General features: G+C 61.0%; 57 protein-coding genes (2 of these 57 running past the window's edge). 18 read left to right on the top strand and 39 right to left on the bottom strand.

Going from position 1 to position 56,585, the window contains the following annotated elements; all coding sequences use genetic code 11:
• The 7 genes from BMZ35_RS08260 to BMZ35_RS08290 all read left to right on the top strand — a co-directional run.
• Window positions 1-236, top strand: the end of a protein-coding gene (locus tag BMZ35_RS08260; RefSeq protein ID WP_093092878.1) for a TAXI family TRAP transporter solute-binding subunit. The gene continues 1,036 nt to the left of window position 1, outside the view; only the last 236 of its 1,272 coding nucleotides appear in the window; its start codon lies beyond the left edge, outside the window; its stop codon occupies window positions 234-236.
• 172 nt (window positions 237-408) lie between these two features.
• The gene (gene purF, locus BMZ35_RS08265) at window positions 409-1,890 is read left to right on the top strand and encodes an amidophosphoribosyltransferase (RefSeq protein WP_093092880.1); all 1,482 of its coding nucleotides are present in this window, start codon (window positions 409-411) and stop codon (window positions 1,888-1,890) included.
• A gap of 175 nt (window positions 1,891-2,065) precedes the next feature.
• Window positions 2,066-2,323, top strand: a complete 258-nt coding sequence (locus BMZ35_RS08270; protein WP_093092882.1) for a hypothetical protein — start codon at window positions 2,066-2,068, stop codon at window positions 2,321-2,323.
• Between the two features lie 128 nt (window positions 2,324-2,451).
• Window positions 2,452-3,111: an SDR family NAD(P)-dependent oxidoreductase gene (locus BMZ35_RS08275; RefSeq protein WP_093093320.1), complete on the top strand. Its 660-nt coding sequence runs from the start codon at window positions 2,452-2,454 to the stop codon at window positions 3,109-3,111.
• A 96-nt stretch (window positions 3,112-3,207) separates the two neighbouring features.
• On the top strand, window positions 3,208-3,990 hold the full coding sequence (gene surE / locus BMZ35_RS08280; protein ID WP_093092884.1) for a 5'/3'-nucleotidase SurE: 783 nt from the start codon (window positions 3,208-3,210) through the stop codon (window positions 3,988-3,990).
• Complete coding sequence (locus tag BMZ35_RS08285) at window positions 3,987-4,643, top strand: protein-L-isoaspartate(D-aspartate) O-methyltransferase (protein WP_093092886.1); 657 nt, start codon at window positions 3,987-3,989, stop codon at window positions 4,641-4,643. The genes surE and BMZ35_RS08285 overlap by 4 nt, the downstream gene beginning before the upstream one ends.
• A gap of 119 nt (window positions 4,644-4,762) precedes the next feature.
• Complete coding sequence (locus tag BMZ35_RS08290) at window positions 4,763-5,989, top strand: LysM peptidoglycan-binding domain-containing M23 family metallopeptidase (protein ID WP_093092888.1); 1,227 nt, start codon at window positions 4,763-4,765, stop codon at window positions 5,987-5,989.
• 87 nt (window positions 5,990-6,076) lie between these two features.
• Here BMZ35_RS08290 and BMZ35_RS08295 read toward each other — a convergent pair whose 3' ends face one another.
• From BMZ35_RS08295 to BMZ35_RS08310, 4 genes are all read right to left on the bottom strand, one after another.
• Window positions 6,077-6,916 (bottom strand): ATP-binding protein, encoded by an 840-nt coding sequence (locus BMZ35_RS08295; protein ID WP_093092890.1) that lies wholly within the window; start codon window positions 6,914-6,916, stop codon window positions 6,077-6,079.
• Window positions 6,917-7,039: 123 nt separating this feature from the next.
• Complete coding sequence (gene tatC / locus BMZ35_RS08300; protein ID WP_093092892.1) at window positions 7,040-7,933, bottom strand: twin-arginine translocase subunit TatC; 894 nt, start codon at window positions 7,931-7,933, stop codon at window positions 7,040-7,042.
• Complete coding sequence (gene tatB / locus BMZ35_RS08305) at window positions 7,930-8,433, bottom strand: Sec-independent protein translocase protein TatB (RefSeq protein ID WP_093092894.1); 504 nt, start codon at window positions 8,431-8,433, stop codon at window positions 7,930-7,932. Before tatB ends, tatC begins: the two co-directional genes overlap by 4 nt.
• 18 nt (window positions 8,434-8,451) lie before the next feature.
• Complete coding sequence (locus BMZ35_RS08310) at window positions 8,452-8,667, bottom strand: twin-arginine translocase TatA/TatE family subunit (RefSeq protein ID WP_093092896.1); 216 nt, start codon at window positions 8,665-8,667, stop codon at window positions 8,452-8,454.
• A gap of 192 nt (window positions 8,668-8,859) precedes the next feature.
• Here BMZ35_RS08310 and BMZ35_RS08315 point away from each other — a divergent pair, with 192 nt between their 5' ends.
• Together BMZ35_RS08315 and BMZ35_RS08320 are read left to right on the top strand one after the other, a co-directional pair.
• Window positions 8,860-9,522, top strand: a complete 663-nt coding sequence (locus BMZ35_RS08315; RefSeq protein ID WP_093092898.1) for a helix-turn-helix transcriptional regulator — start codon at window positions 8,860-8,862, stop codon at window positions 9,520-9,522.
• Window positions 9,523-9,587: 65 nt separating this feature from the next.
• Window positions 9,588-10,133, top strand: a complete 546-nt coding sequence (locus tag BMZ35_RS08320) for an NADase-type glycan-binding domain-containing protein (RefSeq protein WP_093092900.1) — start codon at window positions 9,588-9,590, stop codon at window positions 10,131-10,133.
• Between the two features lie 9 nt (window positions 10,134-10,142).
• On the opposite strand, the gene BMZ35_RS08325 is transcribed toward BMZ35_RS08320, so the two are convergent.
• The 3 genes from BMZ35_RS08325 to BMZ35_RS08335 form a co-directional block, all read right to left on the bottom strand.
• Window positions 10,143-11,243: an ABC transporter ATP-binding protein gene (locus BMZ35_RS08325; RefSeq protein WP_242654740.1), complete on the bottom strand. Its 1,101-nt coding sequence runs from the start codon at window positions 11,241-11,243 to the stop codon at window positions 10,143-10,145.
• A 99-nt stretch (window positions 11,244-11,342) separates the two neighbouring features.
• The gene (locus BMZ35_RS08330; RefSeq protein ID WP_093093324.1) at window positions 11,343-12,473 is read right to left on the bottom strand and encodes a hypothetical protein; all 1,131 of its coding nucleotides are present in this window, start codon (window positions 12,471-12,473) and stop codon (window positions 11,343-11,345) included.
• Between the two features lie 4 nt (window positions 12,474-12,477).
• Window positions 12,478-13,257: an SDR family oxidoreductase gene (locus BMZ35_RS08335; protein ID WP_093092902.1), complete on the bottom strand. Its 780-nt coding sequence runs from the start codon at window positions 13,255-13,257 to the stop codon at window positions 12,478-12,480.
• A gap of 141 nt (window positions 13,258-13,398) precedes the next feature.
• Between BMZ35_RS08335 and BMZ35_RS08340 the strand changes: the two genes are divergently transcribed.
• The 5 genes from BMZ35_RS08340 (at window position 13,399) to BMZ35_RS08360 (ending at window position 19,413) form a co-directional block, all read left to right on the top strand.
• A complete protein-coding gene (locus tag BMZ35_RS08340) occupies window positions 13,399-14,409 on the top strand; it encodes a Hint domain-containing protein (RefSeq protein ID WP_242654741.1) in 1,011 nt (336 codons plus the stop codon).
• A 52-nt stretch (window positions 14,410-14,461) separates the two neighbouring features.
• Entirely contained in the window at window positions 14,462-16,069 is a 1,608-nt protein-coding gene (locus BMZ35_RS08345) for a peptide chain release factor 3 (protein WP_093092904.1), read from the top strand.
• Window positions 16,070-16,116: 47 nt separating this feature from the next.
• Window positions 16,117-16,872, top strand: coding sequence for a hypothetical protein (locus BMZ35_RS08350; RefSeq protein ID WP_093092906.1), 756 nt, complete (start codon window positions 16,117-16,119; stop codon window positions 16,870-16,872).
• Entirely contained in the window at window positions 16,869-17,828 is a 960-nt protein-coding gene (locus BMZ35_RS08355) for a glycosyltransferase family 2 protein (protein WP_093092908.1), read from the top strand. The genes BMZ35_RS08350 and BMZ35_RS08355 overlap by 4 nt, the downstream gene beginning before the upstream one ends.
• Window positions 17,829-18,003: 175 nt before the next feature.
• Window positions 18,004-19,413 (top strand): DEAD/DEAH box helicase, encoded by a 1,410-nt coding sequence (locus BMZ35_RS08360; RefSeq protein ID WP_093092910.1) that lies wholly within the window; start codon window positions 18,004-18,006, stop codon window positions 19,411-19,413.
• Between the two features lie 37 nt (window positions 19,414-19,450).
• Here the strand turns inward: BMZ35_RS08360 and BMZ35_RS08365 are convergent, their stop codons facing one another.
• The 30 genes from BMZ35_RS08365 to BMZ35_RS08510 all read right to left on the bottom strand — a co-directional run bounded on the left by BMZ35_RS08365 (window position 19,451) and on the right by BMZ35_RS08510 (window position 48,682).
• Window positions 19,451-20,320 (bottom strand): HalD/BesD family halogenase, encoded by an 870-nt coding sequence (locus BMZ35_RS08365; protein WP_242654742.1) that lies wholly within the window; start codon window positions 20,318-20,320, stop codon window positions 19,451-19,453.
• A gap of 63 nt (window positions 20,321-20,383) precedes the next feature.
• Window positions 20,384-22,051 carry a ribonuclease J gene (locus tag BMZ35_RS08370; RefSeq protein WP_093092914.1) on the bottom strand — a complete coding sequence of 556 codons (1,668 nt, stop codon included), beginning with the start codon at window positions 22,049-22,051 and terminating at the stop codon, window positions 20,384-20,386.
• Window positions 22,048-22,824 (bottom strand): type III pantothenate kinase, encoded by a 777-nt coding sequence (locus BMZ35_RS08375; RefSeq protein ID WP_093092916.1) that lies wholly within the window; start codon window positions 22,822-22,824, stop codon window positions 22,048-22,050. The genes BMZ35_RS08370 and BMZ35_RS08375 overlap by 4 nt, the downstream gene beginning before the upstream one ends.
• A gap of 20 nt (window positions 22,825-22,844) precedes the next feature.
• Window positions 22,845-23,603 (bottom strand): biotin--[acetyl-CoA-carboxylase] ligase, encoded by a 759-nt coding sequence (locus tag BMZ35_RS08380; protein ID WP_093092918.1) that lies wholly within the window; start codon window positions 23,601-23,603, stop codon window positions 22,845-22,847.
• Between the two features lie 100 nt (window positions 23,604-23,703).
• A complete protein-coding gene (gene nuoN / locus BMZ35_RS08385) occupies window positions 23,704-25,143 on the bottom strand; it encodes an NADH-quinone oxidoreductase subunit NuoN (protein WP_093092920.1) in 1,440 nt (479 codons plus the stop codon).
• Between the two features lie 14 nt (window positions 25,144-25,157).
• Window positions 25,158-26,702 carry an NADH-quinone oxidoreductase subunit M gene (locus BMZ35_RS08390; protein WP_093092922.1) on the bottom strand — a complete coding sequence of 515 codons (1,545 nt, stop codon included), beginning with the start codon at window positions 26,700-26,702 and terminating at the stop codon, window positions 25,158-25,160.
• Complete coding sequence (gene nuoL, locus BMZ35_RS08395; protein WP_093092924.1) at window positions 26,702-28,843, bottom strand: NADH-quinone oxidoreductase subunit L; 2,142 nt, start codon at window positions 28,841-28,843, stop codon at window positions 26,702-26,704. The genes BMZ35_RS08390 and nuoL overlap by 1 nt, the downstream gene beginning before the upstream one ends.
• A gap of 6 nt (window positions 28,844-28,849) precedes the next feature.
• Entirely contained in the window at window positions 28,850-29,155 is a 306-nt protein-coding gene (nuoK, locus tag BMZ35_RS08400; RefSeq protein WP_093092926.1) for an NADH-quinone oxidoreductase subunit NuoK, read from the bottom strand.
• A 125-nt stretch (window positions 29,156-29,280) separates the two neighbouring features.
• Complete coding sequence (locus BMZ35_RS08405; RefSeq protein ID WP_093092928.1) at window positions 29,281-29,889, bottom strand: NADH-quinone oxidoreductase subunit J; 609 nt, start codon at window positions 29,887-29,889, stop codon at window positions 29,281-29,283.
• The gene (locus BMZ35_RS08410) at window positions 29,886-30,293 is read right to left on the bottom strand and encodes a carboxymuconolactone decarboxylase family protein (protein WP_093092930.1); all 408 of its coding nucleotides are present in this window, start codon (window positions 30,291-30,293) and stop codon (window positions 29,886-29,888) included. Before BMZ35_RS08410 ends, BMZ35_RS08405 begins: the two co-directional genes overlap by 4 nt.
• A complete protein-coding gene (gene nuoI, locus BMZ35_RS08415; RefSeq protein ID WP_093092932.1) occupies window positions 30,290-30,784 on the bottom strand; it encodes an NADH-quinone oxidoreductase subunit NuoI in 495 nt (164 codons plus the stop codon). The genes BMZ35_RS08410 and nuoI overlap by 4 nt, the downstream gene beginning before the upstream one ends.
• 1 nt (window position 30,785) lies before the next feature.
• Complete coding sequence (gene nuoH, locus BMZ35_RS08420) at window positions 30,786-31,826, bottom strand: NADH-quinone oxidoreductase subunit NuoH (protein WP_093092934.1); 1,041 nt, start codon at window positions 31,824-31,826, stop codon at window positions 30,786-30,788.
• A gap of 6 nt (window positions 31,827-31,832) precedes the next feature.
• Window positions 31,833-32,249: a hypothetical protein gene (locus tag BMZ35_RS08425; protein WP_093092936.1), complete on the bottom strand. Its 417-nt coding sequence runs from the start codon at window positions 32,247-32,249 to the stop codon at window positions 31,833-31,835.
• An 8-nt stretch (window positions 32,250-32,257) separates the two neighbouring features.
• Window positions 32,258-34,270 carry an NADH-quinone oxidoreductase subunit NuoG gene (nuoG, locus tag BMZ35_RS08430; RefSeq protein ID WP_093092938.1) on the bottom strand — a complete coding sequence of 671 codons (2,013 nt, stop codon included), beginning with the start codon at window positions 34,268-34,270 and terminating at the stop codon, window positions 32,258-32,260.
• A 3-nt stretch (window positions 34,271-34,273) separates the two neighbouring features.
• Window positions 34,274-34,684, bottom strand: coding sequence for a DUF5333 domain-containing protein (locus BMZ35_RS08435; RefSeq protein ID WP_093092940.1), 411 nt, complete (start codon window positions 34,682-34,684; stop codon window positions 34,274-34,276).
• A 103-nt stretch (window positions 34,685-34,787) separates the two neighbouring features.
• The gene (locus BMZ35_RS08440; RefSeq protein ID WP_093092942.1) at window positions 34,788-35,153 is read right to left on the bottom strand and encodes a hypothetical protein; all 366 of its coding nucleotides are present in this window, start codon (window positions 35,151-35,153) and stop codon (window positions 34,788-34,790) included.
• A 4-nt stretch (window positions 35,154-35,157) separates the two neighbouring features.
• A complete protein-coding gene (gene nuoF, locus BMZ35_RS08445) occupies window positions 35,158-36,453 on the bottom strand; it encodes an NADH-quinone oxidoreductase subunit NuoF (RefSeq protein ID WP_093092944.1) in 1,296 nt (431 codons plus the stop codon).
• Between the two features lie 4 nt (window positions 36,454-36,457).
• Window positions 36,458-36,685, bottom strand: a complete 228-nt coding sequence (locus BMZ35_RS08450) for a DUF5337 domain-containing protein (protein ID WP_093092946.1) — start codon at window positions 36,683-36,685, stop codon at window positions 36,458-36,460.
• 3 nt (window positions 36,686-36,688) lie between these two features.
• Window positions 36,689-37,951, bottom strand: a complete 1,263-nt coding sequence (locus tag BMZ35_RS08455; protein ID WP_093092948.1) for an NADH-quinone oxidoreductase subunit E — start codon at window positions 37,949-37,951, stop codon at window positions 36,689-36,691.
• Window positions 37,951-39,174, bottom strand: coding sequence for an NADH-quinone oxidoreductase subunit D (locus BMZ35_RS08460; protein WP_093093327.1), 1,224 nt, complete (start codon window positions 39,172-39,174; stop codon window positions 37,951-37,953). Before BMZ35_RS08460 ends, BMZ35_RS08455 begins: the two co-directional genes overlap by 1 nt.
• Window positions 39,174-39,779: an NADH-quinone oxidoreductase subunit C gene (locus tag BMZ35_RS08465; protein WP_093092950.1), complete on the bottom strand. Its 606-nt coding sequence runs from the start codon at window positions 39,777-39,779 to the stop codon at window positions 39,174-39,176. The genes BMZ35_RS08460 and BMZ35_RS08465 overlap by 1 nt, the downstream gene beginning before the upstream one ends.
• Window positions 39,776-40,309, bottom strand: a complete 534-nt coding sequence (locus BMZ35_RS08470; RefSeq protein ID WP_278247135.1) for a NuoB/complex I 20 kDa subunit family protein — start codon at window positions 40,307-40,309, stop codon at window positions 39,776-39,778. Before BMZ35_RS08470 ends, BMZ35_RS08465 begins: the two co-directional genes overlap by 4 nt.
• On the bottom strand, window positions 40,300-40,665 hold the full coding sequence (locus tag BMZ35_RS08475) for an NADH-quinone oxidoreductase subunit A (RefSeq protein WP_093092952.1): 366 nt from the start codon (window positions 40,663-40,665) through the stop codon (window positions 40,300-40,302). Before BMZ35_RS08475 ends, BMZ35_RS08470 begins: the two co-directional genes overlap by 10 nt.
• Before the next feature lie 363 nt (window positions 40,666-41,028).
• On the bottom strand, window positions 41,029-41,808 hold the full coding sequence (locus BMZ35_RS08480; RefSeq protein ID WP_093092954.1) for a crotonase/enoyl-CoA hydratase family protein: 780 nt from the start codon (window positions 41,806-41,808) through the stop codon (window positions 41,029-41,031).
• Window positions 41,809-41,837: 29 nt separating this feature from the next.
• A complete protein-coding gene (locus BMZ35_RS08485) occupies window positions 41,838-42,692 on the bottom strand; it encodes a hydroxymethylglutaryl-CoA lyase (RefSeq protein WP_093092956.1) in 855 nt (284 codons plus the stop codon).
• A complete protein-coding gene (locus tag BMZ35_RS08490; protein WP_093092958.1) occupies window positions 42,685-43,344 on the bottom strand; it encodes a glutathione S-transferase family protein in 660 nt (219 codons plus the stop codon). The genes BMZ35_RS08485 and BMZ35_RS08490 overlap by 8 nt, the downstream gene beginning before the upstream one ends.
• A complete protein-coding gene (locus BMZ35_RS08495) occupies window positions 43,341-45,299 on the bottom strand; it encodes an acetyl/propionyl/methylcrotonyl-CoA carboxylase subunit alpha (RefSeq protein WP_093092960.1) in 1,959 nt (652 codons plus the stop codon). Before BMZ35_RS08495 ends, BMZ35_RS08490 begins: the two co-directional genes overlap by 4 nt.
• 102 nt (window positions 45,300-45,401) lie before the next feature.
• Window positions 45,402-47,009 (bottom strand): carboxyl transferase domain-containing protein, encoded by a 1,608-nt coding sequence (locus tag BMZ35_RS08500; RefSeq protein WP_207502934.1) that lies wholly within the window; start codon window positions 47,007-47,009, stop codon window positions 45,402-45,404.
• A 15-nt stretch (window positions 47,010-47,024) separates the two neighbouring features.
• Window positions 47,025-47,522 carry a lysozyme inhibitor LprI family protein gene (locus tag BMZ35_RS08505; RefSeq protein WP_093092962.1) on the bottom strand — a complete coding sequence of 166 codons (498 nt, stop codon included), beginning with the start codon at window positions 47,520-47,522 and terminating at the stop codon, window positions 47,025-47,027.
• Window positions 47,519-48,682 carry an isovaleryl-CoA dehydrogenase gene (locus BMZ35_RS08510; RefSeq protein ID WP_093092964.1) on the bottom strand — a complete coding sequence of 388 codons (1,164 nt, stop codon included), beginning with the start codon at window positions 48,680-48,682 and terminating at the stop codon, window positions 47,519-47,521. Before BMZ35_RS08510 ends, BMZ35_RS08505 begins: the two co-directional genes overlap by 4 nt.
• Before the next feature lie 103 nt (window positions 48,683-48,785).
• Here BMZ35_RS08510 and BMZ35_RS08515 point away from each other — a divergent pair, with 103 nt between their 5' ends.
• Window positions 48,786-50,087 carry an APC family permease gene (locus tag BMZ35_RS08515; RefSeq protein WP_093092966.1) on the top strand — a complete coding sequence of 434 codons (1,302 nt, stop codon included), beginning with the start codon at window positions 48,786-48,788 and terminating at the stop codon, window positions 50,085-50,087.
• Window positions 50,088-50,151: 64 nt separating this feature from the next.
• On the opposite strand, the gene BMZ35_RS08520 is transcribed toward BMZ35_RS08515, so the two are convergent.
• Window positions 50,152-51,360, bottom strand: a complete 1,209-nt coding sequence (locus tag BMZ35_RS08520; protein WP_093093333.1) for a DegT/DnrJ/EryC1/StrS family aminotransferase — start codon at window positions 51,358-51,360, stop codon at window positions 50,152-50,154.
• 161 nt (window positions 51,361-51,521) lie between these two features.
• Between BMZ35_RS08520 and BMZ35_RS08525 the strand changes: the two genes are divergently transcribed.
• Entirely contained in the window at window positions 51,522-52,829 is a 1,308-nt protein-coding gene (locus tag BMZ35_RS08525) for an MmgE/PrpD family protein (protein ID WP_093092968.1), read from the top strand.
• Here the strand turns inward: BMZ35_RS08525 and BMZ35_RS08530 are convergent.
• Window positions 52,802-53,473, bottom strand: coding sequence for an HAD-IA family hydrolase (locus BMZ35_RS08530; RefSeq protein WP_093092969.1), 672 nt, complete (start codon window positions 53,471-53,473; stop codon window positions 52,802-52,804). The two genes, BMZ35_RS08525 and BMZ35_RS08530, sit on opposite strands and share 28 nt — an antisense overlap.
• A 142-nt stretch (window positions 53,474-53,615) precedes the next feature.
• Between BMZ35_RS08530 and glmU the strand changes: the two genes are divergently transcribed.
• Window positions 53,616-54,968 (top strand): bifunctional UDP-N-acetylglucosamine diphosphorylase/glucosamine-1-phosphate N-acetyltransferase GlmU, encoded by a 1,353-nt coding sequence (glmU, locus tag BMZ35_RS08535; RefSeq protein WP_093092971.1) that lies wholly within the window; start codon window positions 53,616-53,618, stop codon window positions 54,966-54,968.
• A gap of 1 nt (window position 54,969) precedes the next feature.
• Window positions 54,970-56,585, top strand: partial view of a glutamine--fructose-6-phosphate transaminase (isomerizing) gene (gene glmS / locus BMZ35_RS08540; RefSeq protein ID WP_093092972.1) — the 5' portion only. It continues 208 nt past the right edge of the window; 1,616 of the gene's 1,824 nt are visible here — the first part of the coding sequence; its start codon is at window positions 54,970-54,972; the stop codon falls past the right edge of the window.

Below are 56,585 nucleotides of genomic sequence, written 5' to 3' on the forward strand. Positions count from 1 at the left end.
GGCGGGTCTGGCAGCACTATCCGAATATCCGCCAGATCGAAGATGAACTCACCCTGAAACAGGACGCCGACACACTGCAGACCATGGATCAGCAGCTCGAGGCCATGGACAGCCGGATCGCCAGCCTGCGCCTCCCCGCCGCCTATCGCCCCGCCGCCTATCACGCCCGGATGCATATCGACCTCGTGCGCAAACGCATCGAGGACAAATACGCCCGCGAGCATACCGAAACGTAATCCTGCCGCGACCACCCCGCCCCTTGATGCATCGTGCCCCGCCCCCTATCTGCGGCACACACGCGCGGGGCCAAGACTTTTGTGATCCTTTCGTGACATACTGCCCCCGACCCCTTAAGAGGGGCGCAAGCCTGCCCAATCGGATTCGGAGCCACTCGCCTTGTCCAAGCATATGCCGCCCGCCCACCCCTTCGACTTTGACGCCATGCGCCCGTTCGCGGACGACGACAAACTGAAAGAGGAGTGCGGTGTCTTCGGCGTCATCGGCCTCGCCGACGCGGCCAATTTCGTGGCCCTCGGCCTGCACGCGCTGCAACACCGCGGACAAGAAGCAGGCGGTATCGTCTGCCATCACCCGGAACACGGCTTCAACAGCGCCCGCCGCTTCGGCTACGTCCGCGACAACTTCACCAAGGCCAGCCTGATGGAAACCCTGCCCGGTCCGCTTGCGATCGGGCATGTGCGCTATTCCACCGCCGGCTCCAAGGGCGCGGCCATCCGCGACGTCCAGCCCTTCTTTGGCGAGTTTTCCATGGGCGGCGCAGCCATCGCCCATAACGGCAACATCACCAATGCCAACGCCCTGCGCAAAGAGCTGATCGAACGCGGCTCCATCTTCCAGAGCAGCTCGGACAGTGAATGCATCATCCACCTGATGGCCCGCTCACTTCAGCGCAACATCCCCGAACGCATGCAAGACGCCCTGCGCCGGGTCGAAGGCGCCTTCTCGGTCGTGGCCATGACCCGCACCAAACTGATCGGTGTGCGCGACCCGCATGGCGTGCGTCCCCTGGTGCTCGGGCGCCTTGGCGATGGTTGGGTCCTCAGCTCGGAAACCTGCGGCCTCGACATCATCGGCGCCGAATACATCCGTGAAATCGAACCCGGTGAAATGGTGGTCATTACAGAGGAAGACGGAGTCGAAAGCTCGTTCCCCTTCCGCCCTCAACCCAGCAAGTTCTGCATCTTCGAACACGTCTATTTCTCGCGCCCCGATTCGATCATCGGCGGCCGCTCGGTCTATGAAACCCGCCGCCAGATCGGCGTGGAACTGGCTCGCGAAAACCCGGTCGAGGCCGATCTCGTCTGCGCCGTTCCCGACAGCGGCACCCCCGCCGCCATCGGCTTTAGCCAGGAAAGCGGCATTCCCTTTGCCATGGGCATCATCCGCAACCAGTACATGGGGCGCACCTTCATCGAACCCACCGAGCAGATCCGGAACATGGGTGTGCGGCTTAAACTGAATGTTAACCGCGCCCTGATAAAAGGGAAGCGCGTGATCCTGGTGGATGATTCGGTTGTCCGCGGCACCACCAGCCGCAAGATCAAGGAAATGATCCTCGATGCCGGCGCGAAAGAGGTGCATTTCCGCATCGCCTCGCCGCCGACAGCCTGGCCTTGCTTCTACGGCGTCGACACGCCGCAACGCGAGAAGCTGCTCGCGGCCACAATGTCTGAGGATGAAATGGCAGAACACCTCGCGGTGGACAGCTTGAAATTCATCTCGCTCGACGGGCTTTATCGCGCCGTGGGCGAGGCGACAGGCCGCTCCAAGGACTGCCCGCAATATTGCGACGCCTGTTTCTCGGGCGAATACCCGGTCACGCCCTCCGACATGCTCGAAAAGGGTTTCGAAATGAAGGCGGCGGAATAGCCGCCGACTCCACGCGCCCACGCCTGGACAGCCCGCACTCCCCCGTGATCGGCAAGGCAATGCTGCAATGCGGCAAAAACCTGCCGAGCAGTACCTGAGGGCTCTTTTCTTCCTTCCTGCCCGCTGATACCTGCCGTCCTCGTGCCCTTAAAAGGGCAAGGAACACAGGTATCCCATGACCACCAAGACTCCCGACGCCGTGGCCGCGACGGCCACCACCCCGGGCGTGCTCAAGAACCGCACGCGCCTAACGTTGATTGGCCTGATGGGCACTACCGAGAACCCCTCGGCGCTCCTGCTCACCCCGTCCGGGCGCACGCTCAAGGTCGGCCTCGGAGACCGGACACCGGGCGGCAAGGTGGTCGGGATCGACAATACCAGCATCGTCCTGCAATCCGGGTCGCGCGAAACCCGCCTGACCATGCCAAACTGACCCTTCACTTTCTTTTTCCCCAAATACCCCGGGGTGAAGCTTGAAAATCCTGCAGGATTTTCAAGCTGAGGGGCTGGCCCCTCACCCTCCCTCTTGACCTCCTGCGCCCAAGGGCGCACATGAAGCGCATGACTGACAGCACTTCTTCCGAGAAAATCGCGCTGGTGACTGGCGCATCGCGCGGCCTTGGCGCCGCCATTGCCGAAGCCCTGGCGCCAAACTTCCATGTCGTCGCCGTGGCCCGTACCACCGGCGGGCTCGAAGAACTGGATGACCGCATCCAGGCCAAGGGTGGCAAGGCAACGCTGGCGCCGATGGACATCACCAATGTTGACGCCATGGCTCAGCTCTGCCGCTCGATCCACGACCGCTGGGGCAAGATCGACCTCTGGGTGCACACCGCCATCCACGGTGCCCCGCTCACCCCGGCAGGACATATCGACCCCAAGGACTGGGACAAGTCGGTCAAGATCAATCTCGACGCCACCGGTCGGCTGATCCCCTTCCTGACGCCTTTGCTGGGCCAAGACGGCCATGCCGTATTCTTCGACGATCCACATGGCGGCGAGAAGTTCTTCGGCAGCTACGGCGCAACCAAGACCGGCCAGATTGCCCTCGCCAAAAGCTGGCAGGTGGAAAACACGAATATCGGCCCAAAGGTCTCGATCCTGTCGCCCAACCCCATGCCCACAGGTCTGCGCGCGCGCTTCCACCCCGGTGAAGACCGCGCGCCCCTTGCCCATCCGCGCGACGAAGCAGCCCGGCTTCTGACAGAACTGGGTCTCTGACGCCCCTTCCCGGCGCGAACACGGGGTCGCGATACTTGCCCCCCGCCCATGGCTCCACTAGACAGGAGCCAAGAGGCGGTTAGGGGCAGGCCAAACATGCGTATTCTCATCACCAATGACGACGGCATCAACGCGCCCGGACTGGCCGTGCTGTACAAGATCGCCGCCGAGGTGGCAGGCAAGGATGGCGAAGTCTGGACCGTCGCACCGGCGTTCGAACAATCCGGCGTGGCCCACTGCATCAGCTACACCCACCCCACGATGATCGCCAAGATGGGTGACCGCAGCTTTGCCGCCGAAGGAAGCCCCGCAGACTGCGTGCTTGCGGGCGTACATGACGTGATGAAGGGCCGCCGCCCCGACCTGATCCTCTCCGGCGTGAACCGGGGCAACAACTCCGCCGAGAACGCGCTCTATTCGGGCACGCTCGGCGGCGCCATGGAAGGCGCGTTGCAGGGCATTCCCTCCATGGCCCTGTCGCAATATCTTGGCCCCGCCAACTACACCGCAGAAGACCCGTTCGACGCCGCCGGACAATTCGGGGCCGACGTGGTGCGCAAGGTATTGGCCGCAACACCGGACAACCCATCGGCCTACCATCTGTTCTACAACATCAATTTCCCGCCGGTCATGGCCGACGACGTCAAGGGCGTGCGGGTCACGACCCAGGGCATGCGCCAGGGCACCAATTTCTCGGTCGAACCGCACGCTTCGCCTTCGGGGCGGCGTTTCCTGTGGGCCAAGGGCGGCAACCAGCAGATCCAGACCGAAGCAGGCAGCGACGCTGCCGCCAATCTTGACGGATACATTTCCGTCACGCCCATGCGCGCTGACCTGACCGCGCATGATGCGCTTGCGGCGCTGAAGGGGATCGAATGAGCCTCGAAGACGACGCCACCGCCGAACGCAAGATGCAGTTCCTCTTTGCGCTGCGCTCAAAGGGGGTCATGGATCAGGCGGTCCTGACGGCCATGGAACGCATTGACCGGGGCCGCTTCGTGCGCGGCCTCTTTGCCGAACGCGCCTACGAGGACACCCCGCTGCCCATTGCCTGTGGCCAAACCATTTCCCAGCCTTCCGTGGTCGCCCTGATGACGCAGGCCCTTGAGGTCAGCGCACGTGACAAGGTGCTCGAAGTTGGCACCGGTTCGGGCTATCAGGCCGCGATCCTGAGCCTTCTGGCGCGGCGCGTCTACACCGTGGACCGGCACAAACGACTGGTGCGCGAGGCACGCGAGGTCTTCGAAGAACTGGACCTCGTGAATATTACTGCCTTTACCTCGGACGGCAGCTTCGGCCTGCCCGATCAGGCCCCCTTTGATCGCATCATCGTGACCGCCGCCGCCGAGGACCCGCCCGGCCCCCTCTTGGCCCAATTGAAGATCGGCGGTATCATGGTGCTGCCCGTGGGCCAGTCGGACACGGTGCAAAGCCTGATCCGCGTGCGGCGAACGGAGACCGGGTTTGACTATGATGAACTGCGCCCGGTGCGCTTTGTGCCCTTGATCGAGGGCATCGCGCGCGATAATTGAGCATTTTGGGCCGGGTTTCCCCTTGGAAACAGCGAAATCCGCGCCATTTTGAAATTGACGAATGACAAACGGCCCCGGCGCAAGACCAACCAACAAGGGGCGCATGCGAGGGCATCGAGATGGGAATTTTTCCGGGTAAACCTGCACGACTGGCGATGGCCGGGTTGTGTCTTGCGCTGGTCGCCGCCTGCGACGACGGATTTGACGTGGACCTGCGCGGCGGATTGGGCGCCGGGCTGGACACCACCACCGCCGCCAAGACCGCAACCGCCAAACGCCCCCGCCCCGACAATCGCGGCATCATCTCCTATCCCGGCTACCAGGTGGCCGTGGCCAAGCGCGGCGATACGCTGAGCGATGTTTCGGCGCGCGTCGGCATCCCGGCAAGCGAACTGGCCAAGTACAATGGCATTCAGCCAGACGCCCGGTTGCGCGACGGCGAAATCGTTGCGCTGCCCTACAAGGTGGCTGAACCTTCCGCGGCAACCGGTGGCACCGGTATTGTGCAGCCCCCGCAAAGCGATGTCGACATTGCCGCCATCGCCGGAAATGCCATCGACAAGGCCGAACCCGAAGTGGCGACGGAAACGCTCGCCCCGGCCGCAGCACCCGCCCCCAATACCCAAACGGGCTATGAACCGATCCGCCACAAGGTCAAGCGCGGCGAAACGGCCTTTACCATCTCGCGGCTCTACAATGTCTCGGTACGCTCCCTTGCAGAATGGAACGGGCTGGGCAGCGACTTCACCATTCGCGAAAACCAGATCCTGCTGATCCCCCCGGCCGATCCCGTGGCCGAGAAAAAGGCAAAGAGCACATCGTCGACCTCTGCAGCGGCCCCCGCCGCGGCAGCAGCCGCAGCAGCGACCACGCTGCCCGGTCAGGGATCACCGACGCCGACGCCGCCCAGCTCGACCAAGCCGCTGCCCCCGGATGACACCAAGACCAAGGTTGCTGCGCCGCAATCCCCGGATCTCGGCAAGACGCAGTCCGCCAGCAGCGCGCGCATGAGCTATCCGGTCGACGGCAAGATCATCCGCCCCTATTCCAAGGGCAAGAACAACGGCATTGATATCGCGGGCAAAGCCGGCACCCCGGTCAAGGCAGCTGCCGATGGCAAGGTTGCCGCAATCACCACGGATGCGGACGATGTCAAGATTGTCGTGCTGCGCCACAGCGACAATCTCATGACGGTCTATTACAACGTCGATACGGTGAAAGTGTCCAAGGGGGCCAGCGTCAAAAGGGGCGAGGCCCTTGCCGTACTGCCCGCCAAAGACAGTTTCGTGCATTTCGAGGTTCGCAAGGGCTTCGACAGTGTCGACCCGATGCCCTACCTGAAATAACTTGCCGCAGGGGCGCTGCCCCGTCTCAGCAAGCTGAGTCTCCCCGGGGTATTTTTGGAAAAAGAAAGTGCTGCGTGGCGACCGGAGTCAGAGCGCCACGCCACGACGCCCAGCCAGATCCGTAAAGTATTGCCACGCCACGCGGCCCGACCGCGCCCCGCGCGTGGCCTGCCATTCAATCGCCTCGGCGCGCAGGGTTTCATCGTCAATTTCGACGCCGTGGGCATCACAATAGCCGCGGATCATGGCAAGGTAGTCGTCCTGCGTGCAGGGGTGGAAGCCGAGCCAGAGGCCAAAGCGGTCCGAAAGGGAGACTTTTTCCTCGACCGCCTCAGAGGGATTGATCGCGCTCGAGCGTTCATTTTCGATCATGTCCCGCGGCATCAGGTGTCGGCGGTTGGAGGTGGCATAAAAGACCACGTTGTCCGGGCGGCCTTCGATACCGCCATCCAGAACCGCCTTGAGCGATTTGTAATGCTGGTCATCATGGCTGAACGAGAGGTCGTCACAGAACAGCAGGAACCGTTCATCGCGCCCGCGCAACAGGTTCAACAGACGCGCGACACTGGGCAGGTCTTCGCGTTGCAATTCCACGATCTTGAGCGGTAGCCCCTGTTTCAGCACTTCTGCATGCACCGCCTTGACCAGCGAAGATTTCCCCATGCCGCGCGCGCCCCACAACAGCGCATTGTTGGCCGGAAGACCGCGCGCGAACTGCAACGTGTTCTCCAGCAGCGTATCGCGCGACCGGTCCACCCCGATCAGGAGGTCGATCTCCACGCGGTTGATCCGCGCCACTGACTCGAGCCGATCCGGGTCCACGTGCCAGACAAAACCGTCCGCCGCCGAGAAATCCGGCGCCGCCAAAGGGGCGGGCGACATGCGTTCAAGGGCATCGGCAATACGGGTCAGCGTGGCATCGTTCATTTCGGCTCTCCAGTCTTTGCTCGCGGCCCAGAAACCACGATCAGAAGACGGCGGCAAGGGGGAGATACGCAAGCGGCGCGCGGGTGATCCCGCGCGCCGTATCCGACCTTCGGTGGGTCTTGGTCATTTCGAAGCTTCGTCGTCCTCGTCGAACTCTTTCATCAGAGGATCGTCAAACTCTTCTTCATCGTCATAGTAACCATCGGCGCGCAGCTGAGCCTCGCGCTTGGCTTCGACGCGGCGCACGAGGAAGATCGAAATCTCGTAAAGCCCGTAGACCACGACAAACAGGATCACCTGCGTGATCACGTCCGGCGGCGTCACCAGCGCAGCCAGCACGAGGATGCCGACCACTGCGTATTTGCGCACGGTGCCCAATCCCTCGGCGCTGACCAGACCGGCCTTGCCCATCAGGGTCAGAAGCACCGGAAGCTGGAAACACAGGCCAAAGGCGACGATGAACTTGATGGTCAGATTCAGGTATTCCTGAGCAGAGCCCTGGAACACGACCGACAGGGGCGCCGCATTCATGCCGCCTTCTACAACCGCTTCGCCTTCTCCGCCAAACTGCTGGAACCCGAGGAAAAAGTCATAGGCCAGCGGCGTGACCACGAAGAACGCGAACGACGCGCCCAGAAGGAACATGAAAGGAGAGGCGATCAGAAACGGCAGGAACGCGCCCTTCTCGTTCTTGTAAAGCCCCGGCGCCACAAATCGCCACATCTGCAGGGCGATATAGGGAAAGGCGAGGATCAGACCGCCCAGCAATGACACCTTGATCGCCACGAAGAACCCTTCCTGCGGCGAAATGAAGATCAGGTCGCAGTCCTGTCCCCGCTCGGCCAGAACCGAGCACAACGGCGCAGTCAGGAAGTTGAAGATCGGGGTGGCCACCGTGAAACAGATGATCATGCCGATCAGGAAGGCGACCACCGAGTGAATCAGGCGGTTGCGCAGTTCGGCCAGATGCTCGATCAGCGGGGCCGAGCTGTCGTCGATCTCGTCAGTGCTGCTCATGCTTTGGAATCCTCGGCGGAATCAGTGGTTTGCGTGGCCTTGCGTGCCGCATCGGCACGGGCCTTGGCTTCGGCGGCTGCTTCCTCGGCTGCCTTGGCCTCGGCATCCAGACGTTCCTGGGCCTTCTTCGCCGTCGCTTCCTGGATCTTGTGGGCATCCTCGGCACGCTGTGCGGCCAGCTTGCCCGTTTCACTCTCGGGATCAAGGTTCAGGTCCGTAACCGACTTGGCCGTCTCCTTGACCGCATCTGTTGCAGCCTTGACCGGGTTCGTGACCTTGTTCAGCCCATCTGTCGCGCTCCGGAATGTGTCGGTCACATCCTTCACGCCAGCCTGATCCGCAGCCTGGTTCATGGCCGTCGAAAACTCACGCGCCATACCCTTTGCCTTGCCCACGAACCGCCCCACCGAGCGGAACAGAACAGGCAAATCCTTGGGGCCGACGACGATCAGCGCGACGATGCCGATCACCAGCAGTTCAGTCCAACCCAGATCGAACATCTATCAGGCGCCTCCGGCTCAGACTTTGTCTTTTTCGTCTTCGGGGGTAACGTCCTTGGCCGTGTTGGCGGCTTCTTTTTCAAGCTCTTCCTGGCCTTCGTTGATGCCGCGCTTGAACGAGGTGATGCCCTTGCCGACTTCGCCCATCAGCGAGCTGATCTTGCCACGGCCAAACAGCACGAGCACGACAACGGCGATCAGAAGAAGGCCCGGCAGACCGATATTGTTCAACATGTCTTTATCTCCCTAGCATCGGGCGCCGCGCGGGCGTCCCGGTAAATGACGCCTCAGTCCTAGCGCCTTGTTGACCGGTGGAAAAGCGCCAAACATCATGTCAGATGCGCCGATTGGGGGTGTTTGTGCACTTGTTTTGTCATTATCCTGTCAGTTGTCAGCTTTTTGTCAGTTGAAGGTTAAATCAGCGCCATGAAACGAGCGGATCGGCTCTATGCCCTGATCGAGATATTGAAGGATGGCCGCCTGCACCGGGCCGAGGACATGGCCAAGCGGCTTGGGGTTTCCATGCGTACGATATACCGCGACATGGAAACCCTCGCGGCAAGCGGTGTGCCCGTCGAAGGCGAACGTGGGCTGGGTTACGCCGCGCGTGCCGCGATCACACTGCCCCCCCTGAACCTGACGGAATCGGAACTCGAGGCGCTTCACATCGGCTTGGCTGCGGTGGGCGGCGGAATGGAAGGGGATCTGCGCGAAGCGGCCGAATCGCTCAGCGCCAAGATTGACGCTGTACTGCCCGAAGACAGCCGCGCCGCGCCCAAGAGCTTTGGTTTTGCCATCTACCCCTTTGCCGACGCTGCGCAGGGGTTCCGTCATCTGACCCCCTTGCGCACGGCCATTCGCGCGCGGCAAAAGCTGCGCCTTACGCTGACCGACGGGCGCATTTGCGACGTTCGACCGCTCAAGATGGACTATTGGGGGCGCGTGTGGACTTGCGTCGTCTGGAGCGAAACCGGGGACGCGTTTGAAACACTCCGGGTTGATCAGATCGATACCGTCACCATCCTGCCCGGCCTGTTCGTGGAGGAACCGGGCAAGCGTCTTCAGGATTTTCAGGTCCAAACCCGTTGAGGCACATCATGGCGCCTGTCACGGGATCGTCCTACACTCCAAGCGTTACGACAAAGGAGGTTCTCATGAAGCGCCCGATTTACGCCTTTTCTTCGCTGGTCGCTCTGGCGTCACCTCTCGCGGCCCAGCCCTTGTGCGAAACGATGCTCGGAACGCAAGCGTTCGACTATCAATCCATTTGCGTCAGCAGTGCCTTGGCGCCGCAATCAGGCAACCGGTACGACATTGGCTCGATGCGTGACGCCAACGATTACACCGCTTGGTGCGAAGGTGTCCCGGGACCCGGGATCGGAGAACAGATCACGCTGAGCTATCGGTTTGCCGGACCACTTGAGCGGATCTGGATCAGCAATGGCTACGCCAAGTCGCCCAAGTCCTTTGCGGATAATGGACGCATTCGCGACATCACGGTGCATTTCTGGGCCGTGGACGATCCCCAACGTCGGACACTGCAGTATCGCCTCGCGGATCACGGCAAGGAACAGCCCATCCCGATCCCTTGGACCACTTTACAGCCTCGGGCGATCGAAATCGTGATCGACAGCGTCTATCCCGGCGCCCGCTGGCAGGATACCTGCGTCAACGAGTTCTGGCCGGATTTCGGTATGTGAACAGACGGTTCAATCCTTGGCCGGAAACACGAAACACCGGTCGCGGCGGATGGTCAGCCAAAGCGGCGTCCCCTCGCCCGGCAGGAACACGTTTGGCACCGTGACCTTGAGCTCGGATCCGTCATAGTCCATGCGGAATTCAACAAGGCTTTCATTGCCCATGAATCGTGCGCGCTTCACGATACCCCGCGCCGCCACGCCGTCGCTGGCGGTCGGCAATGGCCCTTTGCCATCACGGTCAAAGTCGAGCTTGAGATGCTGCGGGCGGATCACGATGTCCACCTTGGCGCCGTCCGCCAGCCCCGGCGTCAGGAACTGGCCAAAGGGCGTGTCGGTCAGCGCACCTTTGGAAACGCCCCGGATCACGTTGATATCGCTAAAGAAACCAACCGCCTCACGATCCACGGGCGCGTTGTAGATATTGTAGGGCGCGCCTTGCTGAACAATCTTTCCGTGCCGCATCAGCGCAATTTCATCTGCCATGCGCATCGCTTCTTCCGGCTCATGTGTCACCAGCATCACCGCCGTGTCTTCTTCCTTGAGAAGGCTCAACGTCTGATCCCTGATTTCATCACGCAACCGGTTGTCGAGCCCGGAAAACGGCTCGTCCATCAACATGATCCGCGGCCGTGGCGCCAGCGCGCGCGCCAGCGCGATCCGCTGCTGTTCCCCCCCCGAAAGGACATGCGGAAACTCGTCAATCGCCCAGCCCAGGTTGACCTTGGCCAAAAGCGCCTCGACGCGCGCCCGTTTTTCATCTTTGCTGGTCTTCAGACCAAAGGCCACGTTGTCCGCCACACTCAGATGCGGGAACAGGGCAAAATCCTGAAACATCAGGCCGATATGGCGCCGCTCAGGTGGGATGCGGAACACCGTGTCACAGATCAGCTTGCCGTCGACATAGATTTCGCCGCTGTCCTGCATGTCGACCCCGGCAATCATGCGCAGCGTCGTTGATTTGCCGCAGCCCGACGGCCCCAGCAGGCAAAGCACCTGCCCCGGTTGGATGGTCAGCGATACGTCATCGACCACCTGCCGGTCACCAAAGGCGCGACGCAGGTGGCGAACTTCCAGCCGGGGCGGAGGAGTGGTTTGGGTCTGCGACTGCACGGGTGCCTCTTGCAATCCCCGAGGGAATTCATCGGGTTTGCCCGAGATGTACCAGCCCCCCCGCCCCGCTTCAACCCTGCGAACGCATCTCAAAAGCGATCAGGAGGTCAGCTCAAAGCCGATCTCGCCCATCACCTTGCCGTTGACCTGAATGGCAACCCTGTGCGGACCCGGATGCAGGGTAAACGTGGTGGCATTGCCCTTGAGGGGATGCGCCTTGGCCAGCCGCAGCCGCCCTTCGGCAGGGACAAGCCCCTGTTTGAGCTTGAACACTTTCCTGCCCTGCCGCCCATTGGGTCGGTGAAACGTGATCACATAGTCAACCAGAACCGGCACGGGCGCCCCGCCCCGCGTTTCCAGAACCACGGAAAGGTCCAGCGTTTCGCCAATCGCCAGCCGATCCTGCGCCAAGGCCAATTCTGCAACCGCCACCGGCGCGTCCTGATGATAACCCAGCAACGCCAGCGCGCCGGGTTCTCCTTGCTTGACCAGCGTCCGCAGCCCGTGGCGCGTCATCCAGTCCAGCTCTCGTTTGTCCTGCCGGTCCGCCTCTTGCCATTCTTTCAGACGCGAGATGACCTGATCCGGCGCAAACTTGGCGATGTCATTGAGATGATTGGCCACTGAGCGCGTCACATACCGTGTCGGATCGGCGTGGAGCGTGTCCAAAAGGGGCAGCGGCTCCGTTGGATCAAGGTCGATCTTCTTCGCCCAAGGCAGCTTGGGCCGCGTGCCTTCGCTTACCAGACGGCGCACATGGTAATTCTCGTCTTCGGCCCAACGCCGCAACCGCGCCATTGTCTCTTCGGGCCAGCGATTGAGAAACGGACGAATGTAGAACTCCATCGAAAACCGCTGCGTCGCCGCGTGCAGCAGGTCCAGCGCCCGCTCCCGGTGGGCTTCCAGCCCGTGCCGCACCGCCAGAATACCCGGCACCGCATGAATGAACCGCCCGAAATCATCATCGCGCAGCGTCGGGTCCAACGGCGCGGGCATCGCCGCTTCCAACTGCGCGGCCATTGTCACGAAATCGGCGGCAAGACGTTTTTCCACGCAATCCGCGATCCACTCCAGTCGCTCCAGAAGTTCGCGCCCCTCAAGGCCCGCCACCACCTCGGTGTGAAAATCTTCGGCGTCAAAACCGGGAATGGCGGCAGAATACTCTGCCGCCAGGTCCCCAAGGCTGTCCGCGTTGAACAGCTGATCCTTCAGAGAAAACCCCTGTGCCAAGGGATCAGAGCGTCGCGTTGATGTTGCCGCCATCCAGAAGGACGTTCTGCCCCACCATGAAGGCCGCATATTGCGAGCACATGAACGCGCAGGTGGCGCCAAAATCGCGCGGATTGCCATCCTTGCCGGCCGGAATTGTCGCCTGCCGCGCCGCGCGTGCCTCTTCGACGCTTTGCCCGCTTTTTTCGGCATTGCCCTTGTCGAGCGCCGCGATCCGGTCGGTGTCATGACTACCGGGCAACAGGTTGTTGATGTTCACTCCGAAAGGCGCGACCTGACGCGACGTGCCCGCGACATACCCGGTAAGCCCGGCCCGTGCCGAATTCGACAGGCCCAGAACCGCGATTGGCGCCTTGACCGATTGCGAGGTGATATTGACCACCCGGCCCCAGCCCCTGTCGATCATACCAGGGACCAATGCTTTCATCAGGGCAATCGGTGTCAGCATATTGGCCTCGAGCGCGGCAAGAAAATCCTCGCGCTCCCAGTCGGTCCACATACCCGGCGGTGGACCTCCGGCATTGTTGACCAGAATATCAACACCCTGCGCAGCCTCGATCAGGGCCGCCTGCCCGTCCTGCGAAGTCACGTCACAGGCCACGGTCACGACATCAACACCGAATTCCTTGCGGATCGCCTCGGCCGACGCCTCAAGCGCCTCGGCCCCGCGCGCATTCATGATCAGGTCCACGCCCTCAGCCGCAAGCGCCCGCGCACAGGCCAAACCCAATCCCTTGGACGACGCACATACCAGGGCACGCTTGCCCTTGATTCCCAAATCCATGCGATTCTCCCCTTAATTGATGCGCACAGAAAACACCTATCAGCCCGAGGATGCCAGCATATTGCCCGTGCTCAGGCGTCATGCTGCCACAATGTTTCTTTACCTCTTGAACATATCTTACCCGCAAGAGATTCTGAGCGTATGTCGCCGCAAATGCACAATTCAGCCCTGCCCTCGCAGCGTCTGCCTGTTTATCAGGCCGATATGCTGCGGGTCATCAATGGCGCCAATTTGGGCGATGGCTTGTCATATTCCGAAGAAATGGTACCGGATGACACCTATGTGCTTACCTCCGAGGCCGAACCACACAGCCTTCTGCTCGAGGCAGACGATAAAGGCCAGTTCCTGATCGCGGGCGACGCAACACTAGGCAGCCCCGGCGCGCGTGTTTTCCTTGATTGCGTGGCAACCTTCATGCCGCCCTCCGGCGACACAATCGAAGTGCTTGTTCTTGTCGAGGTGGACGAAGACGGCAACATCGCCGAAATCTACGGCGCCCCGCTGGCCCCTCTGGCACACAAGACCGAGTATTCGCTTGTGGGTGTCGACCGCGACATCGCCGTCACCCGGCTTGCGCAACTGGCTTGCGTGAGCTTCACTCGGGGTACGCGCATCACCACAGCCACGGGCGAACAGAAACCGATCGAGGACCTGCGCGTCGGCGACCGCGTGCTGACCCGCGATGACGGTCCACAGGAGCTGCGCTGGATTGGCCATTCGACTCAGCGCGCCATGGGTGAATTTGCCCCCATCGTGATCACCGCAGGGACGCTCAATAATACAAATGACCTCAAGGTCAGCCCGGAACACCGCCTGTTCATCTACCAGCGACATGACCAGATTGGCGCAGGACGCTCCGAATTGCTGGTCAAGGCGCGCCATCTTGTGAACGGCGACACGGTTTTTGTACAGGAAGGCGGTTTCGTCGATTACTTTCAGCTGATGTTCGACAGTCACCAGATCATCTTTGCCGAAGGCATCTCCGCCGAAACCATGCAGATTGACACGCGCACCCGCGCCGTGCTGCCCCAGGACATGAAAGAAGACCTGCCCGGTCACGAACGGCGCCGTCATCACGAATACGAAGTGCATGAAAGCCTGCTTGATCGCCCGGATGCGGCCGCCCTTCTGAAACGCGCCTCTTCCAAGTAACACAGCGCGCTTTTTCTTGCGATTTGGCGCGCGCGCACCTATACGCGCGCTCATGTTGGATGACCGTACAAACCGCCCCGAATTGCCGCCCGAGATTGCGCGCCGCCGCACCTTTGCGATCATCTCGCACCCGGATGCCGGCAAGACCACGCTGACCGAAAAGTTCCTGCTTTACGGTGGCGCGATTCAGATGGCCGGACAGGTCCGCGCCAAGGGAGAGGCGCGTCGCACACGTTCGGACTTCATGAAGATGGAACAGGACCGCGGTATCTCGGTCTCGGCCTCGGCCATGTCGTTTGATTTTGGCCCCTACCGTTTCAACCTCGTCGACACGCCGGGCCACTCGGATTTCTCCGAGGACACCTATCGCACGCTGACGGCCGTGGATGCCGCCGTGATGGTGATCGACGGTGCCAAGGGCGTTGAAAGCCAGACGCAAAAACTGTTTGAAGTCTGCCGGTTGCGCGACCTTCCTATCCTGACTTTCTGTAACAAGATGGACCGGGAAAGCCGCGACACGTTCGACATTATCGACGAAATTCAGGAAAATCTTGCCATCGACGTCACCCCCGCCTCGTGGCCCATCGGCATGGGGCGCGAATTCATGGGGTGTTATGACCTTCTGAATGACCGTCTGGAACTAATGGACCGCGCCGACCGGAACGTCGTTGCCGAATCTATCCAGATTGAAGGTCTGGACGACCCCAAACTGGCAGAGCATGTCCCTGCGCACCTGCTCGAGCAGTTCCTGGAAGAGGTCGAAATGGCCCGCGAACTGCTGCCCGCGCTTGATCCGCAATCCGTGCTCGAAGGTCACATGACCCCGATCTGGTTCGGCTCGGCCATCAACTCTTTCGGGGTTCAGGAACTGATGCAGGGCATCGGCAATTACGGCCCCGGGCCGCAGGTTCAATCCGCTCAGCCACGCAAGATTTCTCCGGAAGAAACAAAGGTCTCCGGCTTTGTCTTCAAGGTGCAGGCCAACATGGATCCCAAGCACCGTGACCGGGTGGCGTTCGTACGCATGGCCTCCGGCCACTTCAAGCGCGGTATGAAACTGACCCATGTGCGCACCAAGAAACCAATGGCGATTTCCAACCCGGTTCTGTTCCTCGCCTCGGACCGCGAGTTGGCGGATGAGGCTTGGGCCGGTGACATCATCGGCATTCCAAACCACGGGCAACTGCGCATCGGCGATACCCTGACCGAAGGCGAAGCGCTGCGCGTGACGGGCATTCCCTCCTTTGCGCCGGAACTCCTGCAAGGCATCCGCGCGGGCGATCCTATGAAGGCCAAACACCTCGAAAAGGCGCTCATGCAATTTGCCGAGGAAGGCGCGGCCAAGGTCTTCAAACCGATGATCGGCTCGGGTTTCATCGTCGGCGTCGTCGGCCAGTTGCAGTTCGAGGTTCTCGCCAGCCGGATCGAGCTTGAATACGGCCTTCCCGTGCGCTTTGAGCAAAGCCAGTTCACCAGCGCACGGTGGGTGAGCGGAGACAGACAAGCCGTTGACAAGTTTGTCAATTCCAACAAACATCACATCAGCTATGACCATGACGGCGACGTGGTTTACCTTACGCGCCTGCAATGGGACATCGACCGTGTGGAACGGGACTATCCGGACGTCAAACTGACCGCCACCAAGGAAATGATGGTCTGATCCGATCTGCAATTGCATGGGGTTTTTCCCCATGCAATCATACCGCTATGACGGATGACGACCTGACCTATCCCGGCGGCCTGCCGGCCCTTCTGGACCGTTACGAAGGGCGGCGCGATCCGTTCAACTTCGGCCCCGAATCCCTGCCCCCACTGGATTGCGATCTGACCGCCCTGACATCGGCCATTGTTCCGCAATCGAAATCCGAAAAACATTCTGACGACGCGCGCACGTCCTGGGCGTGGAAGCGTCGGGACATTGCGCGCGAATTCATCGGCAATTCCGAACTGGCCTATCTTAACGGCCTCCTGATCTCGAACCTGCGCAAGCGCGATTTCCCGGAGCACGCTCCGGCCCTGTTCCGCCGCATCTGGAAAGAAGAAGCGGACCATCTGATCGGCGCGCTGAACCTGCGCTGGCTGGTATCCTCGGTACAGACCTTTGCCGACCACGGCGACACACCCACACAACGCGAAGTCGGCCACGCGCTGCGCATGTTGTTTGGCATGATGAAACTCTATGAGTTCGAACGCACGTTCAGCGGCAAAGCCCCCGACGACGCGTTTGGGTTTGGGCGCCGCGTCAAGGCTCGCTTGCCCCTCGACATGGAAAGCTTTTCTCTGAAATCCGGGGGCTTGGACATCAATCTTATTGCGCCGACCTGGGAGCAGGCACAGGGGGATCCCGTGATCGGGCCGCTCGCCTGTCACCTGCTGGAAGAGCTGAACCGCGAACAGGGCGGCGTGTTTCGACGTCTGCGGATCATGCGCGAACGCCGCGAACGGCAGATGGCCCGCAAATGAGCCGCTGGGGAATCGTTTCGACCATCAAGGCCCCACCCTCCGAGATTCTGGACTTTGTCGCTTACCACCTCGATCTGGGCGCGGACCACATGTTCATCTACCTCGACAACCAGAATCCCAGGGCCGAGGCGGCCTTGCAGACTCACCCAAGGGTAACAGTGACACGCACAGACGGCGACTACTGGAAAGCGCAGACCATCAAGAAGCCCGCCCGCCATCAACCACGCCAGACCGCCAATGCCAGCCACGCCTACAGGCGGGCGCACGGGCTGGACTGGCTGGCACATATCGACGTGGACGAGTTCCTTTGCCCGGCCGATCGCTCGGTAGGCGCCCTTCTGGGCGCCCTGCCAAGAGACATGGTCTGCGCCCGCGTCCGCCCCGCCGAGACGCTTGCCACGGACGGGGTTGCCGGGCTGGACCCGAACGCCACCTATTGCAAGGCGTGGATGCCCGGAGATGAAAGCCGCATCACCCTTGAAAAAGAGCTCTACCCCAATTTTGGCGGCTATATCCGGAGCGGCTTCGTCAGCCATGTCGTCGGGAAGATATTCATCCGCACCGGGCTGGAAAATCTCGATTTCCGCATTCACCGCGGCATGCAGGACAAGCAGGAAATCGGTCCGCGTACAGTGCTTGGCGGGATCGACCTGTGCCACCGGCACATTCCGAGTTGGGACACCTGGCAGAAGATCATGGATTACCGCATGACCAAAGGGTCCTACCGCAGCGAACTCAAACCCACCCGCAAGCCCGAGCTCGGCGGACTGTCCCTCAACGAATTGTTTTCCTTTCTTCTACAGGACGGCGGCAAGGACGCGCTCAGGGCATTTTTCGACGAGGTCTGCCTCGCCCGCCCGGAACTCCTGCAAAAACTGCGAGAAAATGGCCTTTTGCGGGTCTATCACCTTGACGCTGCGACCAAGAGAAAGAAACATTTCCCAGAATTTGAGTGAATTGTTGCCCAATCGGCAACAGCCTACCCAAGCCATGTCGGCTTTGTTGACCAACTGCCAACAGTCGGATAGAAGACGCGCGTGGATCATTGACGCTCTGCCAGGCGAGGCCATACGGGCCTGATCCAATCCTAGCCGCTACGGGCCGAGACGTGTCCGTAAATCACGGATACACATGACAAAATTTTCCGACTTGAACCTTAACCCGAAGGTGCTGAAAGCGATCAGCGAAGCGGGCTATGAAACCCCCACCCCCATTCAGGCAGGCGCCATTCCGCCCGCGCTCGAAGGCAAGGATGTTCTGGGCATCGCCCAGACCGGCACCGGCAAGACGGCAAGCTTCACGCTACCGATGCTGTCGCTTCTGGCCCGTGGACGTGCCCGCGCGCGCATGCCGCGCAGCCTCGTTCTCTGCCCCACACGCGAACTCGCCGCACAGGTGGCCGAAAACTTCGACACCTATTCCAAGCACCTGAAACTGACCAAGGCGCTGCTCATCGGCGGGGTCAGTTTCAAGGAACAGGACGCATTGATCGACAAGGGTGTCGATGTTCTGATCGCTACGCCGGGGCGTCTTCTGGACCATTTCGAACGCGGCAAGCTGTTGTTGACCGGCGTGCAGGTCATGGTCGTGGACGAAGCCGACCGGATGCTCGACATGGGCTTCATCCCCGATATCGAACGTATCTTCTCGCTGACGCCATTCACCCGCCAGACCTTGTTCTTCTCGGCCACGATGGCGCCGGAAATCGAGCGGATCACCAACACTTTCCTCTCCGCACCTGCGCGGATCGAAGTCGCCCGCCAGGCTACTGCCTCAGAGACCATCGAACAGGGCGTGGTGATGTTCAAAGCCTCCCGCCGCGACCGTGAAGGCAGCGAAAAACGCCGGGTCCTGCGGGGTCTGATCGACATGGAAGGCGATGCCTGCACCAACGCGATCATCTTCTGCAACCGCAAGACGGATGTGGATATCACCGCGAAATCGCTCAAGAAATACGGCTATGACGCTGCTCCGATCCATGGTGATCTGGACCAGTCGCAGCGGACCCGTACATTGGATTCCTTCCGCAACGGCGAATTGCGTATCCTCGTTGCCTCGGACGTTGCCGCACGCGGCCTTGACGTTCCCAGCGTCAGCCATGTGTTCAATTTCGACGTTCCCGGCCACGCCGAGGATTACGTGCACCGCATTGGCCGCACTGGGCGTGCCGGGCGCGAAGGCAAGGCATTCACCATCTGCACGCCGCGCGATGAAAAGGCTTTCGACGCCGTGGAAGCGCTGATCCAGAAAGAAATTCCGCGCGTTGAGAACCCTGCCAAACCCGAGGAACGCAAATCGCGCCGCAAGAGCGACAAGCCTGCCCCCGAAAAGGAACAGGCAGAGGCAGATCAGCCCCAAAAGGCACAGCCTGCTCCCAAAGCGGAAAGCGAAAAGCCAAATCGCGAGCGCTCGGACAAGTCCAGCAGCCGGGGCCGCTCGCGCGGGCGCTCGGGACGGGATCGCGACGACAACGTTGTCGGCATGGGAGATCACATGCCCTCGTTCATCGCACTCAGCTTTGAAGAGCGTTATGCGGGCTGAATAGAATGCGTTCGGGCAGCTTCGCCCGAACGTCTCCCTAGTCCAAAAGCGTATCACCGCGCAGCCCCGCGCGCTCCAGATGCACGGGCAAGACCCGACCATAAAGCTGCCGCGTGCGCTCCGGGGCGCCGACCATATCGGGCTTTTCGACATACGAGAAAATCGCCACGTAGCGGCGCCGTTTCCCTTTGAGCGGGGCCACCCGATGCAATGAGTAACGTCCCCGAAACAGTTGCAAGTCCCCCGGCTCCAGTTCCAGAATCGTCACTTGGTCAGACGTGCCATCAAGCACCTTTCTAACTTCTTCAAAGTTTTCATGATCTTCCCGGATACCCGGTGCATATTCGAAGGCCCCACCGCTTTCAGAGTTCTGGAGGGCAAGCGTCACAGTGAAATTGTTCGTATCAAAATGCCAGGGAAACCCGTTGCCCTCTTCGGCCATATTCACGATGACATCCGCCAAAGGGTTGGCATAGCGAAAGAAAGCCGTTTCCTGCAGACACGCCTGAATGAACGCATCAAAGCCATCACTGTCGTGAATACGGCGCAGCGGGCCATCCTTCTCAAAACAATCTGCGGCGATAAAGCTGTTTGAGCGGTCAAAGAACTGCCTGCGCGGGTCATCAGTGGGCAATGTCGGATCATCCGCGGTGAAATACGGATTGGTTCGGCTGAAACTGCGGTGCCCACGATGCGCGACAGAGTCCGCTTCCCTCACCAAGGGCCCAATCGCCTCAGGTCGCAAAAAGCCCTTGATCACAGCACAGCCGTCTTTTGCAAGTTCCTGACGCACACGCTCCAAGAGCGCAGCGCGCGCGGGCCCGTCCTCGTGGATGGGGTAACGGTCGAGATCGATCAGGTCATTGGCGACATGCGGCAAAGGGGCATTCTCCGATCCATGCCCCAATTAGCCCCCCTTGCCGACCCCGGTTCTAACAAGGAACCGACATCGACAAGGTCGCGAACCGACTTAGCTCAGGCGGCTGACAATCACCGTTACCTCCGGTTTCTTGCCGATCTCATCCCGACACGTATTGCGCGCGATCCGACGCAGCTCCCCTTCAAGCTTGTCATCATCGCTCAGCGTCTTGGCCTTGGCGCGTCCGAGGAACTGGGTCAGATCCTCCTCAAGCACATCCAAAAGCGGCGCATCCGAGCGTCCCATCTCGGGCAGGCCCTTCAATTCGCACCACGCTTCACCCAGCGGTTCGTCATCCTCATCCAGGATAACCGTTACAACCACATGCCCGTTCAGCGCCATGCGAATCCGGTCCCGCACGATCCCGTCCAGCGCCCCGATCTGCACCGCACCATCCAGATAGGTCCGCCCGGTTTCGACAAAGCCCGCAATCGACGGAGCCGATCCGCTCAAATCCAGCATGGTACCATTGACCGCGACGATTGACGCCCGCCCCGCATCCGCGGCCAGTTTGGCATGCTCGCGCAAATGACGATGTTCGCCGTGATTGGGAATAACCATGTGGGGGTTTACGATGTCATGCAGCCGCTTGAGATCAGGGCGATTGGCGTGTCCGGACACATGATACTTCCCGGTGCTATCATCCACCACGTCCACTCCCATTTCCGAGAATTGGTTGATGATACGAATGACACCGCGTTCATTGCCCGGAATGGTTTTCGAGCTGAACAGGAACAGATCGCCCTCCTTCAAGGTGATGCCATTGTATTTGCCCCGCGCCAGCTGCGCGCTGGCCGCCCGGCGTTCGCCCTGCGATCCCGTCACCAGCAGCATCAGGTTTTCGCGCGGCACTGATGCCGCGTCCTCCGGGCTGATCACCTTCGGAAAATTCTGCAAAACGCCCGTGGTGATCGCCGCTTCGATCATCCGCCGCATTGCCCGCCCCATCAGACAGATCGACCGCCCGGCGCGCTCACCAGCTTCAGCCAAAGTCTTCACCCGCGCCACGTTTGACGCAAAGGTCGTTGCCACCACCATGTTCGGCGCCGCCGAAACCAGCGCCTCGATCTCCGGGCCGACGCTGGCCTCCGACCGCCCCGGGTGGTCGGAAAACACGTTGGTCGAGTCACAGATCAGCGCCTTGACGCCCCCCTTGGACACATCGGCCCACAGGTCGGGATCAAAGGGTTCACCCACCACCGGCGTCTCGTCGAGCTTGAAGTCCCCCGAATGGATCACCCGTCCCGCCGGGCTGTCAATGACAAGACCCGCACTCTCGGGGATCGAATGGCTGATCGGCAGGAAACCAACCCGAAACGGGCCAGCCTCTGTCATCTCGGGCCATGCCGACACCGTGCGGACCGCCTCTTCCGGCTGCCCGCGATCGGCCATCTTGTGACGCGCAAGGTTGGCCGTGAAGGCGCGTGCATAGACTGGCACGCCCAGCTTTTCCCAGTAATGCCCTATCGCACCGATGTGGTCTTCATGCCCGTGGGTAATGAACACCGCATCAAGCCGATCCTTGTTTTCGTGCAGCCAGCTGACATCCGGAAAAATCAGATCAACCCCGGGGCTGCCATCCATATCCGAAAACGTGACCCCAAGATCCACGAGGATCAGGCGTTCGGCGTCCACAGGTCCATAGCCATAAACATAGGCATTCATGCCAATTTCACCCGCCCCGCCAAGGGGAAGATAGATCAGTCGTTCACTGCTCACGCGGCAATTTCCTTGTTATAGTTGTGAATGACCGTGAGGCCGTGCATGGTCAGGTCGTCTTCGAAACTGTCGAAAAGCTCGACCGATTGCTGGAACAACGGTGCCAACCCGCCCGTGGCGATGATCTTCATGGGCCGCTCCCGTTCTGCTTTGATCCGGTCACAGATTTCCCGCACCAGTCCGACATAACCCCAGAAGATCCCCGACTGGATGCAGGCCACCGTGTTGGTCCCGATCACCGACTGCGGTTTGGCGATATCGACATGCGGCAGCGCGGCGGCGGCATTGTGCAGCGCCTCAAGGCTCAGGTTCACCCCGGGCGCAATCACACCCCCGATATAAGCCCCATCCGCCGAGACCACGTCAAACGTGGTCGCCGTTCCGAAATCCACCACGATCAGATCACCACCATGGCGTTCGAACGCCCCCGCCGTGTTGACGAGCCGGTCCGGGCCGACAATGGTTCCCTCATCAACCCGCGGCTCAGTCGGCAATGCACATTCCGGGCGTCCAACAACAAGCGGTCTACAGTTGAAAAAACGGTCCGCAAAGACGCGAAGGTTGAACACCACGCGCGGCACAGTGGACGAGATGATGACATCCGTGATGTCCGTTTCGATTCCGTAATGCTTGATCAATGTCGAGAACCACGTGAAATAGGCATCCGCCGTACGTGCATGATGTGTCGACGTCCTCAGCGTGCAGAGAAACTTCTCCCCGTCCCAGATCGAAAAAACCGTGTTCGTGTTTCCGCAGTCAATCGCCAGAAGCATCGCGCGCGTTCCCCTGCTGCCTAAAAATAGATTTCCGCCGCCGGGATGGCGACACGCCCTTGTGCGGTGTTCAACACCAGATTGCCTGACGAGTCCACCGTTTCAAAAACGCCCGTCGTTTCCTCACGCGACGTTCGCGCGGTGATCACTTCGCCCAGACGCGCTGCACGCGCCAGCCATGCCGTGCGGATCGGTTCAAACCCGAAGGTGCGGAACTGCGTCTCATAGCGGGCAAAGGCCGCCGCGACCAGGTCCAGAAACGCCTCCGGTGTGATCTCGGTGCCGGTCTCAGATAGAAGCGACACGGGTCGCGTGGCCCCGGCCTCGACCTCGCCAATCGCGGGGGCGTGTTTCAGGTTCACACCAATTCCGATTGCAACGTGGTTGACCGCGCCCCCGGCCATGCCAGCCGTTTCCAGAAGAATCCCGGCAACCTTGCCCCCATTCAGCAAAACATCATTGGGCCACTTGAGCGCAAAGGGCGTCTCGGTCTCGGCTGCCGCAGCAAAGGCGTCGTAAAGCGCAAGCGAGGCAATAAACGAACGCAGCGCCACCCGCTCCGGCGCCTCACCCGGCTGCAGAACCAGCGTCGCCGCGAAATTGCCCACGGGATCGGCCCAGGGGCGCCCCCGACGCCCCCGCCCTTGGGTCTGGCGCAATCCCAATATCCACTCCGGCCCTCTCAGCTCCGGCGCAATCCGCGCGGCTTCGGCATTGGTGCTGTCCACTTCGGCCAGAACACGCCGCCCATATCCTTCGGGCCAGTTCCCAGTCTCCATTTTGCCCCAAATACTCCCGCGCCGGAGGCGCTAAAAAACAAAGCGACGCGCCCCACTGGGGGCGCGTCTCAATTTGATCAGAGAGCGGTCAATCGCAAGGTCAGTTGACCAGCGCAACCGAGGCGGCCTGTGCAACACCTTCGATCCCGAAAAGGTTCACGACCCCCAGCAGCATCACGGCGGCAGAGACCATCAGGAACACGTACTGTACCGAGCTGCGCCCCTTGTCGAGCGCTTCGCCTTCTTCGCCGAAATACATGAAGTACACGATCCGCAGATAATAGAACGCGCCGATAACCGATGCGACCACACCAAGCACCGCAAGCCATGCCAACCCGGCTTCGTAAGCGGCTTTCAACACATAGAACTTACCAAAGAAACCCACCAGCGGCGGCACACCGGCCAGCGAGAACAGCAGAACCAGCATGGCCAGAGCCTTGGCCGGTTCGCGCTTGGCATACATGTTCAGCGCGGTGATGTCTGTCACCGGTTGCCCGTCCTTTTCCATGGACAGGATAAAGGCAAACGTCCCGATATTCATGGTCACGTAGATCGCCATGTAGACCAGCATCGCCTGCACGCCAAAGGCGGTGCCGGCGGCAAGACCCATCAGCGCATAACCCATATGCGCGATCGACGAATAGGCCATCAGGCGCTTGATATTGCGCTGCCCGATCGCAGCCACGGCGCCAAGGAACATGGACAACACCGACAGAAGCGCGATGATCTGCTGCCAGTCTCCGACCACACCGCCAAAGGCGTCGTGCAGCACGCGGGCCAAAAGACCCATCGCGGCGATTTTCGGCGCGGTGGCAAAAAAAGCTGTCACAGGAGTGGGCGACCCTTCGTACACGTCAGGCGTCCACATGTGGAACGGCACTGCCGACACTTTGAATGCCAGACCAGCGGTGACGAAAGTCAGACCAAAGAGCAGCCCCAGCGGCGTATGATCATGTCCCGCGGCCTCGATGACACCGGCAAAGTTGGTGGTTCCGGCAAAACCGTAAACCAGCGAAGAACCATAAAGCAGAAGGCCCGAGCTCAGCGCGCCCAGCACGAAGTATTTCATACCCGCTTCGGTCGATTTCACACTGTCACGGCGCAGCGAAGCCACCACGTAAAGCGCCAGCGACTGCAGTTCCAGCCCCATGTAAAGCGCCATCAGGTCTCCTGCCGAAACCATCACCATCATGCCGACTGCGGCCAGCGTGATCAGCATCGGGTATTCGAACCGCAGCATGCCGCGACGCGACATGTAGTCCTGCCCCATCACCAGCACCGCGGCGGCCGAGAACAGGATCGCGACTTTGGCAAACCGCGAGAAGCCGTCATCGTGGAACATGCCGTTGAAGGCGACGTTCTCGCCGGACCCGGTCATGCCGATCCATGCGCCCACCAGCACAAAGACAACCGCTGTCAGCCAGGTCAGCATCGGCGCAAGCTTGTCCTTGCCGGTGTAGACCGCAAAGACCAGAGCCAACATGGCATAAACCGCCAGCAGGATCTCCGGAAGGATGATATTCAGATCAGCCTGGATCATGTCTCAAGCTCTCCTTAGTGCGATGCCATCTGGTTGCCCGTGTGGGCATGGGCCAGAGCGGTTTCATAGTTGGAAATCAGGTTCTCGACCGAGGGACCGATGATGTCTGTCACCAGCGCCGGATAGACGCCGAGGATCAGGGTCATCGCCACCAGCGGCGCAAAGATCCACTTCTCGCGGGCGGTCATGTCCTTGATCGTCTTCAGGCTTTCCTTGATCAGGTCGCCGAACACGACACGGCGATACAGCCACAGCGCATAAGCCGCCGAGAAAATCACACCCGATGCCGCCACCAGCGCCACCCAGGTGTTGACCTGGAAGATGCCCATGAGCACGAGGAATTCACCGATAAAGCCCGAGGTACCCGGCAGGCCGACATTGGCCATGGTGAAGAACATGAAGATCAGCGCATAGGCCGGCATCCGGTTCACGAGGCCACCATAGGCGTCAATCTCGCGGGTGTGCATCCGGTCATAGATCACGCCAACGCAGAGGAAGAGCGCGCCCGAAATGAAGCCGTGGCTCAGCATCTGGAAAATCGCGCCGTCGATACCCTGCTGGTTCGCAGCAAAGATACCCATGGTCACATAGCCCATATGCGCCACCGACGAATAGGCGATCAGCTTCTTCATGTCTTCCTGAACAAGGGCCACCAGCGAGGTGTAGACAATTGCGATGGCCGACATCCAGAGAACCAGCGGCGTCAGGATTTCCGCGCCGATCGGGAACATCGGCAGGCTGAAGCGGAGGAAGCCGTAGCCCCCCATCTTCAAGAGGATCGCCGCCAGAACAACCGAACCTGCGGTCGGCGCCTGCACGTGGGCATCCGGCAACCAGGTGTGCACCGGCCACATCGGCATCTTCACCGCGAAGCTGGCAAAGAAGGCGAGGAACATCAGCGTCTGAAGACCACCGATCACCTGGAAGCCCAGAACATTCAGCGTCTCGGAAGCGAACGTGTGGTTCATCAGGGTCGGAATGTCCGTGGTCCCCGCGTCGACATACATGCCTACCATCGCAACCAGCATCAGCACCGAGCCGAGGAAGGTATAGAGGAAGAACTTGAACGAGGCGTAGATGCGCTCCTTGCCACCCCAGATACCGATGATCAGGAACATCGGGATCAGACCCGCTTCGAAGAACAGGTAGAACAGCACGAGATCCAGCGCCATGAACACGCCAAGCATCAGCGTTTCCAGAAGCAGGAAGGCGATCATGTATTCCTTGACGCGAGTGTTCACATCCCACGACGACCAGATCACCAGTGGCATCATGAACGTCGTCAGCATGACGAAGAGGATCGAGATACCGTCCACGCCCAGCTTGTATTTCAGCCCCATCAGCCAGTCGCGTTCTTCGACGAACTGCATACCGGTGTCAGAGGGATCGAACCCGGCCAGGACGAACAGCGACACCAGGAAGGTGATCACCGTCGCAACCAGCGCCACCCATTTGGCGTTGCGCTGCGCCGCGGCCTCTTCCCCGCGCAGGAAGATGGCGAGGATCGCCGCTGCCAGCGCAGGGATAAAGGTAACGAGAGAGAGCAGGCTATCGTTCATTAGTGCGCTCCTCCGCTGAGCGTCATCCAGGTGATGAGGGCAACGATGCCGATCACCATGGCAAAGGCGTATGTGAAGATGTAACCGGACTGCGCACGACCCGCGAGACGCGTGACCCAGGGAATAAAGCCCATCGCCACACCGTTGATCGACCCGTCAATGACTTTGCCATCGCCGCGCTTCCACAGGAAACGACCGATGGCAAAGGCGGGGCGCACGAACAGGAAGTCGTAGATTTCGTCAAAGTACCACTTGTTCAGCAGGAACAGGTAGAGCGGACGCTGGCTGGCCGCGGTCTTCGCCGGCATGGTCGGGTTCCAGATGTAGAACCACATCGCCACGATCAGGCCGATAACCATGGCCACGAAGGGGCTGACCTTGACCCATTTCGGGGCGTGGTGTGCCTCGTCCATGACGTGGTTGTCCGGCGCCATGAAGATCGCCCCCTTCGGCGCCTCGCCATGGCTGGCAACCGCGTGGTCATCCGCCTTCGCGTGATCATCCGCCTTGGCGTGATCGTCCGACGCTGCGTGATCATCCCCATGATCGTCTGCCTTCGCATGATCGTCGCCTTGTTCATCGCCATGCGCCGCATCAGCGGATACGTGATGATCCGGGATGCCAAAGAAGGCATTGACCTGCTCGTGCTTGCCGAAGAACGACCCGTACCAGATCATCCCTGCAAAGATCGATCCCATCGCCAGGACCCCCAGCGGGATCAACATGACTTTGGGGCTTTCATGTGCATGGTCATGCGTATGCTTGTTGCCACGCGCCTCGCCGAAGAAGGTGAGGAACATCAGGCGCCAGCTGTAGAAGCTGGTGAACAGCGCTGCCACGACCAGCATCCAGAAGGCATAGCCGCCCGCGGTGCCTGCATAGGCGCTCTCGATGATCGCGTCTTTCGACAGGAACCCGGCGAACCCAATCGTGGTCAGCGGGATGCCGACACCGGTGATGGCCAGCGTACCGATCATCATCGCCCAATAGGTATAGGGAATCTTCTTACGCAGGCCGCCATAGTTGCGCATGTCCTGCTCGTGATGCATCGCGTGGATCACCGAACCGGCGCCAAGGAAGAGCATCGCTTTGAAGAAGGCGTGCGTGAAGAGGTGGAACATGGCCGCCGAATAGACGCCCACACCGGCCGCCACGAACATGTAGCCCAGCTGGGACATTGTCGAATAGGCGATCACGCGTTTGATGTCGTTCTGCACCAGGCCGATGGTGGCCGCGACAAAGGCGGTCGAGGCTCCAAGGAAGGTGATGAATGCCGTAGCTTCGGGCGCGTATTCCATCAGCGGCGACATGCGGCAGACAAGGAACACACCCGCTGTCACCATGGTCGCGGCGTGGATCAGCGCCGATACCGGGGTCGGGCCTTCCATCGCATCCGGCAACCAGGTGTGCAGGAAGAGCTGCGCCGACTTACCCATCGCACCGATGAACAGCAGGAAGGCCAGAAGGTTCGCCGCGTTCCATTCGGTCCACAGGAAATGCAGCTGCGTGTCGGCCAGAGCCGGGGCCGCTGCAAAGATGTCGTCGAAATTGATGCTGTCGGTCAGGAAGAACAGGCCGAAGATGCCGAGGGCAAAGCCAAAGTCACCCACACGGTTGACCACGAAGGCCTTGATCGCGGCGGCGTTGGCCGAAGGTTTCTTGTAGTAGAACCCGATCAGCAGGTACGACGCAACGCCCACGCCTTCCCAGCCAAAGAACATCTGCACAAGGTTGTCAGACGTGACCAGCATCAACATGGCAAAGGTAAAGAACGACAAGTAGGCAAAGAAGCGCGCCTTGTAGTTCTCGCCCTCGCCCCAATGCTCGTCATGGGCCATGTAGCCGAACGAATAGAGGTGCACCAGCGCCGACACCGTTGTGACAACGATCAGCATGATCGCGGTCAGACGGTCCAGCCGGATCGACCATGCCGTGTCCAGCGTGCCTGATTGGATGAAATCAAGGATGTGGATGTGCTGGGTTTCGCTGCCCAGCCCAAGGAACACAACCCAGCTCAGGAAGCAGGACAGGAACAGAAGGCCGGTCGTGACCCACTGTGCGCCCCGCTCGCCGATGATGCGCCAGCCGAAGCCGCCGATCAGGCTGCCGAGAAGCGGCGCGAATAGGATGATCTTTTCCATGGTCGCTTAGCCTTTCATCACGTTGACGTCTTCGACCGCGATCGTGCCGCGGTTACGGAAGAACGAGACCAGGATCGCCAGGCCGATGGCCGCCTCTGCCGCCGCAACGGTCAGCACGAACAGGGTGAATACCTGTCCGACAAGGTCGCCAAGGAAGCTGGAGAAAGCCACCAGGTTGATATTGACCGAGAGCAGGATCAGCTCGATCGACATCAACAGGATGATCACGTTCTTCCGGTTCAGGAAGAGGCCGAATATGCCGATGACGAACAGCGTCGCCGCCACGCCCAGGTAATGTTCAAGTCCAATCATGTCGTCCCTCAGGGTTGCCCCGTTCGTCTTTCATTTTCATGCCCCGGATTTGATCCGGGACTTTTTGTTTACTTGGTCCCGCGGCGTTCCGCAGGCCCCGGATCAACTCCGGGTTGGACAGTGGCTCAGAGCCCCTGCCCCGGTTTGATGTCTTTCAGTTCCATCGACTTGGCCGGGTCGCGCCACATCTGCTCCAGCACGTTCTGGCGCTTGATGTCCTTGCGGTGGCGCAGCGTCAGAACGATGGCGCCGATCATGGCGACCAGCAGGATCAGACCGGCCAGTTGGAACAGAAGGAAATACTGGTCGTAGATGATCACACCAAGCGCGGCAGTGTTCTGCACGTCGGTCGGGGTGACGGCGGCACGCAGCGCCTCGGCCTGCTCCGATGCTTCCCAGACACCGAACACCATGCCCAGCTGCATCAGCAGCACCACACCGATCAGCAAGGCCAGCGGCATGTATTGCGCCATGCTGCCCTTGAGTTCGGCAAAATCGACATCCAGCATCATAACCACGAACAGAAACAGCACAGCGACCGCCCCCACGTAAACAATGATCAGGAGCATGGCGACGAATTCCGCGCCCAGCAGCACGAACAGCCCCGCCGAACTCAGGAATGCCAGAATGAGCCAGAGCACCGAATGCACCGGGTTCCGGCTGATGACGGTGAAAAGCCCGCCAGCAATCACGCAGATCGCAAACAGGTAAAATGCAATTGCCGCGACGGTCATGTGTCACTTCCCTCTTTATCCGCCAGAACATCCTGCGCCAGTTCCATGGCGCGGGTGCTGGCGGGAATGCCGGCGAACATCGACATCTGGCCGATGGTCTCGACGATTTCCTGTTTCGTTGCCCCCGCTTCCAGCAAATGCCGGACCGTGAGGCGGATTTGTGCGTCGGCCTGGGCACCCAGAACGGTGAGCGCCCCCAGCGTCAGCAGAAGACGGGTCTTGGCATCAAGCCCGTCTTTGTTGATCGTGTTGCCAAAGAACATCTCCATGACGTCCTTGGGCATGGTCGGCCACAGCGCCTCGAACCCTTTCGGGGTGAACGACTCAAGCGCAGGATTCATGGCCTTGGCCATTTCCTGGTATTGCGCGAACATCGCTTCGAATGGGTTCTTTGCGTCGGTCATCGGTACGGCGCGTCCAGTTCAAGGTTGCGGGCGATCTCGGCTTCCCAGCGTTCCCCGTTTTCCAGAAGCTTTGCCTTGTCATAGAAAAGCTCTTCGCGGGTTTCGGTGGCGAATTCGAAATTCGGACCTTCGACAATCGCGTCCACCGGGCAGGCTTCCTGACAGAAGCCGCAATAGATGCACTTGGTCATGTCGATGTCATAACGCGTGGTGCGGCGGCTGCCATCTTCGCGTGGTTCCGCGTCAATGGTGATCGCCTGCGCCGGACAGATCGCTTCGCAGAGTTTACACGCGATGCAGCGCTCTTCTCCGTTGGGATAGCGGCGCAGCGCATGTTCACCGCGGAAACGCGGGCTCAGCGGGCCTTTTTCGTGCGGATAGTTAATCGTGGCCTTGGGCTTGAAGAAGTACTTCATGCCCAGCTTGAACCCCAGGATGAAGTCCTTCAGCAGGAAAAAGCCAGCGGCACGTTTATAGTCGATTGCCGTCATATTAGCCTCCGATTGCCCAGCGGGCATAGGCGCCGCCGAAGAGTTCGAATTTTGCGAAGAACGCAACCAGCACAACCCAGATCAGCGACATGGGCAGGAAGACTTTCCAGCCAATGCGCATCAGCTGGTCATAGCGGTAGCGCGGTGCGATTGCCTTGACCATCGAGAACACGAAGAACACGAGGCAGATCTTGGCGAGCATCCAGACGATCCCGTCCGGCAGGCCCGGGATCGGCGACAGCCAACCACCAAGGAACAGAACCGACACCAGTGCACACATCAGAACGATGGCCACGTATTCGCCGATCATGAACAGCAGGAACGGAGTCGAGCTGTATTCCACCTGATAGCCCGCGACGAGTTCGGATTCCGCTTCGGGAAGGTCGAACGGCGGGCGGTTGGTTTCCGCCATGGCCGAGATCAGGAACAGGAACAGCATCGGGAAATGCGGCAACCAGTACCAGGAGAAGATGCCATAGGCCCCATCCTGTGCCCGCACAATGTCACCAAAGTTCATCGAGCCGGTCGAGATGATGATACCGATGATGATCAGACCGATCGACACCTCGTAAGAAATCATCTGTGCGGCAGAGCGCAGCGACCCGAGGAACGGGTATTTCGAGTTCGACGCCCAGCCGCCCATGATCACGCCGTAAACTTCGAGCGAGGACACCGCGAAGACATAGAGAATGGCAACGTTGATATCCGAAACGACCCAGCCGTCATTGAAAGGGATCACAGCCCAGGCGATCACCGCCATGACAAGGCTGATCATCGGCGCCAGCAGGAAGACAACCTTGTCCGCCCCCGCCGGATAGACGATTTCCTTCACGATGTACTTGATGAAGTCCGCAAAGGACTGCAACAGGCCGAAGGTGCCCACAACGTTGGGACCCCGGCGCAGCTGAACAGCGGCCCAGATCTTGCGGTCGGCATAAAGCAGGAAGGCCAGCGCCACCAGCAACGGCACGACGACCAAAAGCACCTGCCCCAGTGTGAGCAGGAAAATCCCGAGATAGGTGGTGGTAAAGAATTCAGTCATGGGTCCTCACACCGTGGGTATTCCGTTATCTTCGCAGCTCGAAACAATGACTTCTGCGTCAATCGTCCTGAGTCCACGCGGCAGGGCTGGCGAGATGGTGTAAACCGCATCCCCCCGCCAGACACCACCCTGAAAATCAACAGTTGTGCGCACATGCCGCGCAAAACCAAAGCCGCGGATCAGCGCATACTGGGCAGCAGCGCATTCCGCATATTCGTGAACGTCCTGATCATCCCGCGCGCCGGTCATCGACACGTGGAAATTCACCAGATCGCCCTCCAGGAGGCGGGTGTCCACCCCCTGGTAAACCGGTTCAAACACCACCTCGTCACGCGACACGCGCCCGTCCTGCGGCTTGGCGCAGGCCGACAACCCGGCGGTGGCCGCCAGGCAGATCATCGGGATGAGGACGCGGGGGTTCATCTGGTGTCTTACTCCGCCGCGATCTTCTGCTCGGCGCGCGCCTTGGCGTTCGCCGACAATTCCGCCATCAGCTCCGATGCGCGGGCAATCGGGTTGGTCAGGTAGAAATCGCTGATTGCGACCTTGAACGCACCTTTGCCAAGTTCCTTGACCTCCAGCGGCTCCCAGCCATTGTCGGGCACATGGTCGATCTGCGCGAGATGCGGAACCTCTGCAACAAGCGCCTGCCGCAACTGGGCGAGCGTGTCATAGGACAGCGTCGCATCAAGTTCCGCGCTCAGCGCACGCAGGATGGCCCAGTTTTCCTTGGCCTCGCCCGGCGCAAACCCGGCGCGCATCGCCAGTTGCGGGCGGCCTTCGGTGTTCACGAACAGACCGTTTTCTTCGGTATATGCGGCGGCAGGCAGGATCACGTCCGCACGGTGTGCGCCGCGATCACCATGGCTGCCCTGATAGATAACGAAGGCACCTTCGCCGATCTCGATCTCGTCCGCGCCGAGGTTATAGACGACTTCCGCACCTTCCAGCGCCACGTCCAAACCACCTTCAGCAACAGCGCCAACGTCCATCGCACCAACACGGCTCGCTGCGGTGTGCAACACCAGCATCTTGCCGCCCAGCTTCTCGGTCAGCGCCATCGCCTGCCCCAGAACCGCGATGCCGTCGCCTTCACAGATCGCGCCCTGCCCGACGATGACAATCGCATCGTCCTGCGCGGCAACTTCGGCTACCAGCTTGTTCAGCGGCATCCGACCCGGCCCGGCATAGGAATAATCATAGGTCAGGTCCATGCCCTTGGTGCCAAAAACAGTCACCTTGGCGCCCTTGGTCCAAGCCTTGCGAATCCGCGCGTTCAGAACCGGCGCTTCGACCCGCGGGTTGGACCCGACAAGGTAGATTTTTTTCGCAGTATCAATATCTTCGATGGAAGCGTTGCCAACATAAGCTGACCGATTGCCTGCCGGCAGAACCGCGCCATTGGTGCGGCATTCGATGTTGCCTTCGAGACCGTCAACAATCTGCTTCAAAGCGAACACGGCCTCAACCGGGGCAAGATCCCCTACCAGCGCGGCAACCTTCTTGCCCTTCATCGCGCCTGCAGCGGCGGCCAGAGCCTCGCCCCAGGTTGCGGGCTTCAGCTTTCCGTCGACACGCACGTAAGGCTTGTCCAGACGCTGGCGACGCAGGCCGTCCCAGACAAAGCGCGTCTTGTCCGAAATCCACTCTTCGTTCACGCCATCATGGTTGCGCGGCAGAATGCGCATCACTTCACGGCCCTTCGTGTCCACGCGGATGTTGCTGCCAAGCGCGTCCATCACGTCGATGGTTTCGGTCTTGGTCAACTCCCACGGGCGGGCAGTAAAGGCATAGGGTTTTGACGTCAGCGCGCCCACCGGGCACAGGTCGATGATGTTGCCCTGCAGGTTGCTGTCCAGCGTCTGGTTCAGATAGCTGGTGATTTCCGCATCTTCGCCCCGGCCGGTCTGGCCCATCTGGGTAATCCCGGCAACTTCGGTGGTGAAACGCACACAACGGGTACAGCTGATACAGCGGGTCATCGTGGTCGACACAAGCGGACCGAGGTTCAGGTCATCGACAGCGCGCTTGGCTTCCTTGAACCGCGTGTCAGACATGCCATAGGCCATGGCCTGATCCTGAAGGTCACACTCACCGCCCTGATCGCAGATCGGGCAATCCAGCGGGTGGTTGATGAGCATGAACTCCATCACACCTTCGCGGGCCTTCTTCACCATGGGCGAGTTGGTCTTGACCACCGGCGGCTGGCCTTCGGGGCCGGGGCGCAGGTCACGCACCTGCATGGCGCAGGACGCGGCGGGTTTGGGCGGACCGCCCACAACCTCGACCAGACACATGCGGCAGTTGCCCGCAATCGAGAGACGTTCGTGGTAGCAGAAACGCGGAATTTCCACGCCAGCCTCTTCACAGGCCTGGATCAGCGTCATTGCGCCGTCCACTTCCACTTCGGTCTCGTCGATGATGATCTTGCGTAGGTCAGACATGACTCAGTTCGCCCTCAAATACACGCCGATCGCGCTGTTTCGTTCGATTTCCGCGCGCCCCAGCGCACAGACTGCTTCTTGGTCGTCCAAAGAGACGCCCTTTGACTTCAACCAGGCATCCCCACGCGCACGCATGCGCGCCTTCTCGTCTTTCGAGCGGATGTAGGCTTTGATTTCTTGGTCACTGTAGCCAAGCTCACGCGCACGCCGTCCCAGAGTCCAGAGATCATTGATCCCCTTCAGCTTGCGGGCAGACAGGCCGTCGCATTCTTCAGCCAGAACATAAGCAACCAGTCCGTAATAGATCTGGTCGTCGATCTCGCGCACTTCGCGCAGCGGCGGTTTGGCAGAGGCAAAGCCTGCGCTGGTGGCAATGGCAGTTGCGATCACGATGGCGGTTGCAAACCGGGTCATGACGTCTCTCCTTTCAGACAGGCAGACAAAATGTCTGCGCTGGTCCAAATGGGGATTCGAGCCCCTGATAGGCAATAACACCCACGATATGCGCGCAAAGGGGTCATGGCCGGCAATACCCCTCAAGCGTGATCATGTCGTCGGCGGGCACGATATTCTCAGAATCCGGGCCAATCACCCAGTCCATCTTCGACGTCCCGTATTCCTTGATGCAGTACCGGATTGCCTCGTAACGGCCCGCTTCCTTGGCTGCGGCGATATCCTGAAACGCACGGCGCACTTCGACAATGAAGTGGTCACGCTCTTCCTTGGAAACCTTTTCGGCCTTGGACGCAAAATACTTGCCGTTGAACGAGATCTTGTCCTCTTTCCGCTTGCCACAAGCCGACAGCGCCAGCGCCGCGCCGAGCAACAGCACGACACCGCCGCGCGCGGTCGATTTGGCAAAGGAAGAAGAGACGACCGACATGTTCTTACTCCGCCGCCATCGCGCCCATGCGGCCCGTCTTCTGGGCCTTGATGCGGTCTTCGATCTCTTCACGGAAGTTGCGGATCAGACCCTGGATCGGCCAGGCCGCTGCGTCGCCAAGCGCACAGATCGTGTGGCCCTCGACCTGCTTGGTTACATCAAACAGCATGTCGATCTCTTCCAGCTCCGCCTCGCCCTTCACAAGACGATCCATCACGCGCATCATCCAGCCGGTGCCTTCACGGCACGGCGTACACTGGCCACAGCTTTCGTGCTTGTAGAACTTGCTGAGACGCCAGATCGCCTTGATCGGGTCCACGCTCTTGTCCATCACGATCACGGCCGCCGTCCCAAGCGACGATCCCACCTCGCGCAGCGCGTCGAAATCCATGACGGCGTCGCGCATGTTCTCACCGCGCACACAAGGAACAGACGAACCACCGGGGATCACGGCCAGAAGGTTATCCCAGCCGCCGCGGATTCCGCCGCAATGCTTCTCGATCAGTTCTTCAAAGCTGATCGACATCTCTTCTTCGACAACGCAGGGGTTGTTGACGTGGCCCGAGATGCCAAAAATCTTGGTGCCCGCATTGTTGGGGCGGCCAAAGCCCGCGAACCATTCCGGCCCACGGCGCAGGATGGTCGGCACAACAGCGATCGATTCCACGTTGTTCACCGTGGTCGGGCAACCATAAAGCCCCGCCCCCGCCGGGAACGGCGGCTTCATGCGCGGCATGCCCTTTTTGCCTTCAAGGCTTTCCAGAAGCGCGGTTTCTTCCCCACAAATATAGGCCCCTGCCCCGTGATGCAGGAACAGGTCGAAATCCCAGCCCGAACCCGCCGCGTTCTTGCCCAGCAATCCCGCGTCATAGGCTTCGTCAATCGCATTCTGCAGCGCTTCGCGCTCGCGGATGTATTCGCCGCGGATGTAGATATAGGACGTATGCGCGTTCATGGCGAAAGACGCGATCAGCGCCCCTTCGATCAGCGTATGCGGATCGTGACGCATGATTTCGCGGTCTTTACAGGTGCCGGGCTCGGATTCGTCGGCGTTGATCACAAGGTAGGCCGGTCGACCGTCGCTTTCCTTGGGCATGAACGACCATTTGAGACCCGTCGGGAAGCCCGCGCCGCCACGACCACGCAGACCCGAGGCCTTCATCTGGTCGATGATGGTATCCCGCCCGCGCTGGATGATCTCGGCCGTGCCGTCCCAATGGCCGCGCGCCTGCGCACCTTTGAGCGTACGGTCATGCATGCCGTAGAGGTTGGTAAAGATACGGTCCTGATCTTTGAGCATCCCGTTACCCTTTGCTTGCCTGACGCGCGCGCCAGATCTGATAGATGTTCACCAGCGCCCAAATCAGCGCGGCGATTGCGGCAAAGTCGAACAAAAGCGCGTAACGCCCCGGCAACCCAGCCATTTTTCCGACCCACTGAGCGCCCAGCCAGATCAGCATGGTCCCGGCGATGACGAGGGAAACCATGCGTCCCTTGCGTGCCAGTTGCTGATCGCTGTGCTCCGTGGTCATGCCTTAGTCCTCGTAGACGCCACCCTTGGTGACGCGTTTCGAAAACTCGGTTTCCCCACCTTCGGCCAGCGTTTTGGCCTGCTCGACCCAGCCGTCGCGCTCGATACGGCCCTTGAACGACAGCTTGTCGTCCATTTCGGCAATATCATCCGCGTTCCAGGCTGCGATCTGGGCAAATGTGGTCACACCAGCTTCATGCAGTTTCTTCTCCAGCGCCGGGCCAACGCCCTTGAGCTGTTTGAGATCATCCGGGCCCGTCGAGGCGGCGGGCGCAGCAGCGGCAGGTGCGGCTTCCGCCTTCCCTTCGTACTTCCACTCGCCCTTCTTCTCGGCCAGTTCTTTCTGACCGGCCAATTCCTTGGACGGCTTGATCACGGCTTCGCCGCCTTTATCCGCATCCACGTCATCGGCTTCGATCGGCTCGGGCTTGACCTCGGCCTCTTTCTTTTCCTGAACCGCGGCCTTCTTGGCGTCCTCTGCCTGTTTCACGGCCGGTTTCGGCGCAGGCGCTTCGGCAGGCGGGTTCGCAGCCGCAGCGCGACCGGCAACCGTGCCATCTTCACCAACCCAAGGTGTGCGCAGCGGCACTTCGGTCCCGTCGATCCGCTTGAGCGTGTCGCCGATGTCGGTCGCCAGCTGCGCGCTCGCATTATACTGCGTGCGCCCGCTGTCGTATTCCTTGAGGCTGGTCAGCCCCGAAAGCGGCTCAGAAGCATAACGACCATTCAGCGGACCCGGCGTCGGGACCTTGCCTGCGGCCATGTCGTCCAGAAGCTTTGCAAAGCTCTCGGCGGTCATGTCCTCGTAATAGTCCTTGCCGATCTGCGCCATCGGCGCGTTGGTGCAGGCCCCAAGGCATTCGACCTCTTCCCAGCTGAACTTGCCATCGGCGCTCAGCGTGTGGGGCTTTTCGGCGATCTTTTCCTTGCAGACCGCGATCAGGTCTTCGGCACCGCAGATCATGCACGAGAGCGTGCCGCAGATCTGGATATGTGCCACCGACCCGACGGGTTGCAGCTGGAACATGAAGTAGAACGACGCCACTTCCAAAACGCGGATATAGGCCATGCCCAGCATGTCCGCGACATATTCCAGAGCCGGCTTGGACAGCCAGCCTTCCTGCTCCTGTGCCCGCCACAGAAGCGGAATCACAGCGCTGGCCTGACGGCCTTCGGGATACTTGGTGATCTGCCCTTCGGCCCAGGCCTGGTTGGCCGGCGAAAAGGCAAAGCTTTCGGGTTGTTCGTGATACAGACGGCGCAGCATTAGCGGTCAATCTCCCCAAACACGATGTCGATCGTGCCGATGATGGCGGCGACGTCGGCCAGCTGGTGGCCGCAGGTGATGTGATCCAGCGATTGCAGGTGCATATAGCCCGGCGCGCGCATCTTGCAGCGATACGGACGGTTGGTGCCATCGCCCATGATATAGACGCCAAACTCACCCTTGGGCGCTTCCACGGCGGCATAGACCTCGCCTTCCGGCACGTGGAACCCTTCGGTGTAGAGTTTGAAGTGGTGGATCAGCGCTTCCATCGAGGTTTTCATGTCACCACGCTTGGGCGGAGTGATCTTGCCCCGTGCCATCACGTCGCCGGTGGCTTCGCGCAGCTTCACAATGGCCTGACGGATGATCGAGGTCGACTCGCGCATCTCGGCCAGACGCATCAGATAGCGGTCGTAGCAGTCGCCATTCTTGCCAACCGGGATCTTGAATTCGAACTCGTCATAGCACTCATAGGGCTGCGCACGACGCAGGTCCCAAGCCATGCCCGCCGAGCGCAGCATCACCCCGGAATAGCCATGTTCCAGAGCGGTATCGGCATCGACAATCGCGATATCCACGTTCCGCTGCTTGAACACGCGGTTCTCGGTCAGCAGGGTCTCGATGTCATCCAGAACCTGCGGGAACCCAAGCGCCCATTCCTCGATATCGTCGAGCAGCGCATCAGGCAGATCCTGATGCACACCGCCGGGGCGGAAATAGTTGGCGTGCAGACGCGCGCCACAGGCCCGCTCGTAGAAGATCATCAGCTTTTCGCGCTCTTCAAAGCCCCAGAGGTTCGGGGTCAGAGCGCCGACGTCCATCGCCTGCGAACAGACGTTCATCAGGTGGTTCAGGACGCGGCCGATCTCGCTGTAAAGCACACGGATCAGCTGACCACGGCGCGGCACTTCCACACCGGTCAGCTTTTCAATCGCAAGGCAATACGCATGTTCCTGGTTCATCGGCGCCACATAGTCGAGGCGATCCAGATACGGCAGGTTCTGCAGGTAGGTGCGGCTTTCCATCAACTTTTCGGTGCCGCGATGCAGCAGGCCGACATGTGGGTCGCAGCGCTCTACGATCTCGCCGTCCAGCTCCAGCACAAGACGCAGCACGCCGTGTGCCGCCGGGTGCTGAGGCCCGAAGTTGATGTTGAAGTTGCGGATTTTCTGTTCGCCGGCCAGCGCGTCGGTGCTGCCATCGTCAAACTTGGAGCCGTCCATCATTTCGCCCCCTCTTTCTCGTCACCCGGAAGGATGTATTCCGCGCCTTCCCATGGGGACATAAAGTCAAACTGGCGGTAATCCTGCGGCAGCTGTACCGGTTCATAGACAACGCGCTTCTGCACCTCGTCGTAACGCACTTCGGTATAGCCGGTCGTCGGGAAGTCCTTGCGCAGCGGATGTCCACGGAAACCGTAATCGGTCAGCAGACGGCGCAGGTCCGGGTGATCGCTGAAGATGATCCCGAACATGTCAAAGGTCTCACGCTCCGGCCAGTTGGCGCAGGGGTGGATCTCGGTGATCGTCGGCACCATCTCGTCTTCGCGCACGGCCACCCGCAGGCGGATACGCGCGTTCTGTGTCATCGACAGCAGGTGATACACCACGGTGAACCGCTTGGGACGATCCGGAAAGTCCAGCGCGGTGATATCCACCAGCGTGGCAAACTTGCAGTTCGGATCGGCCTTCAGAAACTCGACGAACCCGGCAATGTTTGCCGGGGCCACGTCCACGTTCAACTCGCCAAAGCTGACATCCCAGCCCAGCACGCAGTCAGGGCGCTTCAGCTCGATATGGACGCCCAGTTCGTTCAGTGCTTCGCTCATCTCTCAATCGTCCCCGTGCGGCGGATTTTGCGTTGCAGCTGCATGATGCCATACATCAGAGCTTCGGCAGTCGGCGGGCAGCCCGGCACGTAGATGTCCACCGGAACGATCCGGTCACAGCCACGCACGACGCTGTAGGAGTAGTGATAGTAACCACCACCGTTGGCGCAGGAGCCCATCGAGATCACGTAACGCGGCTCGGGCATCTGGTCGTAAACCTTGCGCAGCGCCGGGGCCATCTTGTTGGTCAGAGTACCGGCCACGATCATCACGTCCGACTGACGCGGAGAGGCGCGCGGCGCAGTGCCGAAACGCTCGAGGTCATAGCGCGGCATGGAGGTGTGGATCATCTCCACCGCACAGCAGGCCAGACCAAAGGTCATCCAGTGCAAGCTGCCCGTGCGGCCCCAGTTGATCAGGTCCTCTGCCGTGGTCAGCAGGAAACCCTTGTCCTGCAACTCGGCGTTCAGCGCCTGGGTGGCAACCTCACGATCGGCGCCGGCCGTATTGGCTCCGGTCATCACTCCCATTCGAGGGCCCCTTTCTTCCATTCATACGCAAAGCCGATGGTCAGCACTGCGAGGAAAACCATCATCGACCAGAAGCCGACCATGGAGACGTCCTTGAACGCCACGGCCCAGGGAAACAGCATCGCGATTTCCAGGTCGAAAATGATGAACAGGATCGACACGAGGTAGAACCTCACGTCAAATTTCATGCGCGCGTCGTCGAAGGCATTGAAACCGCACTCGTAAGCACTCACCTTCTCAGGGTCGGGATTACGAACGGCAAGAACGACGGCTGCGAGGATGAAGACAAGACCGAGTGCAACGGCAACGGCCAAGAAGACGATAATTGGGAAGTATTCCCTGAGCATCTCTTCCACGGGGTAGCTCCTTTCATGCACGAAAATCACGTGCAGTCAGCTGGCTGTACAGACTAAGCGGGGTTTACCCCTGCCCCATGGCGGGGTCAACCGACCGAAAACACATTCAATTTTCTGATTTCAACAAGTTTTTCCTTTGTACACAAAGGTATGCACTCTCTGATCGCCCCCATGCGGCAATCGGTCGGCCCCCTTGAACAGGGGATCTTTCACGAATTCGTCATGATGCCCAGGATGATTCCTGATCCTGCAAAAAACCCATCAAATCAATCAGGATAACAATTGGCAAAGACAGGGCGCGCCCCAGCGACCCTGCCTCCAACCCTTTTTCGGTACCCGGCACATGGCCTTAACCGGTTGTTCTCAGGTCCAGCTCGGCTTTTCCTTGGCAAAAAACGCCCGGATGCCCTCGCGGGCTTCCTCGCCTTCCCAGCAGGCGACAAGTTCACCAATCGTATGGTCGATCACCGCGTCGTTGATCGGTGCGCCAAGCGTGCGGGTCAGCGCCTTGGCACGCGCCACGGCACCGGGGGCCACCGCAAGATAGGGTGCAATCTCCGCCTCAACCGCCGCATCAAGCGCGTCGGCAGGCACCACTTTCGACAGGATATCCAGCGCTGCCGCTTCCTCGGCCTTGAACAGGCGCGCTGACATGAACACCCGCCGCGCTTTGCCCTCGCCCATGCGCGCCACCACGTAGGGGCCGATGGTTGCGGGAATCAGCCCCAGACGCGTTTCGGTCAACCCCATCGTCAGGCTGTCCACGCCAATGGTCACGTCACAGACACAGGCCATGCCGACACCGCCCCCAAAGGCGTTGCCCTGCACCCGCCCGATCAGCGGCTTGGGCAGCGTATTGAGCGCCTGAAGCATCTCGGCCAACTTGCGCGCTTCCTTGCCGCGCGCCTCGGGCGCCAGGTCCCGCTGTTTCTGCATCCACCCCAGATCGCCCCCGGCGCAGAACGACTTGCCCGCCCCGGTCAGCACGACCACGCGCACGCTGTCATCCTTGGCCAACTGCTCGGCTGCCGCCTTCAGCTCGGTGAGCATTTCGCCGGACATGGCGTTATGCTTTTCAGGGCGGTTCAACATCAATGTCGCAACGCCGCGCGCATCGACCTCTACGGAAATCGTTTCAAACATACCCTCTCCTCTCGCGCCAAAATTCTTGTTCACCCGGCTCGCATCGCGCGTGCCATCTCTGCCGCTGTGTCCAGCACCGTCCGGTCAAGCCCGGTTTCATATCCCAGCGACACCAGCAGATCATTCACCGCCTCGGTCGCCACATTGCCCTTGGCCCCCGGCGCATAGGGACATCCGCCCAAACCGCCCACTGCGGCGTCGAACACCCGAACACCCAGCGCAAGAGAGGCTTCGATATTCACCAGCGCGCGCCCTGCGGTGTCATGGTAATGCCCGGCCAGTTTCGCCGCAGGTACTTCCTGCAATACGGCTTCCAGCATCGCGGCAATGCTCTCGGGCGTGCCCTGCCCGATCGTGTCCCCCAATGAGATCTCGTAACAGCCCGCATCGCGCAGATGCGCGGCCACTTCGGCCACTTTTTCCGGTGGCGTCGGTCCGTCATAGGGACAATCTGTCACGCAGGAGATATAGCCCCGCACTGGCAAATCCACATCTTTGGCCGCCTCGACCACCGGCGCAAACCGTTCCAGCGATTCGGCAATCGTTGCGTTGATATTGGCCTTGGAAAACCCTTCCGAGGCCGACCCGAAAATGGCGATCTCGTCGGCCTGCGCCATGACCGCCCGGTTGAACCCCTGCATGTTCGGCGTCAACGCCGCATAGGACACCCCCGGCGCGCGCTTGATATTTGCCAGAACCTGCGCCGAATCCGCCATCTGAGGCACCCATTTCGGGCTCACGAAACTGGCCACCTCGATCCGCTTGAACCCCGCCTGGCTCAGACAATCGACCAGCGCGATTTTTTTCTCGGTCGGGATTTGGCGTTTTTCGTTCTGAAGCCCATCACGCGGCCCCATCTCGAAAATTTCAACAAATTCAGCCATTGGGCACCTCGTAGAAGTCCTTCTTGTAGAATTCCTGGCGTCCATCCAGTTCACGCGCACGCTGATAGGCGGGGCGCGCCTCGATACGCTTCACATAGGCGCGCACATTCTCGAACTTGTCCATGTGAACATAGTAAGGCGCCGAGAACAGGTTGAACCCCATCATCGTGTCCGCCGCCGAGAAGCCTGACGGCAACAACCACTCTCGATCCGCAAGGGCACGATCCATCGCCTTCAGGGTCGCCGCCAACCGGGCCGCTTCAAGCTTCAAAACCACCGGCGACGCAGGCGTCGGATCACCCATGAACAGATGCTGCATGTTGAGCGAGGCCAGAATGCTGGCCTGCGTCTCTGCAAACCCCAACCATTCCAGATAGGGCACCCGCTCCGCATCCCCCGGTAACCGGCCCAAACCATGTTCGGGCCGGGTTTCGGTCAGGTATTCGACAATCGCCGCACTTTCATAAATCGTCACACCGTCAATCTCGAGCGCCGGCACCCGCCCCACGGGCGAGATTGCCTTGAACTCGGAAGCGCGCAACGACCCATCCGTGATCGAATACAACCGCAAATCCGCCTCCAGCCCCATTTCCTGCAACAACCACAGGATACGGAACGACCGCGAAAACGGGATATGGTGCAGCACGGTCATGCCGCCGCCTCGTCCTCATCTTCCAGCCGGATCAGGGCCGCCCCTTCCTCGACCTGCTGGCCTTCGCTGGCCAGCACCTCGGCGACAACACCATCGCGCGCCGCCAAAAGCGAATGCTCCATTTTCATGGCTTCGAGAATGGCAAGCCGGTCGCCCTGCGCCACCGTCTGTCCGGCCTTGGCGAACACCGCCTTGACCAGCCCCGGCATCGGCGCCGCAATCAGGTTGCCACCCGCCGCCGCTTCATCTTCGCGCTCCAGCGGATCGACGACGTGGAAGCGATAGCCATTGCCCCAGAACACGGTGAGATCATCGCCATGGCGTGCCGTGCGGGCCTGAACCTTGGTCTGGTCCACCCACCACGCGCCTTCACCAAAGCGCACCGTGTGCTGCACCTCGCCCAGATCGACGAGATACTCCCCGGTCCCGTTTACCGTGACCCGTGCATCGATCTGCTCCTCGTGATGCACCAGCGACACCGCATGGGTCAGCGGCGTCCACAGCACCAGCGACGGGGCCGGCGCGCGATCCGGTGCGGGCATCAGGCCCAGCGCCGTGACCGCCGCCACCGAGCGGGCCTTGCTGCAGGCCACGGGCGCAACCGAAAGGTCCTCGATATGCCGCGCGATCAGCCCGGTATCGACGTCGCCCTTCACGAAATCTTCCTGCGCCGACAACAGGCTGAGGAACGAGACGTTGGTCACGGTCCCGGCCACATCCGTATGCCGCAGCGCGGTTTCCAGCTGCTTGAGCGCAATCGAGCGCGTCGGCGCATGTACGATCAGCTTGGCGATCATCGGGTCATACCACGGGCTGATCGTATCGCCCGCCCTTACACCGCTGTCGATCCGCGCGCTGTCAGGGAAATCCAGATGGCTGAGCGTTCCCGTCGCGGGCAGGAACCCCTTGGGAACATCCTCGGCATAGATCCGCGCTTCGAACGCATGACCGGTGATGGTCAGCTCGTCCTGCGACTTGGGCAGCCCCTCGCCCGAGGCAACCCGCAATTGCCACTCCACAAGGTCCACGCCGGTGATGGCTTCCGAAACTGGGTGTTCCACCTGAAGACGGGTGTTCATCTCCATGAACCAGAAGCCGTCCGTGCGCAGCCCGTCCGAACCATCCACGATGAATTCGATGGTGCCGGCCCCCTTGTAGTTGATCGCCTCGGCGGCCCGCACGGCGGCGGCGCCCATCGCAGCGCGCATCTCGGGCGTCATGCCCGGCGCAGGCGCTTCTTCGATCACTTTCTGGTGGCGGCGCTGCAACGAACAATCCCGCTCGAACAGGTGCACAGCCTTTTCGCCGTCGCCAAACACCTGCAACTCGATGTGGCGCGGCTGCTGGATGTATTTCTCGATCAGAACATCCGGGTTGCCAAAGGCGGTCTGCGCCTCGCCCTGCGCCGATTTCAGCGCATCCATGAACTCGGAGGGTTTCTCGACAAGGCGCATCCCCTTGCCGCCACCCCCGGCCACGGCCTTGATCAGCACCGGATAGCCAATCGCATCCGCCGCACCCGACAAATGCTCCGGGTCCTGGTTCTTGCCGTGATAGCCCGGCACAACCGGCACCTTGGCCTCTTCCATCAGCGCCTTGGCCGCATCCTTGAGCCCCATCTTGCGGATCGCGTCCGCCGACGGGCCAATGAACACCAGCCCCGCCGCCTCGACCGCATCCACGAAGTCGGGGTTTTCCGACAGGAAACCATAGCCGGGGTGGATCGCCTGCGCCCCACTGTCCAGCGCCGCCTGAATGATCACGTCGCCGCGCAGATAGCTGTCCGCCGGGGCAGGTCCGCCAATATGCACTGCCATGTCCGCCATCGCCACATGCTTGGCATGCGCGTCCGCGTCCGAATAGACGGCCACGGTCTTCACACCCATCTTGCGGGCGCTTTCCATTACCCGGCAAGCGATCTCGCCACGGTTGGCAATCAGGATCTTGTTAAACATCTCTCGGCCTCCCGACCTCGTTCTTCATTTTGCCGTAAATACTCCGGGGGTGTGGGGGCTGGCCCCCACTTGGACCTGTGTGTGAGGGCTGCCCCCAACGCATTACATCCGGAATACGCCAAACTTCGTTTCTTCAATCGGCGCGTTCAGCGCGGCCGACAGGCTCAGGTACAGCACGTCGCGGGTTTTGCGCGGATCAATGATCCCGTCATCCCAAAGCCGCGCCGACGCATAAAGCGGGTGCGACTGGTGCTCGAACATATCGAGCGTCGGCTGCTTGAACGCGGCTTCCTCCTCGGCCGACCATTCCTGCCCGGCGCGCTCGATGGCATCCCGTTTCACGGTCGCCAGCACGCCAGCCGCCTGTTCGCCGCCCATCACCGAAATCCGGCTGTTGGGCCATGTCCACAGGAAGCGGGGCGAATAGGCGCGCCCGGCCATGCCATAGTTGCCCGCACCAAACGAGCCGCCCACCAGCATGGTGATCTTCGGCACCTTGGTCGTCGCCACCGCCGTCACCAGCTTGGCGCCGTGACGGGCAATGCCCTCGGCCTCGTATTTCTGGCCCACCATGAACCCGGTGATATTCTGCAGGAACACCAGCGGAATACCACGCTGCGAACACAGTTCGACAAAATGCGCGCCCTTGGCCGCACTTTCCGAATAAAGCACGCCATTGTTGGCGATGATCCCGATCGGGCAGCCCTTCACATGGGCAAACCCACAGACCAGCGTTTCCCCGAACCGCCGCTTGAACTCGTCAAACCGCGAACCATCCACGATCCGCGCAATCACTTCGCGGATATCATAGGGCGTGCGCAGCCCAGCAGGCACCACGCCAAGGATCTCTTCCGGATCATAAGCCGGGTCTTCCGGGCTGGCCCATTCCACCGTCTTGGGCTTGCCACGGTTGAGGTTGGCCACCGCCTCACGCGCCAGCGCCAGCGCGTGCGCGTCATTATCCGCAAGGTAATCCGCCACGCCCGACAGACGCGTGTGCACATCGCCCCCGCCAAGGTCCTCGGCGCTCACCACCTCGCCCGTCGCGGCCTTGACCAGCGGTGGACCGGCAAGAAAGATCGTCCCCTGCTCCTTCACGATGATCGTCACATCCGACATCGCAGGCACATAGGCTCCGCCCGCCGTACAGGATCCCATCACCACGGCGATCTGCGGAATGCCCTTGGCCGACATATTGGCCTGGTTATAGAAGATCCGGCCAAAGTGGTCCCGATCCGGGAACACTTCGTCCTGCTGGGGCAGGTTCGCCCCACCAGAGTCCACCAGATAGACACACGGCAAATGGTTCTGCTCGGCGATCTCCTGAGCGCGCAGGTGCTTTTTCACCGTCATCGGGAAATAGGTACCGCCTTTCACGGTGGCGTCGTTGCACACCACCATGACTTCCTGCCCCTTCACAAGGCCGATCCCGGCCACAACCCCGGCACCCGGCGCGGCGTTGCCATACATGTCATGCGCCGCCGTCGCCCCCACTTCAAGGAATGGCGAGCCCGGATCGAGCAGGTTCGCCACCCGGTCACGCGGCAGCATCTTGCCCCGGCTCACATGGCGCGCCCGCGATTTCTCGCCGCCCCCCTGCGCAGCAGCCCCAGCCGCCGCGCGAATGGTTTCGACCATGTCCAGATGTGCCGCACGGTTGGCGGCAAAATCCTCAGATCCGGTCATGATCTTCGATTGAAGCTTGCTCATCTTCCTACTCCAAACTCACTCGCCCAAACCGGCGTTTTCAAGATACCGCGCTTGTGCGGCAGTCATATACATGTGGCAGGACACCGTGGCCGGGCCACCGCCCGTCCCGCCGCCCCACAGCGAACGTTCATAATCACAGGTGGCATCGCGATAGCCGATCCACGCGCGTTGCATGTCGCGCAACGCATCCGCCTGGCTTGGCGCCGAGGAGCCAATCTCCTGCATCTCTGCGTCTATCTTCTTGGCTTCGGCCCGCACCCGGCCATAGGCGGCATTCAACCGGGCGTCCCAGTAAAGCCGTTCTTGCTCGTAACAGCCGCTCATGCCCACCGTGGACCAGCCGCCCTGCGTAGCGTCCATGCAGGCATTGGCCGACGCCCCGACACATGTCGTCTGGTCCTGCCCCGCAACCAGACCTGCAAGGCAGGACTCGGTCGCCTCGGGCGAAAACACCAGATCCTGCGCCGCCACGGAGAGCGGCGCAAGCATCAGGGCGACGGCTGCACGGATCATGCCTGCGCGCTCATCAGTTCGCGGCCGATCAGCATCCGGCGGATTTCCGAGGTGCCCGCACCGATTTCCATCAGCTTGGCATCGCGGAAAATGCGCCCCACCGGGTTATCACTCAGGTAACCGGCACCGCCCATGGCCTGCACCGCCTGATGCGCCTGCGTCATGGCCACTTCAGAGGCATAGAGACAGCAAGCCGCCGCATCCTGACGGGTGATCCGGCCAGAGTCACAGGCCTTGGCACATTCATAGACATAGGCCCGCGCCGAGTTCATCGCCGTATACATGTCGGCAATCTTGCCCTGCATCAGCTGGAAGTTCCCGATCGACTGGCCAAACTGCTTGCGCTCGACCATGTAGGGCATGATCTCGTCCAGGCAGGCCGCCATGATGCCCGTGCCGATCCCGGCCAGCACCACGCGCTCGTAATCCAGCCCCGACATCAGCACCTTGACGCCCTTGCCCTCTTCGCCCAGCACGTTTTCAAACGGCACTTCCACGTCTTCAAAGATCAGCTCGGCGGTGTTCGACCCACGCATGCCCAGCTTGTCAAAGTGAGGCGAGGTCGAGAACCCTTTCATTTCCTTCTCGATCAGGAACGCGGTGATGCCACGCGGCCCGGCATCCATGTCAGTCTTGGCGTAAACCACCAGCGTATCCGCATCCGGGCCGTTGGTGATCCAGTACTTGTTGCCGTTCAGAACATAGCGGTCGTTCTTCTTGTCCGCGCGCAGCTTCATGCTCACCACATCCGACCCGGCGGAGGGTTCCGACATGGCCAGCGCACCGACATGCTCGCCCGAAATCAGGCGCGGCAGGTATTTCTGCTTCTGCTCTTCGTTGCCGTTGAGCTTGATCTGGTTCACGCAAAGGTTCGAATGCGCCCCATAGCTGAGCGAGATCGAAGCCGACGCCCGCGCGATCTCTTCCACCGCAATCACATGCGCGAGATAGGACATCCCTGCCCCGCCATATTCCTCGGGCGTGGTAATGCCCAAAAGACCAAGCTCGCCGAACTCTTTCCAAAGCTCGTTCGGAAACTCGTTCTTCAGGTCGACTTCCGCCGCGATCGGCTTGATCCGCTCCTGAGCGAATCGGTGGACCATCTCGCGCATCGCGTTGACGTCTTCGCCGAGGTCAAATTCCATCGTGTGCATGAACATCGCACCAGTTCTCCCGTTATTGAACGCTTGTTCATATAATTACGGCATGTCATTTCTCCGATCAAGAAAAACTTGTCATCACCGACCAAAAACAGGACCAGCCATGCGCCCCGACCGCCATCCCGACGCGCCCCCTTTGGGGCTGGCCGAGCTGATCGCCATCGCCCTTGGCGGCATGGTGGGGGGCGGCATCTTCACCATCCTCGGATTGAGCGTGGCCCAGATCGGCCTCTGGACCCCGTTGGCCATCGCCCTAGGTGGGCTGTTCGCGATTCTCGCCGCCTACTCCTATGTAAAGCTTGCCCTTTTCTACCGCGACGAAGGCGCCACCTACGCCTTTTTCAAACGCAGTTTTCCGGGCCATGACTTTGCCGCGGCCCTGATCGGATGGTGGGTCGTGTTCGGCTATATCGCCACGATCGCGCTTTATGCCTTCACCTTCGCCTCCTATGCCATCTCCGGCTTCGACATTGCCGGAAACGACACCGCGCGCCGCCTCGTCGCTATGGCCGTGATCGCCGGATTTGCCGCCGTGAATATCTGGTCCACCCGTGGCATGGGCCGGATCGAAGACCTGCTCGTCTACTCCAAAATCGTGATTCTCCTGATCGTGGCTGGGGTCCTCTGGGGCAATGCCCAACCCGAATTGCCCCAGCTCAACGGGCACGGCCCGGAGGCCAGCCTCTTCGCCGTGCTGACCATCGCCGCCGTGACCTTCGTCGCCTATGAAGGCTTCCAGCTGGTGATCCACGCCATGGACGAAATGCGCGATCCGGGCCGCAACATCCCGCGTGCCATCTATGCCGCTGTCGGACTGGCCACCACGGTCTACGTGGTCATCGCCATCGGCGCCGTGCTCGCCATCCCGTTCAAAGACATCATCACCCATCAGGAACATGCGCTGGCTGCGGGCGCGGCCGATGTACTCGGGCCCGTCGGGCGTCACCTGGTGATCGCAGGCGCCCTGCTGGCCACCATGAGCGCAATCTCCGGTACGCTCTTTGGCGCCTCCCGCCTGATGCGCGTGATTGCGCGCGACGGTTTTTTTCCGGCCCCGTTGGCCCTGCGCACCGGCACCATCCCACGCAATGCAGTGCTGGCCATGGCCGGTCTGGCCGCGCTCCTGATCCTGATTGGCGATCTGCGCCTGATCCTCGAATTCGGCTCGATCACCTTTCTTCTGGTCTCGATCCTCATGGCCGTCGCCAACCACAAACACCGCGCCGCCACCGGCTCGCACCCGCTCATGACCCTGTCCGCCATTCTCGGCCTCGGCCTCGGAGCCCTGCTGATCCTGATCTTCGAAGCCCGCCACGCCCCCGCGCAACTGGCCTTCGTTCTCGCCCTCTACGCCGCCCTCACCCTCGGCGCCTGGGTATTCACCCGCCTCAAACGCACCCCCTGATCTTTCTTTTTCCAGAAATACCCCGGGGGAATCGCCCCCAAGGGGCGATGGGGGCAGCGCCCCCTTATCCGTTGGCCTGCCAGACCGCCCCTACCTCGGCCCGGATGATCCGCGCAATCAAAGCGCAATCCTCCAGCGAGAAGGTCAGCGGAATGCGCATGTCTACAACCCCCTTCAACACCCGGTCCGTCGCAGGCATCGCGGCGCTGGGGGCATAGCGCCAACTGTCATAGCGCGAGGTAAAGGCCACCGGCTCCGCCCCCCCGAACCACTTCAACTCCACCCCCCGCGCTGCGCAACGCGCCAAGACGGCCGCAATGCGTGCCTCGTCCCAATCCAGCAACAGGAACTGGATCGAGGACCCGACAAACCCTTCCCCGTCCGACCGCTCAACCACCTGCAAGCCGGGCGTGCCCCGCACCCCCTCTTCCAGCACGCCATAGCGCGCATTCCACGCCGCCACCTGTTCGGGCAGCTTACGCAACTGCGGGCGCAGAATCGCCGCGCGCAGGTTGTCCATGCGCCCGGAAACGTTTGGCGTGTCGTATTTCACCTGCTCGAACATCTCCGGCTCCGGCGCCGCCAGATGCCGCTCATAAAGCATGTAGGATCCCGACAGCATCACCGCCCGCGCCATCAGCTCTGCATCATCCGAAATCAGGAACCCGCCCTCGCCGGAATTCACATGCTTGTAGGTCTGCGTCGAATAACAGGCGATGACCCCGTGCCGCCCCGACGGCACGCCACGCCAGCCCCCACCCATCGTATGCGCACAATCCTCGATCACCCGGATTCCATGCGCGTCACACAGCGCCATCAACGCGTCCATATCCACGATATGCCCGCGCATATGGCTCAGCATCAGCACATCCGCCTGACCGGCCTTGGCCGCCAGATCCTCAAGGTCGATCACCAGCCCCTCGGTCACGCCGACAAACACCGGCACCGCCCCGACGCTGGCAATCGCCCCCGGCACCGGGGCCAGCGTAAAGGCGTTGGTCAACACCTTGTCCCCCGGCCCGACCCCCAGCGCGCGCAAGGCACAGCCCATCGCATAGCCCCCCGATGCCACTGCAAGGCAATACTTCGCCCCCGTCAGCGCCGCGAACTCCTGTTCCAAAAGCGCGGCCTCACCCAATTCACCAGGGGCGACGTTGTAACGATGCAGCCGCCCCGACCGCATCACGGCCACGGCAGCCTCGATCGCCTCGTCCGGGATCGGTTCCTGCTGGGTGAAATTGCCCGTGAATTTTTCCGTGGAACGCTCGCCCATCACCCACCTCGCTTCAAACACCTGCCCAAGGGTTACGCCATGCCCGTCCGCCCCGCAATTGCGGATCGGCAGGCCAAAACGCGACATCAGGCGTCGGCATCACCCCTTTTTGCCGCCAATCCCTTGCTAGGCTGGTCTCATCCCACAAGGAGACCCCGCCCATGCCCGCCGCGCTCGACTTCATCCATTCCCTCTCCCTTTCCGACATTCCCGCCCCGGTGCGCGCACAGGCCGAACTCAGTCTGCTCGACCTGATCGGCGTCGCCGCTGGCGGGATCGGCACACGGCTTTCCCAAATCATCCGCGACCACGCCCACACCGAATTCGGCGGACACCTCCCCATGTTGTTTGACGGACGCCACACGTCGGCAACGGGCGGCGCGCTCGCCGCCGGCATGACCATCGACGCACTGGATGCGCACGACGGGTTCAACCCGGCCAAGGGCCATATCGGCTGCCCGCTCTTTCCCGCGGCTCTCATGCTGGGTCACGAAGCGAATGTGGCGGGGCGCGATTTCCTGACCGCGATCATCCTGGGCTATGAATTCGGCGCCCGCGCCGCCATGGCCCAGCATGCCACGGTCCCCGACTATCACACCTCGGGCAGCTGGGGCGCGGTCACCGCCGCCGCCGCGGGCGCGCGCCTCCTGCAGCTTGACCCCGACACCACCCGCCACGCGCTCGGCATCGCCGAATACCACGGTCCCCGCTCCCAGATGATGCGCTGCATCGATACGCCCACCATGGTCAAGGACGGCTCCGGCTGGGGGTCCATGGCGGGCGTTTCTGCTGTGAAACTGGCCCAATCCGGCTTTACCGGAGCCCCGGCCATCACAGTTGAAGAGGCCCCCGATTTCTGGGCCGATCTTGGCAACCGCTGGTACATGCTGGAACAGTATTACAAACCCTATCCGGTCTGCCGCTGGGCGCAGGCCCCGATCGAAGCCGCCCTGCATCTGCGCCAAAGCCACGGGCTTGGCCCGGACGACATCACCAGCATCGAAATTCACACGTTCCACGAATCCGTGCGCCTTGCCATGCCCACCCCAGACAGCACCGAAGCCGCGCAATATTCTACGTCTTTCCCGGTTGCTGTCGCCCTTGCCCGCGGCACAGTCACCCCTTCGGACATCTCCGATGCCGCCGTCAGCGACCCGACGATCCTCGGCCTCGCCAGCAAGATCAAAATGGTCGAAAGCGACCACGCCAACGCGCATTTTCCCCTGAAACGCTTTGCCCGGGTGATCATCACCACGCCGCGGGGCCAGTTTGAAAGCGACTGGCACGAACCGCTCTGGGATCACACCGCCCCCCCGTCCGAGGCCGATCTGCGCATGAAATACCATGCACTTGCCGACCCCGTTCTGGGCCACGACACCGCCGCGCGCATCGAAGAGAGTCTGTCAGGGCTCGACAAAAAACCGTTGTCGGCCCTCTCCGATCAGCTGTTGCGCCCGATCAGCGCCTGAACCAGATCCGGCAGGTCCGCAAAGTCATGCAAAAGCGCCTCCGGCTCCAGCGCCGCCATATCCTCGCCGCTTGGCCCGAAGGTCACCAGCACCGACGGCACCCCCGCCGCCCGCGCCGTGTTGCGGTCCGTGTCACTATCCCCGATCAAAACGGTCCTGGCCGGGTCTCCCCCCAATCGCCGCGCGGTTTCCATCAGCGGTGCCGGGTCCGGCTTTCGCACGGGCAATGTATCCGCCCCGACCAGCGCCCCAAAAGCCGCCCGCGCGCCCAGGGCCTGCAACAACTGTTCCGCCAGCGCCTCGGGCTTGTTGGTGCAGATCCCGACGCCGTAGCCACGCGCCGACAATTCCCCGACCGCGTCCAGCGCGCCGGGGTAAAACACCGTATGCTCGGCAATTGCGTCGCCATAGGCCTCCAAAAGCATCGGGTAGTACTGCTCCACCACCGCCGCATCCATCCGCCCAAGGCGGGTCAGCCCCTCGGTCAGCATCCGCTTCCCACCGCGCAGGGCAATGCCCGCATCCGTTGCCGCATCCAGAAGGTCGCCCGCCCCCATATCCCGAAAACAGGCATTTGCCGCCGCGATAAGATCGCCGCTCGTATCCGCCAGCGTCCCGTCCAGATCAAAAACCACCGTCCGCATCGCGCGCTCCCCCACCCATATGTTGGCGCGTTTCCGCGCATCGCTGTTACAGCGCGCAATCAGTTTTGATGGCTCACGGCCTTGCGCCCTTGCCGCAACCGGATAAAACGGGAGCAATCAGAATACAAAGAGAATTCGCTACATGAGCACCGCACTTGTCATCCTCGCCGCAGGCAAAGGTACACGGATGAAGTCCGACAAACCCAAGGTTCTGCACGAGATCGCCAATGCGCCGCTGCTGATCCACGCCATGCAGGCCGGCGCATCGCTGGAGCCGCAACGCACCGTGATCGTCGCCGGTCACGGCTACGAAGAGGTCCGCCAGACGGTGGTCGACCATGATCCCGAGGCCATTGTTGTGCTTCAGGAAGAGCAGAATGGCACCGGTCACGCCGTCAGCATGTGCCGCGACGCGCTTGAAGATTTCGACGGCGACGTGATCGTTCTCTTTGGCGACACCCCGTTTGTCAGCGCGCAGACGCTGGAAAGAATGGTGGCGGCCCGCGCAGACAATGCCGTGGTCGTGCTTGGATTCACAGCGGCCGATCCGGGCAAGTACGGGCGGTTGATCATGCAGGGCGACAGCCTCGAAAAGATCGTCGAATTTGCCGACGCATCACCAGAGGAGCGCGCCGTAACCTTCTGTAATTCTGGCGTAATGCTTGCCAAACGGGATCAGCTATTTGGCCTGCTTGACGCCGTTGAACCGCACAATGCCCAGGGCGAATACTATCTCACCGACATCGTCGGAATTGCCCGTGACAGGGGCCTTCCCGTCACCGCGGTGGCTTGCGACGAGGCCGAAACACTGGGGATCAATTCCCGCGCGCATCTGGCCGAGGCCGAGTCGATTTTCCAGACCCGCGCTCGCGCCGAACTGATGGATCTTGGCGTGACGCTTCAACAGCCTGATACCGTCATGTTGTCCTATGACACGGTGATCGGGCGCGACACGGTGATCGAACCCAACGTCTATTTCGGCCCCGGCGTCACCGTCGAAAGCGGCACCCGCATCCGCGCCTTTTCTCATCTCGAAGGATGCCACATCGCGCGCGGCAGTTCCGTGGGGCCTTATGCCCGACTGCGTCCCGGCGCCGAACTCAGCGAACACACCCACATCGGCAATTTTGTCGAGATCAAGAACGCCACTATCGGCGAGGGTAGCAAGGTCAATCATCTCTCCTATATCGGAGATGCCGCAATTGGTGAGAGTACCAATATCGGCGCCGGCACCATCACCTGCAATTATGATGGCGTCATGAAGCACCACACGGCCATTGGCGATCGGGCATTCATTGGTTCAAACACAATGCTGGTGGCGCCGGTTTCCATCGGTCACGGGGCCATGACGGGATCGGGCTCGGTGATCACCAAGGACGTGCCTGATGCCGCTCTGGCACTGGCGCGTGCCGACCAGGTCAACAAACCCGGCTTGGCACGCAAATTGTTCGAAATTCTTAAGTCAAAGAAACAAAAACGCGACGGAGTGGCTTGAAATGTGCGGAATTGTAGGGGTACTCGGAAACCACGAGGCCGCGCCGATCCTCGTCGAAGCGCTGAAACGGCTAGAATATCGCGGCTATGACAGTGCCGGGATCGCCACCGTCAATGACGGGATTCTCGACCGCCGCCGCGCGGTTGGAAAACTCGTAAATCTCTCCGATCTTCTTGTGCATGAGCCCCTGCGCGGCAAGTCCGGAATCGGGCACACCCGCTGGGCCACGCATGGCGCGCCTTCGATCCTCAATGCCCACCCGCATCAGGCCGGTCAGGTGGCCGTCGTACATAATGGCATCATCGAGAATTTCCGGGATTTGCGCGAAGAGCTTGCGACTGCCGGGATTTCCTTTGTCACGGAAACCGACACGGAAACTGTGGCCTTGATGACTCAGCGGTATATGGACGAAGGGCTTGGCCCGGTTGACGCCGCCCGCAAGACACTTTCACGCTTGGACGGCGCATTCGCTCTGGCATTTCTGTTTCAGGGTGAGGAAGACTTGATCGTCGCTGCACGAAAAGGCTCCCCCCTCGCCATCGGCCACGGACAGGGCGAGATGTTTGTCGGGTCCGACGCCATTGCCCTTGCCCCCCTCACCGATCGCATCACCTATCTCGAAGAGGGAGACAGCGCAGTCCTGACCCGCACCAGCCTCGAGATCCGCAATGCCGATGGAGAACTGGCCAACCGCCCCGTCAAACGGATCCGCACCGATCAGGCCCGCGTGGACAAGGGTGGGCACAAACACTTCATGGCCAAGGAAATTGCCGAACAGCCAACCGTCACCGGCGAAGCCATAGATCACTATCTTTCCCACGACGGAAAAACCATCACCCTGCCTGAACCGGGGCTGGATTTCACCAAGATCGACCGTCTGAGTATGGTTGCCTGTGGTACGGCCTATTATGCCTGCCTCACGGCAAAATACTGGTTCGAACAACTGGCAGGCATTCCGGTGGACGTGGATGTCGCGAGTGAATTCCGCTACCGCGAACCGCCGATCCCGGCACGCACCGTGGCACTTTTCGTGTCGCAATCGGGTGAAACAGCCGATACGCTGGCTGCCCTGCGCTATTGCGAGGGAAAGGCCGACCGTATCGTCTCGGTGGTCAACGTCCCTGAAAGTTCCATCGCCCGGGAAAGTGATCTGGCCCTGCCGATCCTTGCCGGAACCGAGATCGGCGTGGCGTCGACCAAGGCATTTACATGCCAGTTGTCCGTACTCCTGATGCTGGCCCTCAAGGCCGCTTCAGACCGGGATATGATCGACCCCGAGCAGCTTGCCGATCTTTTGTCGGCATTTCGCAATTTGCCCGCCCAACTCGACGCCGCACTCGAAGCAGAGCCGCAGATTGCGAAGGTTGCGCACAAACTTTCAGAGGCACGCGATATTCTGTTCCTCGGGCGGGGACTCATGTATCCACTCGCCCTTGAAGGCGCTCTTAAATTGAAAGAAATAAGCTATATACATGCTGAAGCTTATGCATCAGGCGAACTGAAACACGGCCCCATTGCGCTCGTTGACAAACATGTACCCGTGGTCGTTCTGGCCCCCCGAGACGACCTGTTCGACAAAACGGTTTCCAATATGCAGGAGGTCATGGCACGCAACGG

The sequence above is a fragment of the Shimia aestuarii genome, from assembly GCF_900114635.1.
GTDB classification, from domain to species: domain Bacteria; phylum Pseudomonadota; class Alphaproteobacteria; order Rhodobacterales; family Rhodobacteraceae; genus Shimia; species Shimia aestuarii.

Coding starts and splice junctions, on each gene's coding strand:
- BMZ35_RS08470 (WP_278247135.1), bottom strand. CDS start 40,309: ATGGGAGTGATGACCGGAGCCAATACGGCCGGCGCCGATCGTGAGGTT.
- BMZ35_RS08315 (WP_093092898.1), top strand. CDS start 8,860: ATGAAACGAGCGGATCGGCTCTATGCCCTGATCGAGATATTGAAGGAT.
- BMZ35_RS08520 (WP_093093333.1), bottom strand. CDS start 51,360: ATGGGCGAGCGTTCCACGGAAAAATTCACGGGCAATTTCACCCAGCAG.
- nuoN (WP_093092920.1), bottom strand. CDS start 25,143: ATGATCCAGGCTGATCTGAATATCATCCTTCCGGAGATCCTGCTGGCG.
- BMZ35_RS08435 (WP_093092940.1), bottom strand. CDS start 34,684: ATGACCCGGTTTGCAACCGCCATCGTGATCGCAACTGCCATTGCCACC.
- BMZ35_RS08380 (WP_093092918.1), bottom strand. CDS start 23,603: ATGGAGACTGGGAACTGGCCCGAAGGATATGGGCGGCGTGTTCTGGCC.
- BMZ35_RS08285 (WP_093092886.1), top strand. CDS start 3,987: ATGAGCCTCGAAGACGACGCCACCGCCGAACGCAAGATGCAGTTCCTC.
- nuoF (WP_093092944.1), bottom strand. CDS start 36,453: ATGCTCAAAGATCAGGACCGTATCTTTACCAACCTCTACGGCATGCAT.
- BMZ35_RS08355 (WP_093092908.1), top strand. CDS start 16,869: ATGAGCCGCTGGGGAATCGTTTCGACCATCAAGGCCCCACCCTCCGAG.
- BMZ35_RS08500 (WP_207502934.1), bottom strand. CDS start 47,009: ATGAGCAAGCTTCAATCGAAGATCATGACCGGATCTGAGGATTTTGCC.
- BMZ35_RS08360 (WP_093092910.1), top strand. CDS start 18,004: ATGACAAAATTTTCCGACTTGAACCTTAACCCGAAGGTGCTGAAAGCG.
- BMZ35_RS08290 (WP_093092888.1), top strand. CDS start 4,763: ATGGGAATTTTTCCGGGTAAACCTGCACGACTGGCGATGGCCGGGTTG.
- BMZ35_RS08530 (WP_093092969.1), bottom strand. CDS start 53,473: ATGCGGACGGTGGTTTTTGATCTGGACGGGACGCTGGCGGATACGAGC.
- tatC (WP_093092892.1), bottom strand. CDS start 7,933: ATGAGCAGCACTGACGAGATCGACGACAGCTCGGCCCCGCTGATCGAG.
- BMZ35_RS08350 (WP_093092906.1), top strand. CDS start 16,117: ATGACGGATGACGACCTGACCTATCCCGGCGGCCTGCCGGCCCTTCTG.
- BMZ35_RS08405 (WP_093092928.1), bottom strand. CDS start 29,889: ATGACCGTCGCGGCAATTGCATTTTACCTGTTTGCGATCTGCGTGATT.
- BMZ35_RS08295 (WP_093092890.1), bottom strand. CDS start 6,916: ATGAACGATGCCACGCTGACCCGTATTGCCGATGCCCTTGAACGCATG.
- BMZ35_RS08485 (WP_093092956.1), bottom strand. CDS start 42,692: ATGGCTGAATTTGTTGAAATTTTCGAGATGGGGCCGCGTGATGGGCTT.
- tatB (WP_093092894.1), bottom strand. CDS start 8,433: ATGTTCGATCTGGGTTGGACTGAACTGCTGGTGATCGGCATCGTCGCG.
- purF (WP_093092880.1), top strand. CDS start 409: ATGCCGCCCGCCCACCCCTTCGACTTTGACGCCATGCGCCCGTTCGCG.
- BMZ35_RS08310 (WP_093092896.1), bottom strand. CDS start 8,667: ATGTTGAACAATATCGGTCTGCCGGGCCTTCTTCTGATCGCCGTTGTC.
- nuoL (WP_093092924.1), bottom strand. CDS start 28,843: ATGGAAAAGATCATCCTATTCGCGCCGCTTCTCGGCAGCCTGATCGGC.
- BMZ35_RS08375 (WP_093092916.1), bottom strand. CDS start 22,824: ATGCTTCTGGCGATTGACTGCGGAAACACGAACACGGTTTTTTCGATC.
- BMZ35_RS08425 (WP_093092936.1), bottom strand. CDS start 32,249: ATGAACCCCCGCGTCCTCATCCCGATGATCTGCCTGGCGGCCACCGCC.
- BMZ35_RS08505 (WP_093092962.1), bottom strand. CDS start 47,522: ATGATCCGTGCAGCCGTCGCCCTGATGCTTGCGCCGCTCTCCGTGGCG.
- nuoG (WP_093092938.1), bottom strand. CDS start 34,270: ATGTCTGACCTACGCAAGATCATCATCGACGAGACCGAAGTGGAAGTG.
- BMZ35_RS08410 (WP_093092930.1), bottom strand. CDS start 30,293: ATGACCGACGCAAAGAACCCATTCGAAGCGATGTTCGCGCAATACCAG.
- surE (WP_093092884.1), top strand. CDS start 3,208: ATGCGTATTCTCATCACCAATGACGACGGCATCAACGCGCCCGGACTG.
- nuoI (WP_093092932.1), bottom strand. CDS start 30,784: ATGACGGCAATCGACTATAAACGTGCCGCTGGCTTTTTCCTGCTGAAG.
- nuoK (WP_093092926.1), bottom strand. CDS start 29,155: ATGATTGGACTTGAACATTACCTGGGCGTGGCGGCGACGCTGTTCGTC.
- BMZ35_RS08390 (WP_093092922.1), bottom strand. CDS start 26,702: ATGAACGATAGCCTGCTCTCTCTCGTTACCTTTATCCCTGCGCTGGCA.
- BMZ35_RS08345 (WP_093092904.1), top strand. CDS start 14,462: ATGTTGGATGACCGTACAAACCGCCCCGAATTGCCGCCCGAGATTGCG.
- BMZ35_RS08275 (WP_093093320.1), top strand. CDS start 2,452: ATGACTGACAGCACTTCTTCCGAGAAAATCGCGCTGGTGACTGGCGCA.
- nuoH (WP_093092934.1), bottom strand. CDS start 31,826: ATGACTGAATTCTTTACCACCACCTATCTCGGGATTTTCCTGCTCACA.
- BMZ35_RS08460 (WP_093093327.1), bottom strand. CDS start 39,174: ATGGACGGCTCCAAGTTTGACGATGGCAGCACCGACGCGCTGGCCGGC.
- BMZ35_RS08440 (WP_093092942.1), bottom strand. CDS start 35,153: ATGTCGGTCGTCTCTTCTTCCTTTGCCAAATCGACCGCGCGCGGCGGT.
- BMZ35_RS08465 (WP_093092950.1), bottom strand. CDS start 39,779: ATGAGCGAAGCACTGAACGAACTGGGCGTCCATATCGAGCTGAAGCGC.
- glmU (WP_093092971.1), top strand. CDS start 53,616: ATGAGCACCGCACTTGTCATCCTCGCCGCAGGCAAAGGTACACGGATG.
- BMZ35_RS08335 (WP_093092902.1), bottom strand. CDS start 13,257: ATGGATTTGGGAATCAAGGGCAAGCGTGCCCTGGTATGTGCGTCGTCC.
- BMZ35_RS08340 (WP_242654741.1), top strand. CDS start 13,399: ATGTCGCCGCAAATGCACAATTCAGCCCTGCCCTCGCAGCGTCTGCCT.
- BMZ35_RS08320 (WP_093092900.1), top strand. CDS start 9,588: ATGAAGCGCCCGATTTACGCCTTTTCTTCGCTGGTCGCTCTGGCGTCA.
- BMZ35_RS08515 (WP_093092966.1), top strand. CDS start 48,786: ATGCGCCCCGACCGCCATCCCGACGCGCCCCCTTTGGGGCTGGCCGAG.
- BMZ35_RS08455 (WP_093092948.1), bottom strand. CDS start 37,951: ATGCTGCGCCGTCTGTATCACGAACAACCCGAAAGCTTTGCCTTTTCG.
- BMZ35_RS08450 (WP_093092946.1), bottom strand. CDS start 36,685: ATGACCACGGAGCACAGCGATCAGCAACTGGCACGCAAGGGACGCATG.
- BMZ35_RS08480 (WP_093092954.1), bottom strand. CDS start 41,808: ATGTTTGAAACGATTTCCGTAGAGGTCGATGCGCGCGGCGTTGCGACA.
- BMZ35_RS08495 (WP_093092960.1), bottom strand. CDS start 45,299: ATGTTTAACAAGATCCTGATTGCCAACCGTGGCGAGATCGCTTGCCGG.
- BMZ35_RS08525 (WP_093092968.1), top strand. CDS start 51,522: ATGCCCGCCGCGCTCGACTTCATCCATTCCCTCTCCCTTTCCGACATT.
- BMZ35_RS08270 (WP_093092882.1), top strand. CDS start 2,066: ATGACCACCAAGACTCCCGACGCCGTGGCCGCGACGGCCACCACCCCG.
- BMZ35_RS08490 (WP_093092958.1), bottom strand. CDS start 43,344: ATGACCGTGCTGCACCATATCCCGTTTTCGCGGTCGTTCCGTATCCTG.
- BMZ35_RS08510 (WP_093092964.1), bottom strand. CDS start 48,682: ATGTTCATGCACACGATGGAATTTGACCTCGGCGAAGACGTCAACGCG.